The organism is uncultured Zhongshania sp., from assembly GCF_963975605.1.
Lineage (GTDB): Bacteria > Pseudomonadota > Gammaproteobacteria > Pseudomonadales > Spongiibacteraceae > Spongiibacter > Spongiibacter aquimaris.
Map to the genome: position 1 here is coordinate 1 of NZ_CAXBHN010000021.1, position 50,708 is coordinate 50,708.

A 50,708-nucleotide genomic window follows, 5' to 3' on the forward strand; every position below is an offset into this window, starting at 1 on the left:
GGGAATAAATTAAACAACCTGAAAGTCGTCATTTCCTAAATGCACCACGGGTTCATTTATTATCGTTAAACTATCGTATCTCGTTAAGAGACACTAACCAAAATCTTTAGTGCCCCGTGTCGGTACAACGGTCTCACTCATATAGAGTATCAAGGCCGTGAGGCGGCCACGATAACTATCGATTCACCTATAAATTGTTTGCTTTTCACAGCTTATGATAAAAACTGTAACGGCAAATTTATGGTGTAGCCATTTATAATCTACACACGGAGTACGTACTGTAGTTAATAAGTGGACGGTCGAAAAAGTGCATACTGACATGCTTGAAGAGGGTTTTTGATGCAGAAGGCTGGAACCTCTAGGTTACCCGGTTAGAGTGTAGTCAGTTGTCATGTGCGGGTTCAGATTTTTATTGTCGATGCATATGTCTGGCGGTAATTATCGTTAATACGGATATGGCTGCAAGCGATGCGAATGCAATGCTATGGGCGATAATGCTAGAGCTGCCACCGGCATGCTGAATAATAATAACAACACCCACAGCGCCAACGGCTCCACCAATGCGTTGAGCAATATTTACAAGTGTTGTCGCATCTCCCATTTCCTCTGTGGATACAGCGGTATACGCAGCGGTCATGGCAGGCATCTGGGCCAATGCCATCCCAACACCGCGCGCAAGGAGCATTGCAACCAACACTGGGGATGATGGGACGCTGGGGAAAACAAAAGGTATAGCACTGACTAGCAGGAGACATGCCCCCGCCAGAGACACGATGCCCGCGCCAAAGCGATCTGTCAAAGAACCAGCTACCGGCAAAACAAGAGCACTTCCCAGCCCCATGACAAGAAGCCATAAACCAGTATTCGTTGGCTCCAAGCCTGCCACAAGTTGAAGGTATAAAGGTACTAACAACAATCCGGCGTACATGTTTATGCCGGTTAATCCCGTGGTTATTGTCGCAGCAGAAAAAGTTGTTCTTTGTAGCAACCGAAGATCAACTAAGGGATTTTTTCTATGCAGTGCAGTAAATATAAAAATAACCGCCAGAATCGCACCAATAATCAGCGCGAAAACAGCAGCCAGATTGCTCTCAGACAAGGTTATTCCAAAAGCCCCATAGAGCAGTAAAGGAAGACCAGCGCTAAGGAGAACCAATCCTTTGACATCCAGTATCCTGCTTGAATCTCTTTCACCGCCCGGTACCAGTCTTCGGGCAGCGATCAAGGCTATCACCCCAATTGGAACATTTATCCAGAATAGCCAGCGCCACGATGCAGCATCGAGAAGAAAGCCACCAACCGCTGGTCCTATTGCAGGCCCTAGCGCAATTACTAACCCGAGTACTCCAAAGATACGACCTAGTTGCCTCTTATCTACAGTCGAACCGATCACAGCCTGACCTGCAGGCACCATAAGACCACCAGCCAACCCTTGAGCTAAGCGGGCAGTAATAAGAGTAGAAGTATCGGGTGCGATAGCACACAAAACCGAAGCTAGTACAAAGGTAGCAAGGCTAGTCGCCCATACCCGTCCATAGCCGTAACGAGCGCCAAGCCACGCTGTGGCAGGGAGAGAAACAGCTAGCGAACAGAGATACCCCGTGGCAACCCACTGGACGACCGTGAGCGTCGACGATAGATCTTCACGAATCGATTCAATCGCAAGGTTCGCAACCGTAGCGTCAAGCATTGCCATGAATGCTCCGGCACCCGTTACGGCTGCGATTCCCCAAGATGTTTTTGGGATCGGTGGAAGGGCTGCACTTTTATCATTCATAAGTTATAAAACCGGAAAAACCAGAACAGGGCGGCGGTTCTTACATCCTAGTGATTTTCCTGATTATGCCTTTTGTAGCATTACTGCAAGCTTGTTAATTGTATTTAAACTACGTCCTGTCTCTGGAACACCCAGACAAGACTCTATATTAGCAACTAATCTTGATCGACCAATACCATCTGGAGCATGTAAGTAAAATACTTTATCTTTTAGTTGATATTGCTCTGATTCTAAGGCCAATTTCCTTATTTTTTTCCGCATCTACTTTGGGAGAACTGCTACAACTCTGCAACCAATTACCTTAGAGGTAATCGACGCTATTCGTTGGTACGTAGTATGGTTAATCCGAAAGAGTCGAGCAATTCGATCAAACGCAGAGGACTAAACAATGACGAATATCGCGAACCAAATGCCGTTCTCAAAACTGATGGGGGTGGAAGTTACGAACGCCACATCTGAACGAGTGCAGGGACAGCTCAAGGTCAGGCCTGATTTGTGCACGTTGGGAGGCATACTCCACGGTGGCGCCATCATGGCATTTGCCGATGCATTGGGAGCTATTGGTGGCGCCCTCAATCTTCCCGATGAATCAGCAGGGACAACAACTATTGAGAGTAAGACCAATTTTCTCGCTGCAGCGAAAGAAGACTCCATTATTTTTGGAGTGGCAACTCCTGTCAAAGTTGGCCGAAAAATATCCGTATGGAAAACAGAAATACGGCGTGACGACAACACTCTCATTGCGATAGTTTTGCAAACGCAACTAGTCTTGTAGCGAGCTATTATACGAGATTGAAGGCCCCGGAAGTGTGCGACCGACCAACACCTCGCCGCACATCCGACACACGTTCACTCGGTTGAACTTCGTTTGCGGACATTCAAAGCTCACGGGAGTGGCCCGCTCACACATTTCAATTGATCTTGGCAGCCAAAGCTAGCCTGCATAAGCCGGTGTACTCAAGTAACGCGAAGACAGTCACTGCCGCAGCCTGGCACCCGATGAACGCAACTCCGATAAAATTTGGTGCAATCCAGTCCGTAACTATGAGCGACAAACTAGCCACAACCCAGGCGATATTGCCTGCAACAACTAGGGCAACCCCATTGCGTGACACCGATTTTCGCGTGGCGACGAATACCATAATTATTGCAACAGGGAGCAAGCAGATTCCGGCAAAAAACAACAATGCACTTGGAATATTTAGTATTTTTTCGAGCCACCGCGTGGCAAATATCATCGGAACAGACATGAATACACACGCTGCGGCGTCGGTTAATAAAACATTGCGCAGCGGCGCAAAATAATTGGAAATTGGCATCATAGTTTCCTCCAGAATAATCAACTGTGTCGATTTACGTTTGTACTCTAAACTAACAAACCGCTACAGCACCCGTCGATTACCTGAGGGGTAATGGTATCGACCACAAATGGATATTTTTTTACTATGAAAAATGATATTTACACCGTCGGCGCTCTACTTCAGGCTTGGCGTCAACGTCGTCGCTTAAGTCAGCTTACCCTCGCAAACGAAGCCAATATATCTCAGCGGCATCTGAGCTTTGTTGAGTCCGGCCGATCTGTACCGAGTCGTGAAATGATTCTGCATTTGGCAGAACGACTCGAAATACCGATACGCGAACGAAACACACTGTTTATTGCGGCGGGTTTCGCACCGGTATATCCCAGCCGTACCCTAGATGATCCCGCACTAGAAGCAGCAAGAGGTGCGTTGGAGTTAATTCTTGCGGGGCATGAACCGAACCCGGTTATTGCGGTGGATCGGCAATGGACCCTGGTGATTGCCAATAGGGCTGCATCGATCTTATTGGAGGGCGTCACTCCAATGTTGCTGGAGCCACCGTTGAATGTTCTGCGCGCAAGTTTACATCCTGAAGGCCTGGCACCTCGAATAGTTAATTACGGCGAGTGGCGGGCGCATGTTGTGTCCCGGTTAATGCACCAGGTAGAGGTGACCGCCGATACTCAGTTGGCCGCCCTGCTGGACGAAATACGCTCATTCCCCGCGCCACCGGGAAATAACTCTTTCAACGCGAATCATGCTGATTCCCTGCTAGAAATTGCCATTCCACTGCAGCTACGCACCGAGCACGGAACTTTGTCTTTTATCAGTACCACCACAGTATTCGGAACTGCGGTAGATCTCACGCTCTCTGAACTAACAATTGAATCGTTCCTGCCAGCCGATCATTTTACATCCTTGTACCTACGAGAACATTGCGAACCACACAATTATTGAGTTTGCAGTCCTTTCATGTCGACGACAATCCTCCCATTTTCAGCTGGCGCTGAAGGGATTATTAAAGCAGTTATAAGTAATTATGAGTTTCCGAAATCTTACTTGCTACTTTCCAGCTTGGAAATACCTATGCATGTGCCCGCCAATGCGACGCCCCAGCACATTCCAGATGAATCAACACGAGTCACCTTGGCAACTCGCTTTGCGCCACCTAACATCACACAGCAATGTTTTGCGATTACTTCACCGCGATACGCTTGACCACGATGGGTAAGTCATCAACCAATTTAGGCAGGGGAACCGTCTGCATTTTGCTGCTGAAATTATCGGCCAAACGAAATTCGTATTGACGCAAGAACTGGTGCAGAAAATTTTTCACCTGCATCAGCGCGAAATGCATACCGATACATTTGTGCGCCCCGCCGCCGAAGCCCACCCAACTGAAGTTATGACGCTTGTGCTCATTGCGCGGTTCTAGCCAGCGATCAATATCAAATTTTAATGGCTCATCCCAGTATTCCGACATTCTGTGCACATGTTGCGGGGCCATCCATACATTGGTGTTAGCGGGTACTTTATAGCCGCCTATCTCACAGTCCTTTATTGTGCGTCGCTGCATCATCATGACTGACGGATGTAGTCTCAGCGCTTCCTTGATCGCAATTTCCATCAAGGGCATTTTCTCAAGGTCCTCATAATCAAGAAAAGGCTTATCGACAGCGTTCGCCTCGTCCCGCAAGCGCTGCTGAACGTCCATATCCTGGCCTAAGTAGTACAGCAAGTGAGTGAGCGCGCTGGTGGTTGTGTCGTGGGCTGCAAACAGCAGAAAACTGATATGGGCGATAATATCCTGGTCGGAAAAATATTCGCCTTCTTCGGTTTTTTCACGACAAAAATAGCTAAACGTGTCGGTTTTGCTTGCTAAGCGACGCTCATTGATCAGGCCACCAAACAGCGACTTTAAATAGCGCTCGCCAATTTTACCTTTGCGATGCAAGGTTCCCGGCAGCTCCAGACGCACAATTCCCATCAGGCCATTGGCAATATCGAGAAAGGCGGTATTTAATTTTTGTGCGCGCTCGTCGTCTGCGTCCAAGCCGACAAAAATTTCCGCCGCCACATCGAGCAGCAATTGTTTTATCGCGGGGAAGAACCGTAAATCATCGATGGTATCCCAGTTAGAAATGCCCTCAGCAATCATCGGCCCCATTGTTGCTATATAGCCTTTCATCGCATCATTCTTAAACGCCGACTGCATGATGCGCCGCTGAAAGCGATGCTCGTCATGGTCTCTGAGCAACAACGCGCCTTTGTAGAATCGCCCCAAAGAGCCCATGTAGCCCATTTCTGCCGAGAAGTTTTTATCGGTGTCCAGCATCACTTGCTTATACAGATCTGGGCCGATCAGCATTAGGCCCTTCGGACCGATCAAACGAAAACGGCTTACCGCACCGAAGCGCTGATACTGACGATCTATCGTCGCGTGCAAGTCTTTCACCAGCGGTATGGTGTAGCCAAGAACCGGGAGCCCGTAATCTCCAGGAATATGATCTAACTTAGTATTGTCCGGCTGCTCTCTGTAATTATCATTCGCGACGATGGCCATGATCATACTTACCTTTATTAGTTTACGAGTTTAAACATCACTTAAAACGTTTGTCTTGCCTCAATACCAAACATTCTGGGTTCCCCAAGAACTTGCACATAGGTACCCAAAGAGCTCGCGGTGGCAACAGCGCCAATATCGTATCGCTTGTCGGTCAGGTTTTTTATATACGCACTAATCGTTAAATCTCGATCTGGCATAAACCAACTAAATCGCGCGTCTACCAAGGTAGTAGCTTTGGCGTAAATCGACCCGGGATCGCGCTTGGCAACATCCCAGGAAGCATCATCCAGGCCCATATACACTTCACTTTTGTAGCTAACATCCAGCCTCGGCGTGAATACGCTGTTCTGGGTGATAAAGGTGTATTGAGCGCCAAAAGCGGCTGTCACTTCCGGTGAAACCGCGAAGTCTTCGTCGCTTCGATCCACCGCGACTTTCTGTCCCTTCAAAGCCAATTCAGCTAGATCGAAATCATCAAATTCGATAAACCGGTAATTATTATTACTGTAGTTAAAGCTAAACATCAGATTTTCGGTAGGCAGCCAAAGTAGCTCAAGCTCACCACCCTCGATCATGGATTCGCCCGCATTCTGCGAACTAACAACCAAGGTATTTGCAGAATCGACACTCACGGTAATTAACTGCATGTTTTCGAAGATCATCGAATACAGTGCAATATTTAATCGCAGCGAATTATCAAAGGCATCAATCTTAAGCCCGATTTCTCGGTTTTCTAACCGCTCGGGGGCCACTTCTATTAAGCCATCAACACCAAAGGGTTCTTGAAAGCCGGATTTAAAACCATTACTCCAGGTGCCGTACATCATCATTGAATTTACGGGCGAGTCGAACAGCCATTGTTCCGGTATCACCCAAGCCAATGAGGTCATGGGCGTAAACTCTCTGAACACACTATCAAGCTCGTCTTTAACAGCAGGATTTAAAGGTGCACCAATTTCACCGGGATAGGCATTGCGAAGGATATCGTTAGCAATCTGAATAGGATCCTCAGCCCATGAACCCAAATAGGCGAAGGCGCCTAAGGAAGGTAATACCGGCACAAAACGCGGATTAGCCGCACTTATCACGCTGGAGATCTCTTCAAGATTAGCCGTTTGGGTAAATAAGTCTGAGCGTCTAACTTCCTCGGTATAGCGTCCACCGAAGGTAAATTCTAAATTGTCGGTGATATGCCACGTCGCCTGCGAAAAGATCGCATAGGTCTCACCTTCAATTTCAAAATCCTGCAAGGTAGATACTGGCAGGGCTCCAGCGACTACCGGCAAAGTGCCACCTGGCACGCTCAATGCGTCAAGCAGACCGTTTAACGCACTCACATCAACACCCGACTGCCCCGCCGCCAAGGCGATGAAAGGCAGAGCTTCAGCACCAATCAATTCATTGCTAGTCAGGAAGGTTTCACTTTTAAACTCGCTCTGAACAAACAGGCCCGTCGTAAAATCAATACCACCGTCAAACGAGCTACCGTTGAGCTGCAACTCCGCGGTTAAGGATTCTTGCTCGTTGTCTCCCAGTACCATCCCGCGGAAATACGATTTTGGACCACCCTCGTCGGCTTGGGTTTGAGGCCCAATTTTAGTTGCATCCCGATAGCCAAGAATCGCTTTCAGATTATAATCTTCACTGATTTGCCAATTTAGGGTCGATGCAAGCAACATCACATCTTGCGCTTTTTTCTGGCGCTGACTGTCGCCCTGATTGGTATTGAGGTCCTTTAATGCGTCGCGGCTATTCGCATTACAGTTATCTTTGTAGGCAGTTGGATTACTTGGATCGGTATCCCCCGCCCACAAAATTCCCAGACCATTCACGAACAGTGCGTCGTCGTTCACTATCTTACAATGGTATGAAGGATAGCGTTCCCGAATCTTGCCGAAGTAGGCTAATGAGTCGATAGAGACGCTGTCACTCAACATCCAATCGGTTTGAAAAATAAATGACAAACGATCTAAAGATTGATTTTCAGCGCCTGAAATATCGTGCAAAAAGCCGTCGCGGCGCTGTGAGCTTATAGCGAGCCGGCTGTTCAACTTATCCGTAATAGGAATATCAAAACCCGCTCTAAAGCGTTGCTCTGAGTAGCTTCCCAGCGCGCCCTCCACGTAGTCATTACCCTCACCGCCCGGCTTTACCAGGCTAAACACCAGGGCTCCACCGGTATTATTTTTACCAAACAAGGTACCCTGTGGACCGCGCAGAACCTGCACGCTTTCAATATCAATGGTGTCCAATAACTGACCGTCTGGTCTGGGAATAAAAATACCATCCAGATACACACTTACCGAGGGATCAAAGCGAGCGAGACCCGCGCGCTGCCCAATGCCGCGGATAAAAATTTGCGGCGCGGTACTGTCATTAATTTGCAAACTCGGCACCGACTTAGCCAAATCCTGCGCAGTTAATATACCTTGCGCCCGCAGCGCATCGCCGCTGAATGCGGTAATCGCCACTGGGGTTTCCTGGATATTTTCTGAGCGTTTCCTGGCCGTCACCAATATTTCTTCGAGCATGCCAGACTTGGCCGCCCCGCCTTTTTTAGCAACAGCCGCATCTGCAATAGGCTTATCATTTGCTGATGATTCGGCGCCGTGGACGAAATTTGCCTGGCAAACCAGAACAAACACCGTCAGTGATTTTATTATTTTCATAAGCTCACAACCTTTTATTGTATTTATTTTTATTTTTTACCAATGCCTTCTACTAATACCACTAGACCTTTACTACCTCAGCTTACATATCCCTCATGCCTGACTTTTATGTAACAACTACTTAATTGGCTGGCGCTCCTCGCTAATATTCTGCACACGCGCCAGCATCACCGGCTTAAATTCTGGATGCGGAAATATCCAAAATTTATCCTCCTGCAAATCATTAAATGTTTTCTCCGCGATCTCCTCTGCGGGCACACCGAAGGCCGCTAGCAGGCCGTCAATTTCTTTCTGGCTTTCTGCACAGGCCCCACTTAGCGGCGCTGACGCCAGCGAGGTTTTAACCCCCGAAGGCGCAAGAAAAGACACATCAACTGGTGCTTTTTTAGCAGTCAGTTCAAGCTGCATCGCCTCGGCAATACCCCACAAGGCGTGTTTGCTACTTGAATAGCAACTCAAGTTTTCGCTCGCCATAAAGGCGGAAATTGAACCGGTAAACACCATTCGCGACCGCAGCTCTTGTTTAAGCAGATGCGGCATAAACGCACTGACCGTATTCATTGCCCCTTTGACGTTAACATCAAAGACCACATCCCAATCTTCTTCGCTAAGTTCCCAAGACGTACCCGCGCGCATCACGCCCGCATTGGCAAACACCAAGGCAATAGACTGCCCCTTCACACTGTCAGCAAAAGCCGTCAAATCGCTTCGCTTTCGCACATCGACCACCGCGCTAATAACAGAGACTTGATCACCCAGATCATCAACCAGCAAACCCAAAGCATCTGCATTATTATCTGCCAAGGCCAAGTTCATGCCGCGCTTGGCAGCAACAATCGCCAATGCCTTGCCGATGCCGCTGGCGGCTCCGGTAATAACAGCGGTGCGACCGGTCATTTCCAGATTCATAAACTGCTAGCACCTCGACTGGCTAATAACATCTCCGGATGGGTTTCCGCTCTTCGCACTTTCACAAACTTGCTAGTTACCGAACTGGGCAATGACGATGGCCGGTGATTATCTAATGTCCATAGTACCGCTTTGGCTGGAAAGGCAGGCTGCTGCCAGGAACTAACCACATCGATAGAGCAATTCGGCTGTGACGCAATCACCCCCTTCGCCCACTGACTCAAGTCAAAGGACTCGTCGTCCCAGTTGAGTAACACCGCATATCGCTCATTGGCTACCAAACCTGAAGCGAGGACCTGTTCTTCCGAGACACCTGGCGCTATTTTGGACTGATCCATAAATCGCCGTTCATCTTCCCGCAAAATATCGCCAACCGGCCCGGTCATTAATTCCATCAGCCTAGCTACATCGTCGGCCCAAAATTCAGAGATAGTGTCAAAGCCAATATCAGGCTGATCCACAACGTGGTTTCTGACATAGCGTGTAAAGGGAAAATGCTTAATCGCTAAGGGAGCATGATTATTTTCGTAGTAATGCTGAAATGCCTCGCGGCTAAAATCAGCACGGCGACTGAGTGTACAAATAGATTTCATCATGACGTGGTGTTGCCCTTCCATCGCGCAAGCTCGTGACTCGCTGCTGTATACGGATCAATTTCGCGATGTAGAATACGATTCAAAATTCCCTCATCCATACCTTCCATAATTTCGTCAACGACCGCCTCTCGTAATAAACAAATAAACTGCTCGCGTTCGCGATGACTTGAACGCTTTACAAAGTGACCGCTGTTTTGCAGATATTCGCGATGCGCATCTGTCGCGTCGACGATCTCAACAGTGCCTTCTGCACGCTTGGCAACTGACCGCAATAGCGGCGGCGACCACGCGCTAGCCTTCTTATCTATTTCATTCCTAGAGACGGATTCAGCGCGCAGATGCAACATCAATTCAAACTGGCGGTAGGTATCGTCGTAGCCATCGCGATCTGCCTTATTGATCACAAAAATATCACCGGCCTCCATCAAGCCCGCTTTTACCGCCTGCACCTCATCACCCAGCCCCGGCACACCAATGATTAAGGTGGTATGCGCCAGCGCGACCACATCAATTTCGTCCTGCCCAACGCCGACCGTTTCAACAAAAATCACATCGTAATTCATGGCGTCCAGCACCAGACAGGCATCGTGGCTTGACCGAGATAAACCACCTGCCTGACCGCGTGTGCCTATCGATCGAATAAACACATCTGGATCAACAGTGTGTTGCGCCATTCGCACCCGGTCTCCTAAAATCGCACCACCGGTAAAGGGGCTAGAGGGGTCTATAGCAATCACACCCACTCGGCGGCCACGCCGTCTCTGCTCTGTTATTAAGGTATTCGTTAAACTGGACTTACCCGCGCCCGGTGGGCCGGTAATGCCAATAAGGTGCGCACGGCCGGTGTGTGGAAATATCAATGACAGTACGTCTGCGCCGCGCGGATCACCATCGTCCAGCCAGCGTATAGCCCGCGCTCCCGCGCCAATATTGCCGGCGAGTATTTGCCTGGATAGATCGTTGATATTGTCCGCAATGGCGGTCATACCTCAGTGGACTCCGACTTGTTCAACCACCACTCCTGAAGATAGGCAACAATATCTCGGGTATCTGAGCCCATGGTAAAAATTCGATCTACACCTGCGTCCTCCAGCAGTTGTCGGTCTTCCTCCGGAATCACGCCACCGGCAAGCAGCAATTTATCTCCCGCCCCCGCTTCCCTGAGCAGACGAGCGAGCTTCGGTAAACTGCGAGTGTGGCCCGCCGACAGTGTGGAAATACCCACCACATCCACGTCTTCTTGCACCGCTGCCGCCGCCACCATATCGGGTGTCTGTTTTAAGCCCGTGAAAATAACTTCCATTCCCGCTTCACGCAGCGCGTGGGCAATGACGGTAATACCAACGGTGTGGGTATCCATTCCTAATTTGGCCAACAATATGCGCAGTGGACGTGTTTTCTTTAGCATCTTAAAACCCACCCAGCTGGCTGTCGGCATGGTATTCACCAAATACCTCGCGCATGGCATGACATAACTCGCCATGCGTTGCGTAAACTTTTACCGCCTCTAAACACGACACCACCATATTGTCGCCATTGATTGCGGCCGCTTTCACCTTTGCCAGCGCAGCATTCACAGCGTCCTGATCTCGGCGCTCACGCAGCTCCCTGACTTTGGCAATTTGCTCTTCCTCCATCGCGTCATTAAGTCTGAAAATTTCAATTTCACGTTTTTCTTCTGCCAATTTAAGGTGATTCACGCCGACCCATTTGCGGCGACCCTCTTCAACATCTTTATTGCGCTCATACTGCTCGCGCCCCAAAGCGCGCTGAAAATAGCCTTTCTCGATGGCTTTAACCGCGCCACCCATATCAAATATTTTGTCCATTTCGGCAAAGGCGGCATCTTCCATTTGCTTGGTTAAGGTTTCGACATAATAAGAACCCGCCAAGGGATCGATGGTTTCTGCCACCCCCGTTTCATGGGCAACAATGTGCTGAAGCGCAGCGCCAACACGAATGGCTTCTTCGGCAGGGAGTGAATGGGCTTCATCGTGCAGTGGCGTTGTCATATTGTCGCCCGCGCCGCCCAGCGCACACGCCGTTGCCATAATCGCGAGGCGACCAATATTATTGAGTGGTTGCTGCAGAGTTAACGCGATGGTGGTTGGCGAGGTCATCATGCGGATTTTCATGGCGTCTGGATTAGTCGCGCCATAGCGCTCTTTCATCAATCGTGCCCAGCATTTCCTAAACGCCCGCAGCTTGCAGATGCCTTCAAAGAAATCCATATCGACATTCACAACAAAGTGAAAATAGGGCGCGACCGTGTCGATATCAAAGCCCCGCTTTAAGGTCTCATCGATGTAAGCGCAGGCTATCGCCAAGCTAAACGCAATCTCTTGAACAGGGTTCGCCTTGGCTGGCTGAAGCTGCGCAGAGATAATCGAGATAGGGGCCCAATTAGGGTGATGGCGAATAATATATTCGATGCAGTCCGTCGCTAGGCGCAGACCGTGTTCCGGCGGATAGATATAGCGCCCGACGCAGATGTACTCGATCAAAATACCATTCACAATATGCAAAACAAATTCTTTTGGATCGACGTTTTTTTTCTCTAGCGCGGCAATAATCATCGCCAAATTTACCGGCTGAGGCGCATTGCAAACGCTCATTAAGTACTGCAATTTATCAAAGGGCAGATCGAAGGCTTTCTCAAGATCTTCAAGGCTGTCCAGCGCCATTCCCGCCCGCCCTACCTCACCCTCAACAATCGGGTCGTCGCTGTCATAGCCATTGGTGGTCGCCAGATCGTGTTCTAAAATCAGGCCCGACAAACCCTGATCTAACATGTAACGCGCCCGCTTTGCCCACTCCTCCCCTTTGCCAAAGCCGGTCACCTGAGTCATGGTCCAAAAGTTGGAACGATGCCCATTTGCTTTGGTGCCGCGGGTATAAGGATATTCGCCGGGAAAGCCAAGATCCTTCATATAATCGAAGCCCAAGGCCTCTAAATCTGCCGGCGAATACAGGGGATTTATTGGCCACTTCAGGGCTTGCGTCTCGAACGACTCGCGGCGCTCCGGGTTTTCCGACACAAATGGCGTGCGGGTTTGCTCCTGCCAACGCTGCGCCTCAGCCGCTATTTTTGAACTACTATTTTGCGCATCCGATGTTTGTTTATGGCCCCGAGCTTGGTCCTTATGTTCCGCTGTCATGCTTGTCTCCCGGCGCGCTCAATAAGTGGGTAGGTCATTTCCCAAAGTTGACGAGCGTCATCGGGATCGGTTGATTTAGCCGTCACGCCATAGCATTTGGGAATCGAGGGATTCCAGATAGGCGCGACAGCACAGTCTTCAATATACAAACCGCCCCTGCCCTCCAACTCTGAAGAAACCGCAGCCCAAATCGGTGAGGCCGCCCCTTGCTCAATACTCCGCAAGGGACCACCAGGTAAGCTGCCGTCCTCTTTAATCCAGCCCTGCTTTAGCGCGTCCTCAAAGCTGGTATGACGCGCCAAGTTCGTGGCGACACCGCCCGGCGTTACCGCGTGCATTACTACTCCACGTTCGGTATGACGCCGGCTATATTCAACCGCCAGTAGGTTGGCGCAAAGCTTTGCGTGGCCATAGGCTTCAAATTTTTCATAGAGTCGGCGGCGATAATGTAAATCATCCATGCGCAGCTCAGATAAATGATGTGAACCGGAGGAAACCGTAATTACCCGCGCCGGCGAAGCAGCTTGGAGATTGGTCAGTAATAGTTCTGACAACAAAAATGGTGAGAAATAATTTACCGCCATCTGGCTTTCAAACTCGTCAGTGGAGTAAGTCAGCGGCGGCGCCATAAGGCCGGCATTATTGATTAAATACTTGAGCGGACGATCACCAAAATTATCGACAAACGCGCGTATCGACGTTGCGTTTAGCAAATCGATATAGGCGACATCCGGTGCTTTAACGCCTCGGCTACGAGAGATGGATTGCGCGACCTTTTCACCGGCGACAATATCGCGAACGGCCAAGGTAACATCAGCACCAGCACCCGCCAGCGCCGACGCAATGGCAATACCCAAGCCAGAACTTGCCCCCGTTACAATCGCAGCCTGCCCAGACAGGTCGACACCTTGCAGAATAGTGTCGGCCGTTATTTCATCAACAGGGAGTGATTCACTCCGAGACTTTGTCATCACCGTCCCTTAGATTTATTATTTTTTTACATTAAAGGCGCGGTGAATAATTAGGGCAATGGCTACAGAGGCATAACCACGCAATAAGAGCACTATCTCGTTAATTTTAGCACTATGTGTTAAATTCAAAATATGACGATAAAAACAAAGCCAATCAGTGTTAAGCAGGCGCAGACCCAAGCAAACTTGGTGATTCACGCCATTGAATTACCCAGCGCAAAGGTAGAGTTGTGCGCCTTCCCCGAATTGCAGGCGGAAACCATCGTCGTCACCGAGCAACACTCGGTGCTATCCCTTGGCCTATCGCGCCTGCTAGAACAGGCTGAAGGTCGCTACACCAGCTTCAAGGCACCGCGTTTCCGCCGCTTTGGCACCCTCAATTTTCGTCCGGCCGACATTCCTTTTGAGGTGCGCGTATCACAGGGCAAATACCACACGATTCGCTGTCGCTTTAACACGAAAACACTGCAAGATTTGGGCATCACAACAAGTGAACTCGACGAAGCGCAGCTAGAGGCTTGCTTCGACATTCACGCCCCTAGAATTGAAGACGCCATGATGCGCATGGCCGACGAAGTCGCCAATCAATCCAGCGATTCAGCAACGCTGATAGCGGCCTTGCTCACCACCATTGCCGTCGATCTGTCACGCTATATACACGACGCCAAACACCGCGAGCTGCCGCATCGCGGCGGCTTGGCACCCCGCCACTTACGCCTGGTATTTGCCAGACTTGATCAATTAGGCGCGCCTCCCAGTGTCGCTGAAATGGCTGAGCTATGTGGCCTCTGTCGCTATCATTTTATGCGCGCTTTTAAGGAGTCGATTGGCGAAAGCCCTAGCAATTACGCCCAGAAGATACTGATGGCACGCGCACGCGCACTTATCGCGTCTAGCGAGCGCCCCCTTGGCGAAATCGCGCAGGAACTCGGCTACACCAGCAACGCAGCCTTCTCCGCCGCATTCCGTCGCCACTGCGGGAGATCACCGCGCGCATGGCGAGCCTGCTTGCGATAGCTAGCCGCTCAGCGGACATTGCAATCGCGCTAAACGATGAGTGTTTACGAGTCTGGCTAAGGCAAGGATTATTGTTGGAAGAGCGAATTCAATCGGCTGGTGGCATGTTTGCTATGTATAAAATGTGCTTCATAAACTCATAAAGATATGTGGCGGCGATGTAAAAGCGCGCTGCAGCTTTGATGTCAAACTACATTGCCTTGTTAACTCGCTTTAACGCCATACTTCAATACCGCCGCCGCAAGTAGAAACACGATACCTAGAATGTCGACGTAAAGCACTTTAGCGATGGCGTCGTTATACCCGCCAGTGCCCAGCACAAGTATTGCAAAGCCAATCATACTGACACCGGCCATGATCATCGCTGCTAACTGGTAAAAAGGACTGAAGGCTGAAAAAAGAATGAAGCCTCCCAGGATGCCGAAAAGTAAGGCGCGATGACGCAACAAAATTATCAGGTCATTTCCGGCAAGGGTAACGGCATAAGCGGACTCTATCTTTTGACCGGAGATAACGCCGACTACAGGGATAATATTTATCAGCCCTACCACCACCAGGCAGAACGTAGTCCACTTTTCCATTGCAAGCTCCTATTCGTCCAGCTCACGCCGTCAACGCAGTGAGCGTCCAGCGGAGTATTTGAGTCGCTTGTTAAGCCATTTAACTTAAGGCACCTCTGATTAATTCGGTGATATCTCAAGCTTAGCCAAAAGTGGCTCAACAAGGCGCCGCCATGAAGGAATGCTGGTTGCCTTTCAAGTGGCGGCAACGCAGTGGAGCCGCATTTGGCTAAGCCCCGAAGGGCGGGCCTCTGGCGCACACTGGACTGCGTTGCGATTCTCATTAAGGACAACCAGCCTTAATCTTCGCATCGCGTCGGAGTGCCGCACCACTTGCCAGTGCACGCCAGAGGCTCCGTTGAGACATTACCGAATTAATCAGAGGTGCCTTAATATACCAAAATCATAAAAGAACATAAGCCAACAAGTGATGTTATTAAAGTAAGGCGTTTAATTTTGGGGGTTTGCCACGCCATAATAAAACCCGAAACAAGTAAAGCGAGGATGGAAACGGCAAATACCGAAGCATAAACTTTAAAAGCTATGCCTCCCTTAGCTTTGTGGAGCTGAACTAAATTTCTGTACCAACTCGTATTTTTGACGGTGAGTTTGGCAATCAGCTCATTATCCGTTGGCTCTAAAATCACATCTTTAGAGGAACCCGTCCACTCAAGGAGAAAATGATTACCATAAACCTTGAGCTTTGGCTCGCCCTCAGGGTAACTCGTGGCTAGGTTCTTGAGTTCTAATTGAGCAAGAGTTGTTAGCTCACTAGCATCTGACTGAATAGGCTTGCTGAGTCGTATTTCATATACATCGTCAGTGTAGCTGCCTTTTACATTCCAAGTGTATAAAGCGCCCGTAACCATGAACATGGTCGCGACAGGCAATATAAAAGCCGCCAACAACGCGTGAAATTTCATCAGTTTCATTCTATTCATCATTCATCGTCTCTTGTGTCAGGTTCAATTTTTTGTAAAACAGCTAGCTGTAACAATTCAGGCAATATATCACTCTGACCTTACAGGATGATCTTCATTGTGGCCTGAAAAACGAAAGGGGTTAAAAAGGTGGTGACTCCAGTCGGTCAGACGAAAACTAATTCCCACTTTTTCTGCCAAGCATTCCGTTCCCTTGAGCATATCGCCTATTTTACAAACGCAGTAAGTTATGTAACTCGCGAAGGTGTTAGTAGGAAGTGCTGCCTTGTTCACATACCGTAACGACTCAACGCTGGAGTCTAGGGACGACGCATAACTTTCGCCCGATCTATTTTGGCTCGCATTAGTTAACCAAAAACCCGCTTTCTAACATGTCTTCATTGTAGCGTTGAATCAGGTTTGAATCAGCGTGTAAAAGTTTTTCATCTTTATCAGCGTAGTCGAGACTAGACAGCAGGTCCTTAATCAAATTTATGCGTGCCGCTTTTTTATTATTAGCCCTCACAATCATCCAGGGCGAGATATCATTGTGACTTCGCCGCAACATATCATTGCGGGCTTGACTGTAAAGTCCCCAATTGCTTTGCGCTTCGCGATCAATAGGGCTGATTTTCCAGTTTGAAAGTGGGTCTTGTTCACGGGCGAGAAGGCGAGCTTGCTGCTCTTCTTTGTCTATATCTAAAAAATATTTCCGCAACTGAGTACCGGAATCGATCAGCATGTGTTCAAAGGGCGCTACCATTCGGAAAAACAGCTGGTATTCCGCTTCGCTACAAAATCCCATAACCCGCTCAACGCCAGCACGGTTGTACCAGCTGCGGTTAAAAATAACGAACTCGCCAAACGCCGGCAAATACGGTACATAACGCTGGAAGTACCAGCTTGCTTCGTCGCGTGCGGTCGGTTTACCCAGAGCGACTATGCGGGTTTCTCGCGGACTTAAATGTTCAGCTATTCGCTTGATGACGCCGTCTTTACCAGCAGCATCGCGACCTTCAATAATCACCATTATGCGGTTATTACTGGCAATAGAATGACGCTGCAATTTAACCAGCTCAATTTGCAAGGCGCGCAATGTGTCTTTGTACTGTTTCATCCTTTATTCCCTGCTTTCATGTTTTCATAAATCTCAGTGACCCTAGACCTTCTTACCCCGCAGCGGCAATAGACGCCATACTGGAAATACCACTCTCCGGCCTCACCACAACGCACTGGGTGCTGCCGTACGACCTAACCACTTCATCGCGGCACCAAAAGCTCACGCACAAGATCGACAAGCAAATGGATTTCCATGTCCTATTGCGCATCTCCGACACTACGCGCAAAAGCAATACCCTTCACCCCGGAATAGCACCGATGTCGACTAAATCCACTTGCTATACCGGCTGAAAGATAAACCATATTACATCCGGTATGTGTGTTAACCGCAGACTATTTGATTCATATCAAACTCCAGCAAACGGGAACTTGATAGATTTCGAAGCCATAGACGGAAACATCATCGCTGAGCTAGTCGGCATCCAGAGAGTTATGGCCATGCACTATATATTGGAGCAATTGGAACAAGATCATCAGCGCATTTTGAGAATGATGTATCTGCTGAGTAAAGAGATCGACCAATTAACAGGCCTAGAAAAAGGCAGCGCTAACTGTGATCGCATATTAGAGATTCTCGATTATATTCAGGTTTATCCCGAGGTATGGCATCACCCAACAGAAGATGTGCTATTTCAGCAACTGTTAAGCAAAGAGCATATCAATACCGCTGCGGTTACCAAGCTCCTGAAAGACCATCCACGCCTTGAGAGTCTCAGCGCCCAGTTAGCGCTTATATACAGCGAATTTAGACACGCGGATCTTAAGCCGTCTACAAGAGTATTACTGCTAAGTAGACACTATTGTTGCAAGCAAATATCCCATATTCACGAAGAGCGGAATATTTTTTCGGCTATTTCCGAGCGCTTCAACGAACAGGACTGGCAAACCGTTAACGAGGCCTTGCGAGGAAATCAGGCAAATCATGAAGTCCCCACTCAGTCAGAGTACATCGATAGATCTGAGCAACTAAACCAAAGCCATATCTTAACCAGTATCGGATTGCATTAAGTATGGCCAGTATCGCGACACCCACGGAACCACGCGCTAGCGCTGTGCGTGGACCGGATCCCAGCTTGATTGCAAAATACAGTACGCAGGGACCTCGCTATACCTCCTACCCAACCGCTCTAGAGTTTAGCGAGCAATTTACGGTTGCGGATTACGAGCAGCATTTAGATACCGCTCGCAACGACGCCGCGCCCCTGTCGCTTTACGTGCACGTGCCTTTCTGTCGATGGCTTTGCTACTACTGCGGCTGCAATAAAGTGGTGACTAAAAAATCGGGGGCTGGCCGAGAATATCTAGACCATATTGCCATCGAAATTGCGCTTTTATCCCAGCGCATTGGCAACACGCGGCAAGTGTCTCAGTTGCACTTTGGCGGGGGCACTCCCACCTACCTCGACGACGCCGAACTAACTGAATTAATTCACTTATTAGCCTGCCACTTTAATTTAGGCGACGGTAAACAGCGGGAATACAGTATTGAAATTGATCCGCGTACCGTAACGCCAGATCGACTAGCGCTGCTGCGTGGTCTGGGCTTTAATCGTCTGAGTTTTGGTATCCAGGACACTGACCCCGACGTACAGCGGGCCATCAATCGAACCCAGCGAACAGAGCAAATTACAGAACTTGTCGGCGCGGCCAGATCCTATCGTTTCAGCTCAATTAGCTTTGATCTCATCTACGGCTTGCCAAAGCAAAACTGCGATACCTTGAACCGCACCCTGGATGACGTCATTGCACTGCTGCCAGATCGAATTGCCCTGTATCACTACGCGCACTTACCCACGCGATTTCCGGCCCAACGTGCCATCGAAAAACACACGCTCCCCAGCAGTGTAGAAAAACTCGCCATGCTCCGCCTTGCCAATGAGAGCTTAATTGAGGCGGGCTATATATACATCGGTATGGATCATTTTGTTCGTCCCAATGATGAACTTGCCCGCTGCCAAAAAGAGGGGCATTTGCAGCGCAACTTCCAAGGGTATTCAACAACACTAGCACCAGACGTACTGGGCATCGGCGTATCTGCCATTAGTGCCATCGGCGACTGCTACGCCCAAAACAGCAAAGATCTAACGGATTACTATCGCCAACTGGACGCAGGCCAACTCCCCGTTGACAAAGGCCTCATCAAATCCCCGGAAGATCAACTGCGCGCCTACGTCATTATGCAGCTGGCCTGTAATCTCAACATCTCTACTCAGGTTTTTGCCGAAAAATTTAACATATCATTCTGGGAGAAGTTCGCCGATATTCAGCCGAAACTTGAGGAGATGCAGCAAGATGGCTTAGTCATCATCGAACACGCGGGTATCACCGTCACCGAACTCGGCCGAATGATGTTACGGAATGTATGTATGGTGTTTGACCAATACTTAAAAACTCAGACGCAAAGCTATTCCAAAACGATTTAAGCGGCGGTGCTTAAAAGCCATTACTGATTTAATGAATACAGCGAGCATGGATTAAATCAGACTAAACACTTGAATTTTTACCGCAATGACGTGAGAGTAGGTATCATCCTGTGCTATCAAACACGCAACAAGGGAATGCCTACCGTGATTGCCGTCAGCAAGCAAAACGCGCCGTCAAACAAAAACTGCCCGCACAATGCCGCAATCAACTGCACCAGCTGCCGCTTGAGTGCGATTTGCCTACCACTCGCATTAGCGCAGGAAGAAATTGTTCAACTAGATGAAATAGTGCAGCGTGGCCGTCCGCTGCAGAAAGGCCAACACCTCTACCGTGAAAACGATATTTTCACGTCAGTATTTGCGGTGCGATCTGGCTCTGTTAAGGCCTATAGCGTGTCAGATAGCGGCGAAGAACAAGTCAGTGGATTTTACCTGCCCGGCGAAATAATTGGCATGGATGGTATTGGTCACAACCGCTATGCCAACTCGGCGGTCGCCATGGAAGTGTCTGCCATCTGTGAGATTCCCTTTTCAAATGTAGAAGACCTGAGCGCTAAGCTCCCGAATTTGCAAAAGCATTTTTTCAAGCTACTTAGTCAGGAAATCGTTGAAGATCAGCGTCACATTACCATGCTGAGCAAACACACCGCCGACGAGCGAGTAGCCGCGCTTCTTGTTAGTATTTCTGCGCGCAATGCCCGTCGCAATTTATCACCATTAAATTTCCGCCTGCCCATGTCCCGCACCGATATCGGTAATTTCCTCGGCCTGACCATAGAGACGGTAAGCCGCGTATTCAGCCGTTTTGCCAAACAGGGGCTGATTTTAATTGATAAAAAAGAGCTCGAGGTTGTAGACATCGACGAATTGAAACGCATTGCCTCACTCGGGCATTAATTGATTAATTTAACGCCCGGCAAGTAGAGTCAAAATTATTATTGCCCAAACAAGCAATTAGTTGACGTAGATCAAAAGACCCGCTCACCCTATTGGCTATCCTGCCAGATATCACTGGATGATCTTAAGAGAGCGAACCGTGGCGACTTTTGTTAGCAACCCATTTGGATTTCTATTTAACCCCCGCGATCAGTGGCATGCGGTAAGTCGTTTACCGAATTCAGCGCTGGCCAGCAAGCTGCTGTACTCCGTCATTCTGGCTATAGGCCCGTCACTGGCGTGGTACTACGGCGTCACCAAGCAAGGCTGGACCGTCGGTGACGGTGAAATTGTGCTGATGACCGAAGCCAGCGCAATGCGGATTGTAATCGCGTTTTACCTTGTCATGCTGGCCTCCCTCGCCATCATTGGCTACTTCATTCACTGGATGGCCGAAACCTACGGCAGCAATTCTTCGATGACGAAAGGCATGGTGGTGGCCAGCTACACCGCCACGCCCCTTTTTATCGTGGGACTGTGCGGCTTCTACCCCATTTTTTGGCTAGACATGTTACTGGGGATCGCGGGCTTAAGCTGGGCCGTCTACCTCTTGTATATCGGCATTCCCACCGTCATGGATATTCCCGCCGAGCGCGGTTTTCTTTACGCGTCCGCCGTGGTTGGGGTGTGCATGGTGATTTTCATGGCTCTCATGGGCGGTGTTGTGATGCTTTGGGAAATAGGCTTGGCGCCCGTTTTTATCGACGGCTAGCGGCAAAATCACTAGCTGAATTTAACGATCTTTCTGTACTTTACGACCTAAGGAATCCATATGGACTCTCAACTCCAGCAACCCCAGTACGATTATCGCGCCGTGAAAATGTTCACGGTGATGGCCGTCGTCTGGGGCATTGTCGGTATGACAGTAGGGGTTTTGCTGGCGGCCCAATTGGTCTGGCCGGCACTTAACTTTGAAACCTCTTGGCTCAGTTTTGGCCGACTGCGACCACTGCACACCAATGCGGTGATTTTTGCCTTCGGCGGTTGCGCTTTAATGGGCTCGTCTTTTTTTGTGGTGCAGCGCACCTGCCAAGCGCGCCTCGTTGGCGGTCCGCTCATCCCTTTCGTATTCTGGGGCTGGCAGCTGGTCATTGTATTGGCGGCCATCTCGCTGCCAATGGGTTACACCACCTCCAAAGAATACGCCGAATTAGAGTGGCCGATTGATATCTTAATCACCATCGTCTGGGTCGCCTACGCCATTGTGTTTTTCGGCACCATCATGAAACGCCAAATGCGCCATATCTATGTGGCCAACTGGTTCTACGGCGCCTTCATTGTCACCGTCGCGGTGCTCCATATTGTGAATAGCCTGGCGGTTCCCGTCAGCCTGACCAAGTCATACTCGGTATACGCTGGCGCAGTCGATGCCATGGTGCAGTGGTGGTACGGCCACAACGCGGTGGGATTTTTCTTAACCGCGGGTTTCCTGGGAATGATGTACTACTTTGTCCCCAAACAGGCTGAGCGTCCGGTCTATTCCTATCGTTTATCTATTGTGCACTTTTGGGCTCTGATCGCCGTTTATATTTGGGCTGGTCCTCACCATTTGCACTACACCGCCCTGCCCGATTGGGCGCAGAGCTTAGGTATGGTGATGTCGCTGATTCTGTTGGCGCCGTCGTGGGGCGGTATGATCAACGGCATAATGACGCTGTCCGGTGCCTGGCATAAATTGCGCACCGACCCCATTCTGCGTTTTCTCATTGTGTCACTGTCCTTCTACGGTATGTCTACCTTCGAAGGCCCAATGATGTCGATCAAGACGGTTAACTCACTTTCTCACTACACAGACTGGACCATCGGCCACGTTCACTCCGGCGCGCTAGGTTGGGTGGCCATGATCTCAATTGGCACCATCTACCATTTAATACCGGTGTTATTCGACAAGGCTAAAATGTACAGCATCCCCGCTATCAACTTGCACTTTTGGCTGTCCACCATCGGCACCGTGCTCTACATCGCCTCAATGTGGGTGAACGGCATTATTCAGGGCTTGATGTGGCGTGCCTACAACAGCGACGGCAGTTTGACTTACACCTTTGTGGAGTCTGTTGTAGCCAGCCAAGCTGGATTTATTGTGCGCTTCTTCGGTGGCAGCATATTCCTGATCGGCATGTTGGTGATGGCGTGGAATGTGTGGCAGACCATCCGCAATGGCGACGACTTGGCTGTGGTTGAAAGCTCAGCGGAGGTGACAGCATGAATCACGATTTAGTAGAAAAAAATATTGGCTTGATGATCGTCTTTATCATCATCGCCATCAGCTTTGGCGCTCTGGTTGAACTCGTGCCCTTAGCGTTTTTAAAAGAAACCACCGAGCCAATAAAAGGACTCAAGCCCCTCAACGCGATGCAATTAACCGGTCGCGACATTTACATACGCGAAGGCTGCACCGTGTGTCACTCGCAAATGGTGCGCCCGCTGCGCTCAGAAACCGAGCGCTACGGTCACTATTCCGTTGCTGGTGAAGGTGTTTATGAGCATCCTTTTTTGTGGGGTTCGAAACGCACCGGGCCTGATCTGGCGCGAGTAGGCGAGCGCTACAGCAACGAGTGGCATCGCGCCCATTTATTTAACCCGCGCGACGTAGTACCCGAGTCCATTATGCCCTCCTACCCTTGGCTATTTAACAATGACATCGATGGCGAGATGGTCGGTAAAAAAATGGCGGCGCTGCGCAAAGTGGGTGTGCCCTATACCGACGCCGATATTGAAGGCGCCGCAGACCAAGTGGCGGGCATGAAAGAAATCGATGCGGTCATTGCCTATTTGCAGCAACTCGGCACGCTGCTCAAGTACAAGCGCTAGGCGGAGAAAGAACACATGGATCAAGACAGTCTAAGAGCAATTGCGACACTGCTGGTATTTCTGGCTTTTATCGGCCTGAGTTTTAGCGTCTTCCGCAAAAGTCGCAAAACCTATTTTGAAGACGCCGCCCTGCTGCCTTTTTTAGCAGACGATCCCACTGGCAAACCGAAGTTCGGTGCCAAGCCTGCGGAGAAGCACGATGAGTAATTTTTGGAGCATGTGGATCATCGTACTGACCACAATCACAATCGTTCTGATTGTGTGGCTGCTTTTCAGCAATCGCAAAATCACCAAGAGCGGAGAGAATCAAACCACCGGTCACGTCTACGACGGCATAGAAGAGTACGACAACCCTTTGCCGTCTTGGTGGATAAAGATGTTTGTTATCACCATCGTTTTTGCTATCGGCTACCTCATCGCGTATCCAGGCATGGGCAAGTTTCCCGGCTTGTTGCACTGGAGCTCCGTCGGAAAGTGGGAGAACGAAGTTCAGCAGGCCGAGCACGCCACCGAAGCACTCTATAAAAGCTTTATGGATAAAGATATCACCACCCTCGCCACCGACGGGAAAGCAATGCGCACCGCAAAACGTATTTTTGCCAATAACTGCGCAATATGCCACGGCGTGAATGCGGAAGGCAGTTACGGATTTCCCAACCTCACTGATCAAGATTGGCTATATGGCGGCGAACCCGAACAAATTCGCCACTCTATCAGCCAAGGTCGCAACGGCACCATGCCCGCATGGGAAAGTATGTTAGGTACAGATGGACTGGAATCGATGAGCCAACACCTTAGTGACTTGAGCAAAGGCAAGGCCGACGACAGCAGCCCAGCGGCGAACCAGTATGCCATGCTATGTGCAGCCTGCCATGGCCCAGATGGCGGCGGCAATCAAATGATGGGGGCGCCCAAGCTAAACGATAACATCTGGTTGTACGGGGGAGATCTTGGCGCAATCAAACAAAGTATCGGCAAGGGACGATCCGGCCAAATGCCCGCTCACCACGACAAGTTAAGTGAGGAAAAAATTCACCTGCTGACAGCCTATGTTTATCAATTGAGCATGCCTGTTGTAGGCAGCAAACATTAGCAGCCGCGCTGCCGAGTTTAGGTAATGACCGCAAACAGCCAACAATACGATTCGCAGCACCCAAGTCACGATCCGGATCGTATTCCTGTTGAGGAATTCGTTCCTGCCGAAGTGTCAGAAATCGATCTTTATCAAAAGCGGGAAAAAATATACACCCGCAAGATCGAGGGCTTTTTTCAGCGGCTGCGCACCCTAACAGGATGGCCGCTCTTGGCAGGCTATTTCCTACTACCGTGGCTCCAGTGGGGCGATCGGCAATCGGTGCTGTTTGATCTTCCCGCCCGCCAATTTCACATTTTGGGTTTTACCTTCTGGCCGCAAGACCTGACCATGCTCGCTTGGTTACTGATCATTGCGGCCTTCACTTTATTCGCCGTAACCAATTTTGCAGGCCGAGTCTGGTGTGGTTTTACCTGTCCACAAACCGTGTGGACCAGTATTTTTATGTGGATAGAGCAAAAAACCGAGGGCAGTCGCAACCAGCGTATTAAGCTTGATGCCGCGCCGTGGTCCACGCACAAAGCACTCAAGAAACTGCTCAAACACAGCATGTGGTTGTCAGTCGCCTTTTACACTGGTTTTACTTTTGTCGGCTATTTCACGCCTATCAAAGAGCTGAGCTTCGACTTTTTCACATTCAACGTGAACCCGTGGGCGGCATTTTGGATTGGCTTTTTCACCCTCGCGACCTATGGTAATGCGGGGTGGTTGCGGGAACAGGTCTGCATGTATATGTGTCCCTACGCCCGCTTTCAAGCGGCGATGTTCGACCCCGACACCCTGATTATTTCCTACGACCGTAAGCGCGGCGAAAAACGCGGCTCGCGCAAGCGCAACGACAAATCCGAGGACGTCGGGCTCGGCGACTGCATCGACTGCCAGCTCTGTGTGCAAGTGTGCCCAACGGGCATCGATATCCGCGATGGCCTGCAATACCAGTGCATTGGCTGCGCCCTATGCATAGATGCCTGCAATTCAGTCATGAGCAAAATGAACTATCCGAAAAACCTGATTAGCTACACCACCGAAAACGCCCTTGACGGCAAACCCTCAAAAATTTTACGCCCTCGCCTGCTAGGATATTTTCTTGTGGTTCTCGTCATGTGCAGCCTGCTGGGCTACCGCATTGCGGCCAGAGAAACCATTGAGCTCAGTGTACTGCGCGACCGTCAGTCACTGTATATGCAGAGTCAAATCGGTGATATCGACAATCACTACACTATCAAGGTTGCCAATAAAACCCAGCAAGCTCACCACTATAAGCTCTCGGTTGATGCACCCCACGACTTAACACTAATCGGTTCGGTGGAGTTCCAGGTTCTCAGCGGCGAAGTCGTCGAGATTCCCATTACACTTCGCTCTGCAGCGGAACAAGAACTGCACGGTGCCTTCGAAATCCACTTCATGGCACAGCGACTGGATGATAGCGACGACATCGTCAGCCATAAAAGTCGCTTTTTTGCACCCGTCGAGTAAAGCCAAATGACACCGGAGTCTTCTATGCCTATCAACGCCATCATTCCACAGAAGTGGTACCGGCAATTTTGGCCTTGGTTTCTTATCGTATTACCCGGCTCGGTTGTTATTGCCAGTATCGCCACCTTAGTCATTGCCATCACCCACGGCGACAACCTGGTACGCGACGATTACTACAAAGACGGCTTAGCGATAAATCGCTATCTTCAACAAGACGAAATCGCCCAGCAACTGCAGCTTAGCGCAAGCGGTAGAGTCACAGCTGGTTTTATTGAAATCACCCTGAGTAGCAGCAAGCCCCACAGCTACAAACACCTCCTGCTTACATGGCAACACCCCACTGATGCAGACCGAGATTTCAAGACGGTTCTGCTTCAGGACAGTCCCAAGCACTACAGCGGGCAGATTACGGAAAACCTCAGCGGGCGCTGGTATCTGGCTCTGGAGGATTTCGATAGCAAGGAGGATAGCCGCTGGCGTCTGAGGACAGAATTCAACACCGACCTCAGCCAGCATTTCGCTATGAATAATCAGACCGAACACTCGGAGGCACAATGAGTGTTGGCTGCTATCACTGTGGCGAAGCAATTCCCGCTGGTGCTGACTTTACAGTGCTGGTCGATGGTGGGCAGAAATCGGTGTGCTGCCAAGGCTGCCAGGCCGTCGCCGAATGCATACTCGGCGCGGGACTGGACGACTACTACCGTTTGCGCTCTGCCGCAGCGGTAACCCCTAGCAACGGCAGTGACGATTACAGTCGCTTCGATAATGATGCGCTCATCGAAGAATTCTCTCAAAAGGACGGCCAGTATTGGATCAGCCGCTTTAGTGTTGGCGGCTTGCGTTGCGCCGCCTGCGCGTGGCTTATAGAACACCACCTGCAAGGTATCGACGGGGTAGAATCCATCAACGTACACCTGCAAAATGCCGTCGCCACGGTGACGTGGAATCCAGACCTGCTTAAACCCAGCGCACTTTTTGCGGCCTTCAATGCCCTTGGTTACCAGGCCCTGCCCTGGTCGGCGGCCAACCGCGACGTTCAGCTACAAGAAGAAATGGATGGTTTACTGCGGCGCTTGGGGATCGCCGGTATCGGCATGATGCAAGTCGGCATGGTTGCCATTGGCCTTTACGCTGGTGACTTTCAAGGCATCGACAGCAGCACTCGCACCCTGCTAAGACTATTCAGTCTATTAATTACCACACCTGTGCTGCTCTACTCCGCACAACCCTTTTTCAAAAACGCGTGGCGCTCGATACGTCACATGCATTTAGGCATGGACGTACCTGTCTCCATTGCCTTGAGCGCAGCGTATATAGCGAGTGTGATAGCGACCCTGCGCCAAGGTGAACACGTCTATTACGATACCATCAGCATGTTTACGTTTTTCCTGTTGTTGAGCCGCTACCTTCAACTGCGGGTCAGCCAGTACCAGCATCGCGGCACCGCACTTCCCATGTCAGCACGTAAAATTGCCCAGCTTGGCAGCAGCCGCTCTGAGTGGGTTGCAGTGAAATCGCTAGCCGTAGGCGACCTCATCAGCGTTCATCCCGGTGAAACCATTGCCGTTGACGGCATTATTCGACGCGGCCAAAGCAGTGTAGAGAGCAGTGCGTTTAGCGGCGAATTTCTGCCCACACACTGCGGGCCAAACGATGCCGTAATGGCAGGCAGCAGCAATCTCGACGGCACTCTCGAAATTGAAGTAAGCGCCGTTGCAGCCGATACCGCCTGGACCAAAATCACCCAACTACTTGAGCAAGCTCAGAGCAGCAAACCAGCCATAGCGCAGCTCGCCGACCGCATCGCCAGCCATTTTGTGTCACTGGTGCTGTTAATCAGCGGCCTGAGTTTTGCCTACTGGTACGGTCGCGATAACGGCTTGGCGTTTACTATTACACTATCAGTATTGGTAGTTAGCTGCCCCTGCGCCCTGTCGTTAGCAACACCTGCCAGCTATACCGCAGCGATCAAATCCCTGGGTAAGCACGGCATATTGTTAACAAATGGTCGTGTTCTAGAACAACTGCGCAACGTCACCCACCTTATTTTCGACAAGACCGGAACGCTCACCGAGGGCCGCCCCCACATTATATCTTGCCGCCTGTTCGGCGACATAGACGAACACACCGCGCGCCGGATAGCCGCCGCCCTCGAAGCGCCTTCACGTCATCCGATTGCCCATGCGTTTAAAAGAAAAGACAAAATAGACGTAGCTTTAAATGTCGAAAATAGTGAGCTAATCAGCGGGGCGGGAATTCGCGGCACCATCAATGGCTGTCACTACCGGATTGGCAGTGCCGCGTTTTGCGGCGTAGCGCCGAAGCACAATAGCGCCCATCTCAATGTTTATCTAGCCGATGAAAAACGAGTTTTAGCGCACTTCCAACTCGCCGATGAAATTCGCCGCGACGCTTTAGAACTAGTACAAAATGTACAGCGGGCGGGACTGCATATTGATATTCTAAGCGGCGACAATTCCGGCCAAGTCGCTGAAATTGCGGGCATGCTCAACATCGAAAACTATCAAGCCGGGTGCAGTGCCGCGCAAAAACTCGCCCACGTTAAAAAACTACAAGCCGACGGTGCGATCGTGATGATGGTTGGTGACGGTGTTAATGACGCCCCCGTTATTGCCGCCGCCGATATCTCGATTGCCATGAGCAGCGCCAGTGAATTGACCCGCACCCAGGCTGATGTGGTGCTGCTCGATAACCAGTTACAAAGTATCAGCACCCTGTTTAGTAAAGCACAGCAAAGTCGACGTGTTTTGCTGCAAAACCTGAGCTGGGCCTTACTCTACAATCTGCTCGCCCTGCCCCTAGCTGCTATGGGCTTAGTGCCACCGTGGCTCGCGGCACTGGGCATGTCACTAAGCTCTCTATTGGTGGTATTGAACGCATTGCGTATCGGCGCCAGTCACACAGATAGCAAACCGCGCGCCACTAGCACCGAACCCAAAGAAATTAAGACTCTGGCAACAAATGGAGTTCGTCATGGCTAGTTTAATGATCCTTTTACCGATTGCGCTGGTCTTTTTCGGGCTGGCGATTTTTTTATTTTGGTGGTCAGTGGGCAATAAGCAATTTGACGATCTAGACAGGGAGGGCCAGCGTATTTTATTCGACGAAAAAACAAAGCCTCGCGACCCACACCAACAGCCCCAAGGAGAATCACACCATGATGCCTGAGGTTTTGCCCCAGGCCCTCAGCTACTCCGCAGCATTTTTGCTGGGCTTAGTCGGCAGCCCCCATTGCCTTGGCATGTGCGGTGGCATCGCCGGGCTGCTCGGCGCATCAACCCAAACTACAGCACCTGTTAAACACAGCGTTCAATACCAACACAGCAGCGTCATCGCCAAAAGCAACGCAGCCGGCAGCCTACAAAGTATTTATTACAACCTGCTGTTTCAGCTAGGGCGGATTTCTAGCTATGCATTGCTCGGCGCCATTATCGGCGGATCAGTTGCCGCGTTGGGATCATTGGCACAGTCACAGCTAATCCCTATCAGCCAAGTCTTGCGCGTACTCGCCAGCGTCATGTTAATCATCATGGCGCTATCCATCGCGGGCTGGAGTCGAATTGCCATGCTACTAGAAAAATTAGGTGGTCGCGTTTGGCAAAAGTTACAACCGGTGACCAAACGCTTTATTCCAATCGACTCGCCCGCAAAGGCTATCGCGATAGGCGGTTTGTGGGGTTTTTTACCCTGCGGACTCATATACAGCGCCCTCACTTGGTCGGCCCTAAGCGGCAGCGCAATACAGTCGGCAATCCTGATGGCCTGCTTTGGTTTAGGTACAGCGCCAGCGGTAGTCAGCATCGGCAGCTTGAGCGGCGGTCTGCGCAGCACATTGAAAAAGCCCCTCACTCGCATAGGCCTTGCCGCCCTATTAATCTTGCTAGCGATCTACCCTTTATACACAATGGTTCAGCACCAGAGCCACCATCACTCGGCACACAATACTGAAAGCACCACGTAAGCCAATACTAAAAACAAAAAGCATGTCGAATAAGCCAGCACAGCCCCCCTCTCACCGAACATTCGGTAATGTTAACTACCGCGCCGCCATACAGTGCTTTTGATGAGAAAGCTTAGCGAGGAATTCCGCGACGTTAATTAATGTAAGTCGAAACAATACAACGACGTTTAAATTTAAAAGCAGTACTTACCCGCCGCTTTTAGCGCTAACCCGCGCAAATCAATGAATACCGACACTTCCCATAGATAAAGCCTTGCCCCGCGAGGTCCTGGCCAGACAAAAACAGGTATCGGCATCGTCTGCCTAGGAGGTCCAAGTTTTCTGACCATTAGTAATATACTTACCCCACCCGCGCGCCGCTCCCTCGACATCTACGTTTCTATCTAGCGAAGTTGGATGAAACTTTCTCCATCATTATTGAAAACCGACCATTTGGTCTGTACCCTGCTCGCAAGTTACAATCCACTTTTTCCGGGGTACACATGCAAAAGCTGCTCGATCGCCTTAATGATCTTTTTGAGCAAGTTCCAACGGCCGTCAGACCATATCGCTGGCTTATTACGCTTGTCTTTGTGGGCATATCTATATTGATGGCGACCGGCATTAACAAGCATTTCACCATCAATATGGCACCGGAATCATGGTACCCAAAAGGCGCCGATACCATTGTCATTCGCGACGCCTACCGGCGCTTATTCGGCAGCGACGACAATGTATATATCGTCTACCAACCCAAATCGGGCGATGTCTTTTCCGAACAGGCCTTACGCGATATTGCAGAGCTTCATCAAGACTTAGAAGACGCTAGCCTCCAAGCAGAGCCGAATGAATTATCGCGCATCGTAAAAATTGATAGCCTGTACAACGCGCGCTACCAGATTTCCGACGGCGACACCCTGATCTCCAAAAAACTCATTGGCGCAGATTTTCCCAACAGCGCTGAGGAGCGCGAGCAACGTCGCGCCATCGCGATCACACAAGAAAGTTTTTCGCGAATGTTTTTCTCTAATGACTTCCGTTACGGCGGTATCAGCTTAAAAACCAACATCGGCGCCGTCCCTAAGCAAACTCAAATCACGGATAACACCCAAAGTACCGATCTACTGCAAGAAGACGCCTTTGGCTTTGGCCTGGAAATAGACTCCCCGCTAGAGGTCGAAGCCAGTGCAGAAACCAATGAGGTGGAATTTGTCGGGGTTCAGCTAGACGAATACATGCATTTCGTGGCTGCGCTTCGCGAGGTTATCGACCAAGATAAATACTCAAATTTCGATTTTTATCTGGTCGGCAACGCCGTCACCATGGAATTTATCATGAACGGCGTCTTCGAAGCGGCCGGCTTAATACTGATGATGGTGTTGCTCATTGTCATATTACTTTGGGCCCTGTTCCGCTCATTAAGCGCGGTGCTTTGGTCCCTGTTGGTTGTGATTTTCGCTGGGTTTTGGGCTATCGGCGCAGGCGCGTGGCTAGGTGTCAGCTACACCACAATGATGACGTTAACGGTCATGCTGGTATTGGCGGTAGGCATCGCTAGCTGCGTTCACATCTTGAGCGCCTACACGCTATTCAGTCGCCAGGGCGCCGACCACCAGTACGCGATGACAAAGGCCTATCGCAAAACCGGCTTACCTATTCTACTCACCTCACTAACAACCGCCGTTGGCATGCTGTCGTTAACACTAACCGATATGCCGGTAATACAAGTCTTTGGCGCCACCTCTGCTATGGCTGTCATATTTTCGTTTATTTTAATCTTCACACTCCTACCCTGCGCACTGGACTTGTGGCACCCAAAACTACGCGGTTCACAACAGACCAAACAGCAGGGCAAGAAGCCATTAATAGATTTGCAGCCACTGATGATATGGATTGGCGACTTTACCGAGCGCAGAAGTAAAACCATTGTCATCAGCTATCTCGTCATTTTCATTGCCATGTGTATTGGCGCGATTAATTTAAAAATCGATTCCAACTCCGCCATGATGGCGAGAGAAGATACCCCGCTACGGCAGTCCTTAAAAATAGTAGATGAAGAAATGATGGGGGGCATGAGTTTAGAAGTGCTTACTCGTTTTGGCAGTGCAGACGCCTTAAAAGACCCGCGAGTGCTGAAAGCCGCCGATGAGCTACAAAGACACATTGCCGCCAACTACGCCGACAAAGTCATCAAAACCTTTTCACTGGCTAATGTGGTAAAAGACACCAACAGCGTACTGAACAATAACGACGAGCAGTACCGAGTCATACCAGACGATCCGCGCCTAACAGCGCAGCTTTTGTATATGTTCAACAATGCCAATCCGACCGATCGACGGGAAACCGTTAACGACGATTACAGCAGCAGCCATATCTCTATTATGTTGCGCAATGGCGGCACCTACGAATACACCGCTTTTTTCAAAGAACTTAAACAAGACATGGCACGAATATACGAACCGCTGCGGGCCGACTACCCCAATATGCGCGTCGAGCTTACCGGTACCTTTAATTTGGCGGTGGAGCTAATGGACCATATTGCCTGGACTCAGTTAAAGAGTTTTAGCTTTGTGTTAATCATTATCACCGTGCTCATGATCATAAGCTTGGGGTCTCCCCAGGCTGGCGCGATCTCGATGATTCCCAATATATTACCGGGGATTGTCACCTTCGGCTTAATGGGCTGGTTAGGCATTCCGCTAGACGGCGACACCTTGATTGTTGCCCCTATTATCATCGGCATTGCCGTAGACGACACTATTCACTTCCTGACCCACTATCGGGCGTCATGGATAGAACACGGCGACGTCGGTATCGCGGTACGCCAAACCCTCAGCGAAGTCGGTCAAGCGGTTGCCTTTACCAGCCTTGTCCTGGGGCTTGGCTTTGCCATTCTTATTTTTGCCAGTTACCTCGGGCTCGCCAAGCCCGGCTTGTTTGGCTCATTAGCTATTTTGGTAGCGCTGCTATCAGACTTACTTTTCCTACCGGCACTGATGCACTGGCTAAAACCCAATATGGGTAGAGATAAAGTCCTTAAGCTGGCAAATGAGCAAGCAGCAACGAGCTAAATTCGTAAAGACAAAGCCACAATACACTCACGCTGGAATAACGAATAAACAGGTGAAAACATGAAGAAATTAGCACTATTAAGCACTGCCGCGAGCATCGCTTTACTGAACTTAGCGCTGAATAGCGCCGCGCTAGCCAACGAGGATAACGCCCAGCTCATCATGGAAAAAATGGACGAGCAACAGCGCCTGGTTTCCGACGGTAGCCTCACTCGCTCACAATTATCTACCTGTAAATTCGGGCAGAAAGATAAACAGATCAACTGTGTTGAAACACCGCGTGTAAAAGTACTCGAGTCGGTTTCAAAGCAGTACGGCCCCGATAAGAAAGATAGCAAGGGCGTCTCTATTTTACTTGAACCCGCCAGTGAGCGCGGCATCGGCATGCTGACTTACAACTACGACGATCCCGGTCGTGACACCGAATCCTGGCTCTATCTATCGGCACTGGGTAAGGTAAAACGCATGGCCAGCGGCACCGGTGAAGACAGCGAGCCAGTTTCCGTATTCGGTTCAGAGTTCACCACCGAAGATATGGAAAGCGGTAACACCAACGAATACGATTACAAAATCTTACAGCAAGGTCCCTTCGGTGATCGCGAAGTGTGGGTAATAGAGGCCATACCCAAACCCGTGCGCGCGGTAAAAACAGAATACAGCAAGCTACTCTATTGGGTAGACAAAGAACGCTACACCTTGCTCAAGGCCCAGACCTATGACAAGCGCGGCAAGCCCTATAAGCAACTCACATTTAAAAACATAGAAAAAATTAATGCCCTGTGGATTGCTCGCGATGTGACATTGATAAATCTACAATCACAGCGACTATCAAATATGAAAACCGAGGCAATCACGACCAATGTCGCCGTCGAAGACGAGTTTCTTACTCAGCGCACGCTGACCGACTTTGCTTACCGTGAAAAAACCCTGGAAGCACTGCGTAAGTATTTCCAATAATGAAATACAGAAACCGTATTTTAGCGCTGGGTTTTTGCTGTGCTAGCACACTCGTCGCCGCCAGTGATGATTTATTAGCTACCGATGATTTTGCATTTGATACCAGTGAAATAGAAGTATCAAAGCCGCATTGGACGGATGGTTTCAAAACCACCTTGGAACACAGCCACACCCAAATTCCCGCCGAACCGAGCCGCGAGCAAAGCAGTGTGCGGCTAGAGTACGAAAGCAATATCGCCGATGGTTGGTATGCAAAACTGGATACGCGCTACCGCTACTTTTGGGACAAAGACGACCTTGCCGAAGCCCGTGGCGATGCTTATGGACGCAACAAATTACAGCGCGCCTGGCTGCAATATAGTCGAGGCGCCTGCACCGCCACCGCAGGCAGACAAACCTTAATCTGGGGAACCGTCGAAGGCACTTTTGTCACCGACATTGTCACCCCCTTCGACTACACCGAGCAGTTGCTAACAGAGTACGGCAATGTGCGATTAGCCCAAGATATGCTGGTCGGCGAATGTTTTGTTGCGAATGCGCAAATACAAGCGTTTTACACCCCAGAAGCGGAAACGGATATTTTTCAACACCACCCTTTAAGCTTCACCATAGCGCCAACCGTACCCGCTATTCATCTCGACCAAGACGCAAAGGAAGAATGGGGATTGCGTTATAAATGGCAGGGCGGACGCTATGATATAAGCCTGATGTATGCCCAGCTCTACGACAATACGGCAACGCCTGTCATTAACAATAATAGCGGCAGCACCCTTAACGATGATGACGCTAACTATCTGCCGGAAATTATCGCATCGCTGATGAACACCGGAAGTCTGCCCCCAGGTCTCAGTGTCGAAGCAGAACTCGCTAAGTTCGACCTCGTAGGTGTCGCCAGTACCATCGCTGTCGGTCGACTGCTGCTTAAGGCCGAAGCCGCTTTCCGAGACAATCAATTACTGCGGTTTAGCACGGAGCGAACCGAGCGCTACGATGCAGCCTTAGGTTTTGAATACACCACCAGCGACAACCATATATTCAATGGCGGTGTGTGGGCGACGCACCTTAAAAACGATAAACTCAAACAAAGAGATATTCAGGTCATAACCATGGGCTGGCGCCACAGCTATTTAAATGACAACCTCGTGATGAGCGTGCTGGGAAACTGGGCGTCGAACCCCCGCTTCGCCACCGCGACGATACTGGCCGAGTACCAATGGAGTGATTATTGGAGCAGCGCTTTTGCGCTAAGCCTCGCCGACTTGGACGAGTCAAGCAAAGACCTTCCTGTCGCTTCCGCTGAAAAAGCCGCGACATTAAGTATTAAATATGAATTCTGACGAACGTAGACAAAAAATAGTCATTGCCGCCATCGAGGTCTTATTGGAAAAAGGCGTCGCGGCCAGTCGCATGAACGATTTTGTCAGCGCCTCGGGCTTGAGCAAAGGCGGTGTTTACCACCATTTTGATAGCAAAGAAAACCTGTTGATAGGCGTGCTCGAACATCTCATGGGCAACGTCCTTGATCCAGTCAATATGCAAATTGACGCGAATGAATCTGCCTGTCTGCAACTTCAGAGGATGATCATCAGCCGGGAAGATGTGATAGCGGAAATGAGTGCTTACAATCAAATTTTTCTAGATTTTTTTGTCCAAGCCCGATCATTTCCCATTTTCAAAGAACGCATTAATTCACAATACGCTATTGCCCACACTCACATTGCAAACCTAATTCGGCTGGGCATCAAACAGGGCGAGTTTGACCAAGACACCGATGCAGATGGCATCGCCGCAGGTTTGCGAGGTATTTTCGATGGCATCGGTATCGCATTGTCCATCGCACCGGAGAAAATCAATTTTCCTCACTCTGCTATTCAAAGTGCGCTGGCATTAATACGCGGGATTACTAAATAACGACGCACCGATACTTACCTAGCCGCGACCGCCCATTTGTATCCAGCGCTCTTCAGTCATCCATGTATATTCCAAAAAATGTCCAAGCAAGGCGCGAGCATCCAGGTAAATAAATTTGAGTGCGTCACTGCCACCCTCTAGTACAACTGGGAATGGCTGTTGATCTACCCGCTGACGAAACTCTTCCCAATCATTTACTCGCATGCAAATGTGATGAAATTGCGGCCGACCATCATCTTGCAATGCATCCACATACAATTCGACATCACCACCAATCGGTTGAATGATCTCGTATTGCAAATCATCTACCCAAATCAATGCTAATTTAGTACTAATACTGCCTTGACCTTTTGGCGTCCAGACATCGACCGTCACTTCAGTCTGGATAAGTTTACGAATGTTAGAACAGGCCTGAACCTCGGCTATCGCCTGGTCATTATTTCGCGTCACATAGGCATTTTGAAAGTGTTTTCCTTCTAACATTGAAGCCCTCCGCTTTTAAATATTTACAGGCAGTGTATTTTAAAGACGCCGTTTTGCTAAGCGTCTAAGTTCTGGTCGACGCACGATACTACTGCCGGTCATAGGCAATTCGATTTTGCTAAAAAAACAGGACCTGCCTTGCAAGCTCGCGACTAGCCAGAAAATCATTATCGTAGAACCGTAATTCTTTTTTTATGCGCTTCACGGTTTATGGCTTGCGAGGTTAGATGAGAGGCAAAGCCTAGGGCACCTCTGATTAATTCGGTAATGTCTCAGCGGAGCCTCTGGCGTACACTGGCAAGTGGTGCGGCACTCCGACGCGGCACGAAGATTAAGGCTGGTTGTCCTTAATGAGAGTCGCAACGCTGTCCAGTGTGCGCCAGAGGCCCGCCCTTCGGGGCATAGCCGAATTAATCAGAGGTGCCCTAGTATAAAAAGCGAACGGTGAGAAATCCCAAACACCTAGTTCAGCGACGTTTAACTGGATGCCTATTATTGAGAACGCAAAATGGGATGCGGTTCAAACCTGTGTTGCGATGGACTGCTGATAAGCAGCGAGAGTAATGGTGTTGGAGCGAAGGCGTTTAGCCCAAGGTCGGCTACTTTACGAGAAGCCCACCAATCATCTGTGTCACGACCTCTATAGCTTCAGCTCGCACTTTGTCGGAGTTGCCGGACCGCCCTGCTGTGATCGCGGCGTCGGTCAACGTTGCATGGATCACACTACTCACCAGCCCTGCATTGTTGGTCTTGAGCATGTCTGCGGCGATAAGTGCCTCAACGCTGTCACGTACAATTGCGAGAGTATTTTTCTCCTCGATCTCGCGCCAACGTGTCCAGCCCAGAACGCCGATAACTTCGTGCAGCGGAACCAGCGGCAACGCGGTTAGACGACTGAAATCGAAAAATGCCTCGCACTGAGCAAGCACGCGTTTCCAGACATCGCTTTCCTCGGCGCTGGCATTTGAAACTAAGCGCGTTAGCTCTACGCACTGCTGCTCGAATATCGCCGCATAAATCTCAGTCTTGTTGCTGAAGTGATGGTAGATAGCCCCCTTGGTCAGCCGTGCTTCACCGGCGATTTGATCAAGCGAAGTGGCTTGAAAGCCATGCAACGTAAACAGACGGCGCGCCTCTTTCATTAAGGCTGCCCGTGTCTGCGCGGCATATTCTTGACGTCTACTTGTATTTGACATACCGATAGAATACAGCATACTTCAGGTATGTGAAATTTTAATCCGGTAAAAAACATGAACAATCAAGCACCCACGGACGAAGACGTCCAACTGAAATGCGAAGACGGCACATATCTTGACGCCAACATATCACGGCCGGCAGCGGGTATGCCGTTACACGGCAGCGTTGTTATTGCCGGTGCTTTAGGCGTGCCGCGACGCTTTTATCAGGCACTTGCTAATTTTCTTAGCTCAAACGGATATGCGGTTTTACGCTTTGACTATCGGGGGATCGAGGGCTCCGGACCGAGTCAACGCGGTCGAGATGTCCGGCTGTATGACTGGGGGCGATACGACATTGATGCGGCCCTAGCCGCCGGCCAGAAGTTGAGTTCTGATCGACATTTCATGATTGGCCACAGTTGTGGTGGGCAATTACTCGGACTGGCCCCGAGTGCCGCTCACCTTGACGGTGCGATTTTTGTCGCTTCAACTTTAGCTAATCCGGACTTGTATCCAGCGCCGGCCCGCTATGGGCTGCGCATGATGTGGAATGCAATCATCCCGCTAGTTTCATTCGGGAGAGACAGGTTTCCCGCTCGCCGCCTAGGGTTTTCGAACGTCGACATACCCTCCGGAGTCATGAGCGAGTGGGCTCGCTGGGCGCGAGGGGATGCTTATCTATTTTCGCAGCGATTTGGCTTAGATTTATCTAGATATAGCGCGCTCAATATTCCGCTGCTTTCGTTTAGCTTTGAAGACGACGGCTATGCTTCAGTGGCTGCGATTAGCGGTTTACTCGACAAATTCCCCACCTGTGTAGTGGAGAATAGATACTTTGCTAGGGGTGAACTGCCTATTGGAAAAATTGGCCATTTTGGTTTTTTTCGCGACAAAGCTAAAGAGACCCTGTGGCAACAAACATTGGATTGGTTATGGCTAGAATCCAACCCGCAGAAGGTCGTTGCAGCGCATGAAAACGCAAGCACGCCATCGGCCGACCAAACCCCATAAGATTGTTAAGATTAATGATACGTAGATAACTGCTAGGCTCGTTTGGATCTGGCACAGATTTACTGCTTGTACTTGGCGCTAAAGCCAGTCGAATTTAATGATTAAAACAGCGTTCGTCTTCTGATGATTGACCTCGTCATCATCAGAAACCCTGCAGCGTACAATCGACCCTCAAATCTAATACTAAGTAAAAAGGCATCGTCGAAGCCAACTACCGCTTTTTTAATCCTGAAATTTACACGCTATTCGTCATAAGCCAAATATCCCACTGAACATATTTGCGTCGCCCACGAGGCTTGCGCTATGTCACAAGACACGGAATACAACCTGTCGCACCTGCCTATACCACATCCAACTCACATAAATGAACGTATTGACTAAATAGTCAACTAAACCATATCCCCCGAGGAGAGACTCATGAAACGAATGATCCCCGCACTGCTGCTCGCCGGCGTGGCCGGCACTAGCTGGGCCCAGATTCCACTTGGCTCACTCGGCAGCGCCCTCAGCCCGAATATCTTGCTCAGCAGCTTTAACAATATTGACGATGCGACAAATGCGCTTGTTAGCGGAGACGGCTATCGAGGGGATGGCATGCGGGGAGCCGCACTGGCTGCGCTAAATCCCGAGGGCACAGAAGGTGGCAATGTGACCCAGGGCTTCAACAACGGAAACCCCGCACTTCAGGGCTTTGCAGTGAAATTAGCCAATGGCACTCCCGTCTCGCCTCTAGCTGACGCGTATGTAATGGGTACCGACATGGTTTACGATATTCTGCTCCCGGCCTATCTGCAGATGGACGGCCCGACCGCTATGCTGGTCGCAGCGGGTGAACCGCTCACCCGTCCGCTTTACGACGCGCTAATGGGCGCCATGTTCAGCATTGACTTGAACTTCGAAGGGAGCGGCCTGCCAAGCCTAGGTACGGGAAGCCCACTTGACGGACTACCGCAGTAGCTCCGCGAGCTGACTAGTGGTGCGCTGACTTCCAGCCGCCCCATATCTCCGCCCTGCATACCTTTCTGCGCGCTCGTACCCCAAATCACATCGTCAACGTCGGCGGTTTTAAAATCATTCCGCTCTTGTAGAGCCTTAAGGACTGTCGCGGCTAAATGCTGGGGGTGCATACCTGACAAGGCACCCTTGCCTGGCTTACCACCGCCACACGGGGTTCGAACTGCATCAATAATGAAGGCTTCAGACATTGCAAACTCCAATAATTTTTCTTCTCGTGTTATCTGGGTCTAAACTATGTCCGAGTATAACGCGAAAATTTCAATTGTTCGACACTGTTGTTTAATAGAAACGAATTCCCGCAGATAATCAGGCGCCCAAAAGTGACGGTAACGGCGCTGATCTGCTACCATTCGCGCAACACGCCACTCAAGATATTGCGACATGCCAGAAGACAAAAAAGCGGGTGCCGCCGCCCCCGCCAATAAGCGCAAATACCACAGCCCGCTGCGAGAAAAGCAGCGCGAGGCAACCAGAGAGAAAATTATAGATGCGGGGTCTGAGCTAGTTCACAGCATGCCGAGCTGGGACTGGCGAAATCTGAATGCCGAGGTCGTTGGTAAACATGCAGGGGTAAGCGAGCGCACCGTACACCGCCACTTTGCCAACGAGCGCAGCCTGCGCACAGCGGTCTTACAGCGCCTCGTTGAAGAATCCAATATCAATATCGAACGCCTGGAGCTCAGCGACTTTGGCCGCACAGTCGGCACCCTGCTTCGCTACCTGCAGTCATTTTCGGTGGCAAGTACCTCGGCGTCTGACCCCCTCATGGACGACATCGACCGCTACCGAACCAATGCCTTGCTCCACGCCGTTGTTCGCGCGACCCCCGGCTGGGAAACCCATCGCCAGGAAAATGCCGCAGCGCTGCTAGATATTCTCTGGCAATCCCAGCTTCAAGAGCGACTTACCCAAGTCTGGGGCTTTGATGGTGATCGCACGGTGCATTTAATTACATGGCTTTTCGACTTAATGGACGACGCCATCAAGCATAATCGCAGCCCCGATATCGGCCCGAATAGTTGATTTTTATTTATTAGTTAAGCAGGCGCGCTGGCGATTCTATTAAAAAGTACAAGACATCAGTCACCTCAAAATCAAGGCAACCAGCACCGGCACTTAAAACAGTGCCGGTCGCTCAGAGGAGCGCGCTCAGAATTTCTCTATTGCGCATCACCTCGCTATATTTTTGTACTCATTAGCTTGCTACTGGCTGAAAAGCCGAATTTCTCATACAAGCCATGAGCGTCATCCGTAACGAGAAATTGAAACTTGGAACACCAGCGTGGATCGTTAACTATCACCCCGAACATCCACTTCCCTACACCCAGAGCGCGGTGATCAGGATGGATAATTAAATCCGCGATATAGGCAACCGACGCAAAATCAGTCACTACTCGTGCAAAGCCTACTTGGGTGGCTCCGCAAAAGAGGGAAAAGCAAACGCTATTCGCTATGGATACATTTATGGTCTCCAAGCTTCTTTCGCCAGCCCAATATGATGACCTTAAAAGTGACTCTACTTGATCAATTTGAATTGAGCTGCGATCGTCACTTAGTCGATAATTTCCGTGTTGGTAGTTCATAACATCCTTGAAATATAAGATTTTGACTTGGGGTGCCGAGCACCGTCACCCCAGCACAATTTTTTTAAATACGCTTTGATACTGGGAATTAGACATAACAACTCTACAAACAGCGTTTTTAATCCTGGGCCGACAAAGACCGCTTATTCCCATCAATCCCCTTGCGATACTCACTCGGTGTTATCCCCATCCAGTCCTTGAAAGCACGGCTAAAGGCGCTTTGCTCGGAATAACCCAAGAGCATGGCAATATCCGCGTAGGAAAGTGATTCGTCTTGTAGATATTTTTTTGCGAGACGCCGCCTAAGCCCTGCAAGAATACCTCGGTAGTTATAGCCCTCGGCTTCCAGCAGTCGATAAAAGCTGCGCAATGGGAAAGCCATTCTATCGGCCACGGTTTTGGCGGAACAGTCACCGTCCGTCATGGCCATCAAGATGGTTTGTTGCAGACTTTCGAAAAACGCCTCAAAACTATCGGTGTGATTCCCCCGCCCCGCGTCCAACATAGCCTCCGCCTGTCGGTCGAAGATCTTGCGCATATAGGGGTCGCTGCTGGAGATCGTCATCCACATGATATTGGCTGGGAGATCGACTACCAGGCCATCGGTATTGAACTCGACCGGGCACTGAAACAGTGTTTCATATAGCGCCACATCCTCCGGCTCGGGAAAGGGTAAACCCACCCTCTTGGGCGGAACGGCTTTACCGATCAAGTTCTGGTAGAGGCGAATAAATATCGCAACGCTGAATTCATAGGAGAAAGACGTCTCCACATCTTGCAGCGGCCAGCGGTGACGAATGACATCACTACTCACTTCCACCTTAGTGCTGAGTGCCGACAGTACAAGAGTCTGAAAACGGCCGTAGCGTGTCAGCGCCTGGCCAAGCGTGCTGCATGAAGTAAGCAGATAGCCGACGATGCCAAAGTCTTTAGGCTCCGCCATTTGTCCAATGCGCACACCAAGCGCAGACACCGGATCTAGTCGATGGATGTCCGCCAGCAGCTGATCAAATTCGCGGTTCTCCATTTGCGGGCTGGACCGAAAGCCCGCTAGACGGGATTGCAAATCGGCTGCATACAATTTTCTTGCGGCGATATATCGCTGCAAAACGCCGGTAAAACTTGAAGGAATCACTGCAGAAGTTGGCATGTGATTGAGTATTCGACGCTTGGCACAAAATGTCAACGGCGACCAATCTGTCAATACTTCGCCCCACCGATTACCTAGTATCCCCTTTGCAATCCACCGTCCCCAAAAACCGGCACACCCGCAATAAATGAGGCATTCAAACCATGACGTATGTTGTCACCTCGGCCTGCATTGACCACAAACACACCATTTGCGTGGACGTCTGTCCGGTTGACGCCTTCCGTCAAGGGCAAGACATGCTCTTCATCGACCCCGAGGCCTGTATCGACTGCAATGCCTGCCTGACGGAATGCCCCGAGCGCGCCATCTTTCCGGAAAGTGCCGTACCCCAAGACCAGCAGCAATACATCGCCCTGAATGCAGCAAAAGCGCAGGAACTACCGGTCATCCTGGAAAGTGTTCTCCAACAGGCCGCAGAGAGTGCCAACTCAGAAATGGCTGGCCGCTTCGCGGTAGTCGGCGCCGGCCCCTCCGGCTTTTACACCGCCGAAGCGATTCTGAAAAACCTGCCTTCGGCCACCGTGGATATGTTTGAAAAACTGCCCACACCATTTGGCTTGGTCCGCTATGGCGTAGCCCCGGACCACCCGCGAATAAAATCGGTAAGCGCGGGGTTTGAACGCATTGCAGAAAATCCGCAAGTTCGCTTTTTCGGCAACGTCAGCGTCGGGCAAGACATCTCCACCGATGAACTGAAATCTCTCTACCACTCAGTGGTGTACGCCACCGGCGGATCAAAGAGTCGGCCCTTAAGTATTCCCGGAGCAGACGCCACCAATATATTCGGCTCCTCGGAATTTGTGGGTTGGTACAACGGCCACCCTGAGCATCAATCCCTGGCACCGGATCTATCCGCCGAGTGCGTCGCCGTTATTGGCGCCGGCAACGTCGCGCTGGATATCGCCCGCATACTGATACTGCCCTATTCGGATCTCGCCAAAACCGATATCGCCGACCAATCGCTTATGGCCTTGCGCGAAAGCGCGGTGAAGGAAGTGTGTGTACTGGCCCGTCGCGGCGCCGCACAAGCCGCATTTACACCCAAAGAACTGGAACAGCTGATCGACATTGAGAATCTCGACCTGATCGTCAACCCAACAGACCTAGAGCTAGATGCCGACTCTCTGGCTGAGCTAGACAAACCCGAACACAGCGAAGCCAGGCAGAATGTCGCGCTACTGCAGAAGATTGCCCAACGCCCGCTGAGCAAAGACCCCGCGACGAAACGTATACGCTTTCTATTTTTGACTAGCCCCACCGCCATTACCGAAACCAACGGCGTTCGCCAACTGCATACGGTGCGTAACCGCCTTGAACGAGTAGGCAACAAAATCAATGCAGTAGCGACCTACCAAGAACAGGCGCTGGAAGTAGGCCTAATCATCAACGCCACCGGCTACAGCGGCGAAGCGATTCCAGGCCTGCCATTTGATGAACAGCGCGGTGTTATCCGCAATGAACACGCTAGCATCAACCCGACTGAAGCAAAGGAATATGTAGCCGGATGGATCAAGCGCGGCGCCAGCGGCGTGATCGGCTCCAATAAGCAGTGCGCAACGGAAACCGTCGGCCAGCTTATCGCCGCGCTGCCCGAAAACCCCGTCACTATTGAGCAAGATGTAGAGACGCTTCTCACCGAGCGTGGCGTTGAATTTATCTCCTACCCAGACTGGCAACTGCTAGATGCTCACGAGCAAGCCCGTGGCCGCGAACAGGGCCGCCCACGCCGCAAAGAAACCGACGTTGCCACCATGCTTCGCATCATCAGCGATGCGCGCACAGCGGCGATGGCGTCGTCTGACGAGCAAGCCAAACTCCCGGTGGAAACCCACTACCGCACCTGCACCTTGTGCGAAGCTATGTGCGGCGTTGAAATCAAATATCAGGGCAGCAAAATCATCGCGATCTCTGGCGACGATAAAGACCAACACAGCTGGGGCCACATCTGCCCCAAGGGTTATGCACTGCAAGATCTGCACAACGACCCGGATCGCCTCAAGAAACCGCTACGCAAAGTTGATGGCCAGTGGCTGGAAGTGTCGTGGGAAGAAGCGCTAGACGCGGCCGCGGAAGGCCTCGCCAAAGTACAAAAACGCCACGGCAACGACGCCGTTGCCGGATACTGGGGCAACCCCACCTCGCACAACCTTGGTCTGTTGATGTCGACCAACAAGCTGCGCAAGGCACTCAACTCCCGCAATATGTTTACCGCTGCCTCGCTGGATCAAATGCCACATCAGCTTTGCTCGTATCTGATGTTTGGTCACGGCCAAGTCTTCACGATTCCCGACGTCGACCACACCCACTACATGCTAATGCTCGGCGCCAACCCTGCGGCGTCCAACGGCAGTTTGATGTCTGGTGGCGATATACTGAAACGCCTCGAAGGCATTCACGCCCGAGGTGGCAAGCTGGTTCTCATCGACCCACGCCGAAACGAAACCGCGCGCTACGCGCAGGAACACCACTTTATTCGCCCCACTACCGATGCCTTCTTCCTAGTGGGCCTGATCCAGCAAGTGATTAAAAAGCAGCTCTGCGATCCGGGCCACCTGCGCGACATGCTCGACCACTGGGAAGGCATGCTAGAGACCTTCGAGCTATTCCCCCTAAGCGAAATCGAAGCGCTCACCGGCATCCCCGCCGCTGAGATAGAACGTATTGCCGAGGAATTCGCCACCGCCGAAAGCGCTATCTGCTATGGCCGCATGGGGATTTCCGCGCAGGCCTTTGGTGGCCTAAATCACTACCTGATCAATATTCTCAACATCATCACCGGCAACCTCGATAGGCGCGGCGGCATGATGTTTACCACCCCAGCGGTAGACACCGCCGTCAGAGCGAGTCAGGCCGGCAGCTTTGCCACCTACCACAGCCGCGTGCGCGGGCTGCCGGAGTTCAACCGCGAACTCCCAGTCACCGCAATGGCGGAGGAAATGCTCACTCCCGGTGAAGGCCAGGTGAAAGGCTTTATCTGTATTGCCGGTAACCCCGGCCTCTCTACACCGAACGGGCGCATGCTCGAACAGGGCCTCGAACAAATCGACTTTATGGTCTCGCTGGATTTCTACCTCAACGAAACCTCCCGCCATGCCGATGTTATTCTGCCGCCCACCGGGCCGCTGGAACACGAACAATTCGACATGGTGTTCAACCTTCTTTCCGTACACAACGTGGCCAAATTTTCCGAGCCGCTGTTTCCCCATGAAGAAGGCACCCTTTCCGACTGGGAAATTATGAGCGGCTTGATCGATCGCTTGAACATGATAAAAACTGGCCGAGAACCCAAAGCGCCCATGTCCTTATCCCAAATGCTAGACGGCGCATTGCGTGCTGGCCCCTACGCGAACGGCTACGATGAATACAATGGCGACGAAGTGACTCATCAAAGCGAAGGACTAACGCTAGAGAAACTAAAGACCTACCCCCACGGCGTGAACCTCGGCCCGTTACAACCCCGGTTTCCCGACTTTCTGTTCACCGCCGACCGAAAAATCCACACCATGCCCGCGCCCTTCATCAAAGACCTGGAACGCTTAAAGGCTTACGCTGAAGAATTAAAAGCCGAACCTGCGCTCAAGTTAATCGGACGCCGCGACCTTCGCACCAACAACTCGTGGATGCATAACAGCCAACGTCTGGTGAAGGGCAAAGACCGCTGTGGATTGTTTGTACACCCCACTGACGCAAAAGCCCTAAACCTGAGCAACGGCAGCAAAGCGAATATCCGTTCGCGGGTGGGCGAGCTACAAGTCGTTGTAGAAGTCACCGATTCCGTCATGCCCGGTTCAGTGTGCTTGCCGCATGGCTGGGGTCATAATCTGGAAGGGGTTCAGTTGCGGGTTGCTCATACCAATCCGGGCATCAACAAAAATGACCTGACTGATGATCGCTATATTGATGTGCTTTCAGGGAATGCGGCGTTGAATGGAGTACCTGTGGTTGTGGAGGCAATATAGCTTCTATCAAGCTGGATACAATAAACCGGCGGCACGGACAAAGTTAAATCGCAAAAGTTAAACACCGGATTTAACCATATACCTAATTTTAGTGGCTTTCTCAAAATGATCTAGCTTATGAATTTCAATCCACCAACGAGCAGCCTCCATTAGCACCTCAGCTTGGTCGTTCTTATTTTTGAAGAAAGCATAAAAAGAGAGACCCACCTCCGGCCCTTTCTTAATAATCTTCTGATCACACACGTCAATGATCTTAATTCTAAGCTCTTCCCGCAAAATCACTATTCCTTAAATTATGCTGACTATATAACGCCGCCAATACGCGCAGCGCTTCAGACGTCGTACTCGTCGTGGCGACGAATCCATGCATACGGTTCAGTCTGCGGCCAGCCTTCGGGGGAATCTTCCCAAGTCTCTTGGCGACCAAACGGAGTCAAGTCCAGATAAGTCCAGAGGCTGCCCAGATATTCCACACCCCGCGCGCCACTATAATAGCTTCGATAAATGTCATTGCCGTCGCGAATAAAAACACTAACACCGTGCCTCTCGCCTTTATCTGTTGTTGCACCAAAGTCGAAATTGAAGTCGCTATCGTAAGACGAATACCATGGCAGACTAGTAGTCCACCCCATCCGCGACCGGTACTGCTCGAGCTTTTCCCTGGGCGCACGTGACACCAAAACCAAGGAGGTATCGCGGGCATGCAAATGCGCCGGATGAGTCATGGCGTCTATAACCCAGGAGCAACCGCCACAGCCCGCATCCCAATCGGGGGCAAACATAAAATGATACACAATGAGCTGGCGGCGCCCTTCAAACAAATCGATTAAGGCCGTTTTGCCGTGTTCGCCCTCTAAGGTATATTGCTTAGTCACCTTTACCATTGGCAACTTCCTGCGCTCGGCGCTCAAGGCATCCCTCGCGCGAGTGAGCTCTTTTTCTTTTATCAGAAGTTGGTCCAGCGCTACTCTCCATTCATCTGAAGACACAACGTCCGGCAGATTTTTTCTTGTCATTAGCTGATTCTCCTATGTGTTCAATGTGAGTGCGAACTGGACTCGCAGGTAATCGCGGTGCTGTATCGAAAGCAAAACCGCAATTAGCCGTCACTGTATTTGACCATACTATGCGTTTTATTCGGGCAGTAGCTGTGGGTTCCAGACTACTTCCCATAAATGCCCATCGGGGTCTTGAAAATATCCTGCGTAACCACCCCAGAAAGTATCTTTTGCTGGTTTTAGTATGACCGCACCGGCAGCTTCGGCTTGCGCCATGACCTCATCAACCTCTGTCTTCGACATGACGTTGTGACCAAGAGAAAGCTCGGTGGTACTCGGAGCTGCCAACGTTACACCGGCATCATGCGCCAGGCTCGCTCTGGGCCAAAGTGCCAGCTTGAGTCCAGCACCTAGATCAAAAAACGCCACCGCACCGTACTCAAACTCTTCGCCGACAATCCCTTCCGTCGGGAGTCCTAAGCCGTCTCGATAAAAACCAACTGCCCTCGCTAAGTCATCTACGCCAAGGGTGATGACAGAAATTCGAGGTTTCATTATCGCTCTCTCCTAAATGGATAACGCCGCGCGCGGGGCCGCAGTGAACTGCAAGGCAACAGAGATGAAGGCACAGCACTTACCATCGTTTGTCACGCATGTTCAGTGCTGCGAGCCGTTAGCTGTGAATGGCGTATAAGCAGGTAGAGTGCAAAACCCACAGCCACACCAGGAATAACGCCTAACACCAGGCAAACCCAACCATGCTTGACCGCATGATTAGATGCCTCAAACCAAACCCAAATAGCGAGGACAAACCAACAGAAAAAAACATCAGTTGAATACCCTGCGGCAAATGGATTTACAAAACCCGCCGCAAACGCAGCTATGATGTTAGGGCTTTCAATCAGCGGAGGAATGACCAAAAAACAGAAAATAATTGTAAATAGTACGGCGGCTAAAAAGAGACCAGCCTTGAACACTCTATCACTCATAATATGGGTCTCACTGGATGAAATGAATAGCGCTTTGCTATGCATTAATGACATTAAATACCGCACTCGCTCTTGCTATGCGTTTTGAATCTACAAAGAAGTAGCTGTTGGCAAAAGCCATATTTCTACCCACTTTCTGTACGTCTACCTCAATCTCAATCCAGTCACCTAACTTTGCGGAACCTGCATAATCTACATTTAGGCTTGCGGTGACCATAGGCACTGGTTCCTTGCCATTGAAGGCCGCATTATATCCAAGCGCAATATCTGCAAGACTGCTAAACACGCCGCCATGAACCAAATCTCTAGCATTACAATGCTTCTTCTCCGCTCTCAGACCAATGATCAATCCAGACTCTGACTTTTTATTATAGATAGGACCAAGTAAATCCAGATAGGGACTACTTCTAAAAATTGGCTCAAAACCGTCTGGAACATTGCTCATATTTTTATCCTTAGAGATGTATAATCCCGCACCAGAGGCGCCCAAATAGCCGCTGCGGCATTGATGTTGTGCTAGCTTAGCGATCTGTGGATAAGCCTAGCAACATAAAAGCCATCAGTCATGACCGCTTTGCTATACATTTAACTCTCGCTGTGCCTTTTTACTTAATGATGAACACGCCTTCCGATAAGACCAGCTAATCAACTCAGTTAAATACGCTGAATCGAAAGCACTAACATTAACAATTGTTACCCAATGAAAACGATGCATATATCTTGCCGGTTTTACACCAGGCTGATCCGTTAACTCCAAAAACCGTTCCGGTGATACCCGAATACTAAAACGCCACCGTTCAGGCTCGCTCGTTTTAAAGTAAGCAAAGTTTTTACCACGGACTTTGTAAGAAAGAATATTTGAAGGCTCACCTTTTTCTGAAAATGTCGCATCAGTAAAATTAACGCATAAGCTCTTTACATCAGATACATCCATAATATCTCCGAATACGTGTAACGCCTGAGTTCAAGAGCGCTTGAGGTCAGGCCTATTTTTGCGGCAGCATAAATGAGCAGCGGGAAAAACGTCCCTTGCAAGAATTTATTGGGCCAGAACTACACGAAACTAGGGACACCGACCAGAAAAAAGCGCGACGCAGCCCACAACTTCAATGTTTACGTTCTCTAATCGTTTGGCCAGCGCGCTTTCCAAGCCTTCAAGATCATCCTGATCGTTGGCAAAAATACCTTTCTTACTGTAGAGATCCATTAGCTTCCGCGCCGCCCAACTGCGTGGCACACCGCCCTGAAGAATCGTTGAGCCAAACACCTTACAGCCAGGCTTCATCAGTTTTTTCAGGTGGTCAAATGCAACTGCCTTTTCCGAGATTGATCCAGGCACACAATGGAACAGGTAGTTGATCCCAATAGAGTCGAATGGCTCCAGCTCATGGTCAATAGGCTCGAGAATATTTTGAATGTAGGTGTCAGGTTCGTATCTGGCAATACGTTTAGATGCAAACTCCAGGGTATTTGGATTCATATCCATGAGCCCGACGCGTGGTTGCTCCGACGGAAATTTACAGCGATCCGGAAAATAACCGGTGCCCACACCCACCTCCAAATGACTGTCGGAGATATTGTCGTTGTAGTGCTTCTCAATCCTTGACGATGGGCACTTCCAGATGAAGCTATTCGAGATACCTAAGACCACAATGTCGTAGACCAACAGCGTTCCCGGGGTATAGACGGCTTGCCCAGCCGTAACCTTTTGTTTAGATGGCTGTATCAACATTTCTACCTTGTTTTCCGCCCACATAAAGCGAGCGAGGTACGAGCCTCGCATTTGATACGCTTGTTAAATGCCATACTCGCGCTCTACTTTGGTTATTCTCACCCGGAAATTCGTGTACCACTCTTGCCGGTCTTTACTCTGCGCTTCCTGGTGCTCAGCATTCGCTTTCCATGCCTTAATAGATGCAATATCCGACCAGTAGGAAACGATGATACCAACCCCCTTCCGCGCAGATTCAACACCAAGGAAGCCTGGCTGTTTCGAGGTCAGATCTATCATTTTTGCCGCCATTTCCCGCACCCATTATCTCCGTCGGTGCGTTGCGACGTAAAAATCACTGCATAGTACGGGTGTTCTGGTTGAATGAACCGGACACTTTAATAAGAGACAATACCCGTCAATT

50 protein-coding genes are annotated in these 50,708 nt (G+C 50.4%); 24 read left to right on the forward strand and 26 right to left on the reverse strand.

The window, feature by feature from the left end:
* Window positions 1-409: 409 nt before the first annotated feature.
* Window positions 410-1,777 carry a DHA2 family efflux MFS transporter permease subunit gene (locus tag AAC007_RS14350; RefSeq protein WP_339677699.1) on the reverse strand — a complete coding sequence of 456 codons (1,368 nt, stop codon included), beginning with the start codon at window positions 1,775-1,777 and terminating at the stop codon, window positions 410-412.
* 388 nt (window positions 1,778-2,165) lie between these two features.
* On the opposite strand from AAC007_RS14350, the gene AAC007_RS14355 reads away from it, so the two are divergent.
* Window positions 2,166-2,552 (forward strand): PaaI family thioesterase, encoded by a 387-nt coding sequence (locus tag AAC007_RS14355; protein WP_339677701.1) that lies wholly within the window; start codon window positions 2,166-2,168, stop codon window positions 2,550-2,552.
* A gap of 136 nt (window positions 2,553-2,688) precedes the next feature.
* On the opposite strand, the gene AAC007_RS14360 is transcribed toward AAC007_RS14355, so the two are convergent.
* The gene (locus tag AAC007_RS14360) at window positions 2,689-3,120 is read right to left on the reverse strand and encodes a hypothetical protein (protein WP_339677703.1); all 432 of its coding nucleotides are present in this window, start codon (window positions 3,118-3,120) and stop codon (window positions 2,689-2,691) included.
* A gap of 102 nt (window positions 3,121-3,222) precedes the next feature.
* Here AAC007_RS14360 and AAC007_RS14365 point away from each other — a divergent pair, with 102 nt between their 5' ends.
* Window positions 3,223-4,035: a helix-turn-helix transcriptional regulator gene (locus tag AAC007_RS14365; protein WP_339677705.1), complete on the forward strand. Its 813-nt coding sequence runs from the start codon at window positions 3,223-3,225 to the stop codon at window positions 4,033-4,035.
* Between the two features lie 238 nt (window positions 4,036-4,273).
* Here AAC007_RS14365 and AAC007_RS14370 read toward each other — a convergent pair whose 3' ends face one another.
* From AAC007_RS14370 to AAC007_RS14405, 8 genes are all read right to left on the reverse strand, one after another.
* Complete coding sequence (locus AAC007_RS14370; RefSeq protein ID WP_295873050.1) at window positions 4,274-5,641, reverse strand: cytochrome P450; 1,368 nt, start codon at window positions 5,639-5,641, stop codon at window positions 4,274-4,276.
* 41 nt (window positions 5,642-5,682) lie between these two features.
* Window positions 5,683-8,313, reverse strand: a complete 2,631-nt coding sequence (locus tag AAC007_RS14375; protein WP_339677706.1) for a TonB-dependent receptor — start codon at window positions 8,311-8,313, stop codon at window positions 5,683-5,685.
* A gap of 117 nt (window positions 8,314-8,430) precedes the next feature.
* Window positions 8,431-9,222 carry an SDR family NAD(P)-dependent oxidoreductase gene (locus AAC007_RS14380; protein ID WP_339677708.1) on the reverse strand — a complete coding sequence of 264 codons (792 nt, stop codon included), beginning with the start codon at window positions 9,220-9,222 and terminating at the stop codon, window positions 8,431-8,433.
* Window positions 9,219-9,818 carry an EthD domain-containing protein gene (locus AAC007_RS14385; protein ID WP_339677710.1) on the reverse strand — a complete coding sequence of 200 codons (600 nt, stop codon included), beginning with the start codon at window positions 9,816-9,818 and terminating at the stop codon, window positions 9,219-9,221. Before AAC007_RS14385 ends, AAC007_RS14380 begins: the two co-directional genes overlap by 4 nt.
* Entirely contained in the window at window positions 9,815-10,804 is a 990-nt protein-coding gene (gene meaB / locus AAC007_RS14390; RefSeq protein ID WP_339677711.1) for a methylmalonyl Co-A mutase-associated GTPase MeaB, read from the reverse strand. The genes AAC007_RS14385 and meaB overlap by 4 nt, the downstream gene beginning before the upstream one ends.
* Window positions 10,801-11,256: a cobalamin B12-binding domain-containing protein gene (locus tag AAC007_RS14395; RefSeq protein ID WP_339677712.1), complete on the reverse strand. Its 456-nt coding sequence runs from the start codon at window positions 11,254-11,256 to the stop codon at window positions 10,801-10,803. Before AAC007_RS14395 ends, meaB begins: the two co-directional genes overlap by 4 nt.
* Complete coding sequence (locus AAC007_RS14400; RefSeq protein WP_339677713.1) at window positions 11,228-12,976, reverse strand: methylmalonyl-CoA mutase family protein; 1,749 nt, start codon at window positions 12,974-12,976, stop codon at window positions 11,228-11,230. The genes AAC007_RS14395 and AAC007_RS14400 overlap by 29 nt, the downstream gene beginning before the upstream one ends.
* A complete protein-coding gene (locus AAC007_RS14405; RefSeq protein WP_339677715.1) occupies window positions 12,973-13,947 on the reverse strand; it encodes an SDR family NAD(P)-dependent oxidoreductase in 975 nt (324 codons plus the stop codon). The genes AAC007_RS14400 and AAC007_RS14405 overlap by 4 nt, the downstream gene beginning before the upstream one ends.
* Before the next feature lie 132 nt (window positions 13,948-14,079).
* Here AAC007_RS14405 and AAC007_RS14410 point away from each other — a divergent pair, with 132 nt between their 5' ends.
* Window positions 14,080-14,964, forward strand: coding sequence for an AraC family transcriptional regulator (locus tag AAC007_RS14410; RefSeq protein WP_339677717.1), 885 nt, complete (start codon window positions 14,080-14,082; stop codon window positions 14,962-14,964).
* A 203-nt stretch (window positions 14,965-15,167) separates the two neighbouring features.
* Here AAC007_RS14410 and AAC007_RS14415 read toward each other — a convergent pair whose 3' ends face one another.
* From AAC007_RS14415 to ppk2, 3 genes are all read right to left on the reverse strand, one after another.
* Entirely contained in the window at window positions 15,168-15,545 is a 378-nt protein-coding gene (locus AAC007_RS14415) for a hypothetical protein (protein ID WP_339677718.1), read from the reverse strand.
* Between the two features lie 368 nt (window positions 15,546-15,913).
* Window positions 15,914-16,468, reverse strand: coding sequence for a PepSY domain-containing protein (locus tag AAC007_RS14420; protein ID WP_339677720.1), 555 nt, complete (start codon window positions 16,466-16,468; stop codon window positions 15,914-15,916).
* Window positions 16,469-16,808: 340 nt separating this feature from the next.
* Window positions 16,809-17,561 (reverse strand): polyphosphate kinase 2, encoded by a 753-nt coding sequence (gene ppk2 / locus AAC007_RS14425; RefSeq protein ID WP_339677722.1) that lies wholly within the window; start codon window positions 17,559-17,561, stop codon window positions 16,809-16,811.
* Between the two features lie 371 nt (window positions 17,562-17,932).
* Here ppk2 and AAC007_RS14430 point away from each other — a divergent pair, with 371 nt between their 5' ends.
* The 17 genes from AAC007_RS14430 (at window position 17,933) to AAC007_RS14510 (ending at window position 36,205) form a co-directional block, all read left to right on the forward strand.
* Entirely contained in the window at window positions 17,933-18,571 is a 639-nt protein-coding gene (locus AAC007_RS14430; RefSeq protein WP_339677723.1) for a hemerythrin domain-containing protein, read from the forward strand.
* A 2-nt stretch (window positions 18,572-18,573) separates the two neighbouring features.
* A complete protein-coding gene (gene hemN, locus AAC007_RS14435) occupies window positions 18,574-19,986 on the forward strand; it encodes an oxygen-independent coproporphyrinogen III oxidase (RefSeq protein ID WP_339677725.1) in 1,413 nt (470 codons plus the stop codon).
* A 147-nt stretch (window positions 19,987-20,133) separates the two neighbouring features.
* Entirely contained in the window at window positions 20,134-20,883 is a 750-nt protein-coding gene (gene fnr / locus AAC007_RS14440; protein ID WP_339677769.1) for a fumarate/nitrate reduction transcriptional regulator Fnr, read from the forward strand.
* A 139-nt stretch (window positions 20,884-21,022) separates the two neighbouring features.
* Window positions 21,023-21,634 (forward strand): Yip1 family protein, encoded by a 612-nt coding sequence (locus tag AAC007_RS14445; protein WP_339677727.1) that lies wholly within the window; start codon window positions 21,023-21,025, stop codon window positions 21,632-21,634.
* A 60-nt stretch (window positions 21,635-21,694) separates the two neighbouring features.
* Window positions 21,695-23,128 carry a cytochrome-c oxidase, cbb3-type subunit I gene (ccoN, locus tag AAC007_RS14450; protein ID WP_339677728.1) on the forward strand — a complete coding sequence of 478 codons (1,434 nt, stop codon included), beginning with the start codon at window positions 21,695-21,697 and terminating at the stop codon, window positions 23,126-23,128.
* Window positions 23,125-23,733: a cytochrome-c oxidase, cbb3-type subunit II gene (gene ccoO, locus AAC007_RS14455; protein ID WP_296436197.1), complete on the forward strand. Its 609-nt coding sequence runs from the start codon at window positions 23,125-23,127 to the stop codon at window positions 23,731-23,733. The genes ccoN and ccoO overlap by 4 nt, the downstream gene beginning before the upstream one ends.
* Window positions 23,734-23,748: 15 nt before the next feature.
* Window positions 23,749-23,940 carry a CcoQ/FixQ family Cbb3-type cytochrome c oxidase assembly chaperone gene (locus tag AAC007_RS14460; protein WP_296436198.1) on the forward strand — a complete coding sequence of 64 codons (192 nt, stop codon included), beginning with the start codon at window positions 23,749-23,751 and terminating at the stop codon, window positions 23,938-23,940.
* Window positions 23,933-24,826, forward strand: a complete 894-nt coding sequence (gene ccoP / locus AAC007_RS14465; protein WP_339677731.1) for a cytochrome-c oxidase, cbb3-type subunit III — start codon at window positions 23,933-23,935, stop codon at window positions 24,824-24,826. The genes AAC007_RS14460 and ccoP overlap by 8 nt, the downstream gene beginning before the upstream one ends.
* A gap of 24 nt (window positions 24,827-24,850) precedes the next feature.
* Window positions 24,851-26,302, forward strand: a complete 1,452-nt coding sequence (ccoG, locus tag AAC007_RS14470) for a cytochrome c oxidase accessory protein CcoG (protein ID WP_339677733.1) — start codon at window positions 24,851-24,853, stop codon at window positions 26,300-26,302.
* A 24-nt stretch (window positions 26,303-26,326) separates the two neighbouring features.
* Complete coding sequence (locus tag AAC007_RS14475; protein WP_339677734.1) at window positions 26,327-26,860, forward strand: FixH family protein; 534 nt, start codon at window positions 26,327-26,329, stop codon at window positions 26,858-26,860.
* Window positions 26,857-29,307 (forward strand): heavy metal translocating P-type ATPase, encoded by a 2,451-nt coding sequence (locus AAC007_RS14480; protein ID WP_339677736.1) that lies wholly within the window; start codon window positions 26,857-26,859, stop codon window positions 29,305-29,307. Before AAC007_RS14475 ends, AAC007_RS14480 begins: the two co-directional genes overlap by 4 nt.
* On the forward strand, window positions 29,300-29,494 hold the full coding sequence (gene ccoS, locus AAC007_RS14485; protein WP_296436203.1) for a cbb3-type cytochrome oxidase assembly protein CcoS: 195 nt from the start codon (window positions 29,300-29,302) through the stop codon (window positions 29,492-29,494). Before AAC007_RS14480 ends, ccoS begins: the two co-directional genes overlap by 8 nt.
* Window positions 29,484-30,287, forward strand: coding sequence for a sulfite exporter TauE/SafE family protein (locus tag AAC007_RS14490; RefSeq protein WP_339677738.1), 804 nt, complete (start codon window positions 29,484-29,486; stop codon window positions 30,285-30,287). Before ccoS ends, AAC007_RS14490 begins: the two co-directional genes overlap by 11 nt.
* 482 nt (window positions 30,288-30,769) lie before the next feature.
* A complete protein-coding gene (locus AAC007_RS14495; RefSeq protein WP_339677740.1) occupies window positions 30,770-33,337 on the forward strand; it encodes an MMPL family transporter in 2,568 nt (855 codons plus the stop codon).
* Between the two features lie 60 nt (window positions 33,338-33,397).
* Window positions 33,398-34,294, forward strand: a complete 897-nt coding sequence (locus tag AAC007_RS14500) for an outer membrane lipoprotein-sorting protein (RefSeq protein ID WP_339677742.1) — start codon at window positions 33,398-33,400, stop codon at window positions 34,292-34,294.
* Complete coding sequence (locus tag AAC007_RS14505) at window positions 34,294-35,631, forward strand: DUF1302 family protein (RefSeq protein WP_339677744.1); 1,338 nt, start codon at window positions 34,294-34,296, stop codon at window positions 35,629-35,631. The genes AAC007_RS14500 and AAC007_RS14505 overlap by 1 nt, the downstream gene beginning before the upstream one ends.
* Window positions 35,621-36,205: a TetR/AcrR family transcriptional regulator gene (locus tag AAC007_RS14510; protein WP_339677746.1), complete on the forward strand. Its 585-nt coding sequence runs from the start codon at window positions 35,621-35,623 to the stop codon at window positions 36,203-36,205. The genes AAC007_RS14505 and AAC007_RS14510 overlap by 11 nt, the downstream gene beginning before the upstream one ends.
* An 18-nt stretch (window positions 36,206-36,223) precedes the next feature.
* Here AAC007_RS14510 and AAC007_RS14515 read toward each other — a convergent pair whose 3' ends face one another.
* Together AAC007_RS14515 and AAC007_RS14520 are read right to left on the reverse strand one after the other, a co-directional pair.
* Window positions 36,224-36,688, reverse strand: a complete 465-nt coding sequence (locus AAC007_RS14515) for a VOC family protein (RefSeq protein WP_339677747.1) — start codon at window positions 36,686-36,688, stop codon at window positions 36,224-36,226.
* 599 nt (window positions 36,689-37,287) lie between these two features.
* Window positions 37,288-37,830: a TetR/AcrR family transcriptional regulator gene (locus tag AAC007_RS14520; protein WP_295873077.1), complete on the reverse strand. Its 543-nt coding sequence runs from the start codon at window positions 37,828-37,830 to the stop codon at window positions 37,288-37,290.
* Between the two features lie 108 nt (window positions 37,831-37,938).
* On the opposite strand from AAC007_RS14520, the gene AAC007_RS14525 reads away from it, so the two are divergent.
* A complete protein-coding gene (locus AAC007_RS14525; RefSeq protein WP_339677749.1) occupies window positions 37,939-38,877 on the forward strand; it encodes an alpha/beta fold hydrolase in 939 nt (312 codons plus the stop codon).
* Between the two features lie 417 nt (window positions 38,878-39,294).
* Window positions 39,295-39,834: a hypothetical protein gene (locus AAC007_RS14530; RefSeq protein ID WP_295873080.1), complete on the forward strand. Its 540-nt coding sequence runs from the start codon at window positions 39,295-39,297 to the stop codon at window positions 39,832-39,834.
* Here AAC007_RS14530 and AAC007_RS14535 read toward each other — a convergent pair.
* Window positions 39,729-40,082 carry a hypothetical protein gene (locus tag AAC007_RS14535; protein ID WP_339677751.1) on the reverse strand — a complete coding sequence of 118 codons (354 nt, stop codon included), beginning with the start codon at window positions 40,080-40,082 and terminating at the stop codon, window positions 39,729-39,731. The genes AAC007_RS14530 and AAC007_RS14535 overlap by 106 nt on opposite strands.
* A 193-nt stretch (window positions 40,083-40,275) precedes the next feature.
* Here AAC007_RS14535 and AAC007_RS14540 point away from each other — a divergent pair, with 193 nt between their 5' ends.
* Complete coding sequence (locus AAC007_RS14540) at window positions 40,276-40,917, forward strand: TetR/AcrR family transcriptional regulator (RefSeq protein ID WP_339677752.1); 642 nt, start codon at window positions 40,276-40,278, stop codon at window positions 40,915-40,917.
* A 155-nt stretch (window positions 40,918-41,072) separates the two neighbouring features.
* On the opposite strand, the gene AAC007_RS14545 is transcribed toward AAC007_RS14540, so the two are convergent.
* A complete protein-coding gene (locus AAC007_RS14545) occupies window positions 41,073-41,477 on the reverse strand; it encodes a GNAT family N-acetyltransferase (protein ID WP_339677753.1) in 405 nt (134 codons plus the stop codon).
* Window positions 41,478-41,595: 118 nt separating this feature from the next.
* Window positions 41,596-42,627, reverse strand: coding sequence for an AraC family transcriptional regulator ligand-binding domain-containing protein (locus AAC007_RS14550; RefSeq protein WP_339677754.1), 1,032 nt, complete (start codon window positions 42,625-42,627; stop codon window positions 41,596-41,598).
* Window positions 42,628-42,770: 143 nt separating this feature from the next.
* Between AAC007_RS14550 and AAC007_RS14555 the strand changes: the two genes are divergently transcribed.
* Window positions 42,771-46,586 carry a molybdopterin-dependent oxidoreductase gene (locus tag AAC007_RS14555; RefSeq protein WP_339677756.1) on the forward strand — a complete coding sequence of 1,272 codons (3,816 nt, stop codon included), beginning with the start codon at window positions 42,771-42,773 and terminating at the stop codon, window positions 46,584-46,586.
* A 57-nt stretch (window positions 46,587-46,643) separates the two neighbouring features.
* Here AAC007_RS14555 and AAC007_RS14560 read toward each other — a convergent pair whose 3' ends face one another.
* The 8 genes from AAC007_RS14560 to AAC007_RS14595 form a co-directional block, all read right to left on the reverse strand.
* The gene (locus AAC007_RS14560; RefSeq protein WP_339677758.1) at window positions 46,644-46,862 is read right to left on the reverse strand and encodes a DUF6500 family protein; all 219 of its coding nucleotides are present in this window, start codon (window positions 46,860-46,862) and stop codon (window positions 46,644-46,646) included.
* Between the two features lie 56 nt (window positions 46,863-46,918).
* Window positions 46,919-47,602 carry a DUF899 domain-containing protein gene (locus tag AAC007_RS14565; RefSeq protein WP_339677760.1) on the reverse strand — a complete coding sequence of 228 codons (684 nt, stop codon included), beginning with the start codon at window positions 47,600-47,602 and terminating at the stop codon, window positions 46,919-46,921.
* Window positions 47,603-47,719: 117 nt separating this feature from the next.
* Complete coding sequence (locus tag AAC007_RS14570) at window positions 47,720-48,139, reverse strand: VOC family protein (protein WP_339677761.1); 420 nt, start codon at window positions 48,137-48,139, stop codon at window positions 47,720-47,722.
* Between the two features lie 92 nt (window positions 48,140-48,231).
* Complete coding sequence (locus tag AAC007_RS14575; protein ID WP_339677763.1) at window positions 48,232-48,573, reverse strand: DUF2834 domain-containing protein; 342 nt, start codon at window positions 48,571-48,573, stop codon at window positions 48,232-48,234.
* Window positions 48,574-48,610: 37 nt separating this feature from the next.
* A complete protein-coding gene (locus AAC007_RS14580; protein WP_339677764.1) occupies window positions 48,611-49,018 on the reverse strand; it encodes a PaaI family thioesterase in 408 nt (135 codons plus the stop codon).
* A gap of 132 nt (window positions 49,019-49,150) precedes the next feature.
* Entirely contained in the window at window positions 49,151-49,507 is a 357-nt protein-coding gene (locus tag AAC007_RS14585; protein ID WP_339677765.1) for an MmcQ/YjbR family DNA-binding protein, read from the reverse strand.
* 129 nt (window positions 49,508-49,636) lie between these two features.
* Complete coding sequence (locus tag AAC007_RS14590; RefSeq protein WP_339677766.1) at window positions 49,637-50,356, reverse strand: class I SAM-dependent methyltransferase; 720 nt, start codon at window positions 50,354-50,356, stop codon at window positions 49,637-49,639.
* Between the two features lie 12 nt (window positions 50,357-50,368).
* Window positions 50,369-50,584 (reverse strand): antibiotic biosynthesis monooxygenase, encoded by a 216-nt coding sequence (locus AAC007_RS14595; RefSeq protein ID WP_339677767.1) that lies wholly within the window; start codon window positions 50,582-50,584, stop codon window positions 50,369-50,371.
* Between the last annotated feature and the right edge of the window lie 124 nt (window positions 50,585-50,708).

Excerpts from the sequence above, each read along its gene's own strand:
- AAC007_RS14350 (WP_339677699.1), bottom strand. The coding sequence starts at position 1,777 with ATGAATGATAAAAGTGCAGCCCTTCCACCGATCCCAAAAACATCTTGG.
- AAC007_RS14355 (WP_339677701.1), top strand. The coding sequence starts at position 2,166 with ATGACGAATATCGCGAACCAAATGCCGTTCTCAAAACTGATGGGGGTG.
- AAC007_RS14365 (WP_339677705.1), top strand. The coding sequence starts at position 3,223 with ATGAAAAATGATATTTACACCGTCGGCGCTCTACTTCAGGCTTGGCGT.
- AAC007_RS14370 (WP_295873050.1), bottom strand. The coding sequence starts at position 5,641 with ATGGCCATCGTCGCGAATGATAATTACAGAGAGCAGCCGGACAATACT.
- AAC007_RS14375 (WP_339677706.1), bottom strand. The coding sequence starts at position 8,313 with ATGAAAATAATAAAATCACTGACGGTGTTTGTTCTGGTTTGCCAGGCA.
- AAC007_RS14380 (WP_339677708.1), bottom strand. The coding sequence starts at position 9,222 with ATGAATCTGGAAATGACCGGTCGCACCGCTGTTATTACCGGAGCCGCC.
- AAC007_RS14385 (WP_339677710.1), bottom strand. The coding sequence starts at position 9,818 with ATGATGAAATCTATTTGTACACTCAGTCGCCGTGCTGATTTTAGCCGC.
- meaB (WP_339677711.1), bottom strand. The coding sequence starts at position 10,804 with ATGACCGCCATTGCGGACAATATCAACGATCTATCCAGGCAAATACTC.
- AAC007_RS14395 (WP_339677712.1), bottom strand. The coding sequence starts at position 11,256 with ATGCCGACAGCCAGCTGGGTGGGTTTTAAGATGCTAAAGAAAACACGT.
- AAC007_RS14400 (WP_339677713.1), bottom strand. The coding sequence starts at position 12,976 with ATGACAGCGGAACATAAGGACCAAGCTCGGGGCCATAAACAAACATCG.
- AAC007_RS14405 (WP_339677715.1), bottom strand. The coding sequence starts at position 13,947 with ATGACAAAGTCTCGGAGTGAATCACTCCCTGTTGATGAAATAACGGCC.
- AAC007_RS14410 (WP_339677717.1), top strand. The coding sequence starts at position 14,080 with ATGACGATAAAAACAAAGCCAATCAGTGTTAAGCAGGCGCAGACCCAA.
- AAC007_RS14415 (WP_339677718.1), bottom strand. The coding sequence starts at position 15,545 with ATGGAAAAGTGGACTACGTTCTGCCTGGTGGTGGTAGGGCTGATAAAT.
- AAC007_RS14420 (WP_339677720.1), bottom strand. The coding sequence starts at position 16,468 with ATGATGAATAGAATGAAACTGATGAAATTTCACGCGTTGTTGGCGGCT.
- ppk2 (WP_339677722.1), bottom strand. The coding sequence starts at position 17,561 with ATGAAACAGTACAAAGACACATTGCGCGCCTTGCAAATTGAGCTGGTT.
- hemN (WP_339677725.1), top strand. The coding sequence starts at position 18,574 with ATGGCCAGTATCGCGACACCCACGGAACCACGCGCTAGCGCTGTGCGT.
- ccoN (WP_339677728.1), top strand. The coding sequence starts at position 21,695 with ATGGACTCTCAACTCCAGCAACCCCAGTACGATTATCGCGCCGTGAAA.
- ccoO (WP_296436197.1), top strand. The coding sequence starts at position 23,125 with ATGAATCACGATTTAGTAGAAAAAAATATTGGCTTGATGATCGTCTTT.
- AAC007_RS14460 (WP_296436198.1), top strand. The coding sequence starts at position 23,749 with ATGGATCAAGACAGTCTAAGAGCAATTGCGACACTGCTGGTATTTCTG.
- ccoP (WP_339677731.1), top strand. The coding sequence starts at position 23,933 with ATGAGTAATTTTTGGAGCATGTGGATCATCGTACTGACCACAATCACA.
- ccoG (WP_339677733.1), top strand. The coding sequence starts at position 24,851 with ATGACCGCAAACAGCCAACAATACGATTCGCAGCACCCAAGTCACGAT.
- AAC007_RS14475 (WP_339677734.1), top strand. The coding sequence starts at position 26,327 with ATGCCTATCAACGCCATCATTCCACAGAAGTGGTACCGGCAATTTTGG.
- AAC007_RS14480 (WP_339677736.1), top strand. The coding sequence starts at position 26,857 with ATGAGTGTTGGCTGCTATCACTGTGGCGAAGCAATTCCCGCTGGTGCT.
- ccoS (WP_296436203.1), top strand. The coding sequence starts at position 29,300 with ATGGCTAGTTTAATGATCCTTTTACCGATTGCGCTGGTCTTTTTCGGG.
- AAC007_RS14490 (WP_339677738.1), top strand. The coding sequence starts at position 29,484 with ATGATGCCTGAGGTTTTGCCCCAGGCCCTCAGCTACTCCGCAGCATTT.
- AAC007_RS14495 (WP_339677740.1), top strand. The coding sequence starts at position 30,770 with ATGCAAAAGCTGCTCGATCGCCTTAATGATCTTTTTGAGCAAGTTCCA.
- AAC007_RS14500 (WP_339677742.1), top strand. The coding sequence starts at position 33,398 with ATGAAGAAATTAGCACTATTAAGCACTGCCGCGAGCATCGCTTTACTG.
- AAC007_RS14505 (WP_339677744.1), top strand. The coding sequence starts at position 34,294 with ATGAAATACAGAAACCGTATTTTAGCGCTGGGTTTTTGCTGTGCTAGC.
- AAC007_RS14510 (WP_339677746.1), top strand. The coding sequence starts at position 35,621 with ATGAATTCTGACGAACGTAGACAAAAAATAGTCATTGCCGCCATCGAG.
- AAC007_RS14515 (WP_339677747.1), bottom strand. The coding sequence starts at position 36,688 with ATGTTAGAAGGAAAACACTTTCAAAATGCCTATGTGACGCGAAATAAT.
- AAC007_RS14520 (WP_295873077.1), bottom strand. The coding sequence starts at position 37,830 with ATGAAAGAGGCGCGCCGTCTGTTTACGTTGCATGGCTTTCAAGCCACT.
- AAC007_RS14525 (WP_339677749.1), top strand. The coding sequence starts at position 37,939 with ATGAACAATCAAGCACCCACGGACGAAGACGTCCAACTGAAATGCGAA.
- AAC007_RS14530 (WP_295873080.1), top strand. The coding sequence starts at position 39,295 with ATGAAACGAATGATCCCCGCACTGCTGCTCGCCGGCGTGGCCGGCACT.
- AAC007_RS14535 (WP_339677751.1), bottom strand. The coding sequence starts at position 40,082 with ATGTCTGAAGCCTTCATTATTGATGCAGTTCGAACCCCGTGTGGCGGT.
- AAC007_RS14540 (WP_339677752.1), top strand. The coding sequence starts at position 40,276 with ATGCCAGAAGACAAAAAAGCGGGTGCCGCCGCCCCCGCCAATAAGCGC.
- AAC007_RS14545 (WP_339677753.1), bottom strand. The coding sequence starts at position 41,477 with ATGAACTACCAACACGGAAATTATCGACTAAGTGACGATCGCAGCTCA.
- AAC007_RS14550 (WP_339677754.1), bottom strand. The coding sequence starts at position 42,627 with ATGCCAACTTCTGCAGTGATTCCTTCAAGTTTTACCGGCGTTTTGCAG.
- AAC007_RS14555 (WP_339677756.1), top strand. The coding sequence starts at position 42,771 with ATGACGTATGTTGTCACCTCGGCCTGCATTGACCACAAACACACCATT.
- AAC007_RS14565 (WP_339677760.1), bottom strand. The coding sequence starts at position 47,602 with ATGACAAGAAAAAATCTGCCGGACGTTGTGTCTTCAGATGAATGGAGA.
- AAC007_RS14570 (WP_339677761.1), bottom strand. The coding sequence starts at position 48,139 with ATGAAACCTCGAATTTCTGTCATCACCCTTGGCGTAGATGACTTAGCG.
- AAC007_RS14575 (WP_339677763.1), bottom strand. The coding sequence starts at position 48,573 with ATGAGTGATAGAGTGTTCAAGGCTGGTCTCTTTTTAGCCGCCGTACTA.
- AAC007_RS14580 (WP_339677764.1), bottom strand. The coding sequence starts at position 49,018 with ATGAGCAATGTTCCAGACGGTTTTGAGCCAATTTTTAGAAGTAGTCCC.
- AAC007_RS14585 (WP_339677765.1), bottom strand. The coding sequence starts at position 49,507 with ATGGATGTATCTGATGTAAAGAGCTTATGCGTTAATTTTACTGATGCG.
- AAC007_RS14590 (WP_339677766.1), bottom strand. The coding sequence starts at position 50,356 with ATGCGAGGCTCGTACCTCGCTCGCTTTATGTGGGCGGAAAACAAGGTA.
- AAC007_RS14595 (WP_339677767.1), bottom strand. The coding sequence starts at position 50,584 with ATGATAGATCTGACCTCGAAACAGCCAGGCTTCCTTGGTGTTGAATCT.